General features: G+C 62.2%; 52 protein-coding genes (2 of these 52 running past the window's edge). 35 read left to right on the plus strand and 17 right to left on the minus strand.

Features of this window, described 5'->3' with window-relative positions:
• From Q1A53_RS15890 to Q1A53_RS15910, 5 genes are all read right to left on the minus strand, one after another.
• On the minus strand, positions 1 to 19 hold the beginning of the coding sequence (locus Q1A53_RS15890; protein WP_299968621.1) for a TRAP transporter small permease. 479 nt of this gene lie to the left of the window's left edge; 19 of the gene's 498 nt are visible here — the first part of the coding sequence; it begins with the start codon at positions 17 to 19; the stop codon falls past the left edge of the window.
• A 58-nt stretch (positions 20 to 77) separates the two neighbouring features.
• A complete protein-coding gene (dctP, locus tag Q1A53_RS15895; protein ID WP_299968622.1) occupies positions 78 to 1,091 on the minus strand; it encodes a TRAP transporter substrate-binding protein DctP in 1,014 nt (337 codons plus the stop codon).
• 71 nt (positions 1,092 to 1,162) lie between these two features.
• Positions 1,163 to 1,783 carry a 3-isopropylmalate dehydratase small subunit gene (gene leuD, locus Q1A53_RS15900; RefSeq protein WP_299968623.1) on the minus strand — a complete coding sequence of 207 codons (621 nt, stop codon included), beginning with the start codon at positions 1,781 to 1,783 and terminating at the stop codon, positions 1,163 to 1,165.
• The gene (leuC, locus tag Q1A53_RS15905) at positions 1,783 to 3,189 is read right to left on the minus strand and encodes a 3-isopropylmalate dehydratase large subunit (RefSeq protein WP_299968624.1); all 1,407 of its coding nucleotides are present in this window, start codon (positions 3,187 to 3,189) and stop codon (positions 1,783 to 1,785) included. The genes leuD and leuC overlap by 1 nt, the downstream gene beginning before the upstream one ends.
• Positions 3,186 to 3,989 (minus strand): GntR family transcriptional regulator, encoded by an 804-nt coding sequence (locus Q1A53_RS15910; RefSeq protein ID WP_299968625.1) that lies wholly within the window; start codon positions 3,987 to 3,989, stop codon positions 3,186 to 3,188. The genes leuC and Q1A53_RS15910 overlap by 4 nt, the downstream gene beginning before the upstream one ends.
• Before the next feature lie 124 nt (positions 3,990 to 4,113).
• Between Q1A53_RS15910 and Q1A53_RS15915 the strand changes: the two genes are divergently transcribed.
• The 11 genes from Q1A53_RS15915 (at position 4,114) to Q1A53_RS15965 (ending at position 18,848) form a co-directional block, all read left to right on the plus strand.
• Entirely contained in the window at positions 4,114 to 4,668 is a 555-nt protein-coding gene (locus Q1A53_RS15915) for a nuclear transport factor 2 family protein (protein WP_299968626.1), read from the plus strand.
• Complete coding sequence (locus Q1A53_RS15920) at positions 4,665 to 6,359, plus strand: hydantoinase B/oxoprolinase family protein (protein WP_299968627.1); 1,695 nt, start codon at positions 4,665 to 4,667, stop codon at positions 6,357 to 6,359. Before Q1A53_RS15915 ends, Q1A53_RS15920 begins: the two co-directional genes overlap by 4 nt.
• An 8-nt stretch (positions 6,360 to 6,367) precedes the next feature.
• A complete protein-coding gene (locus Q1A53_RS15925) occupies positions 6,368 to 8,419 on the plus strand; it encodes a hydantoinase/oxoprolinase family protein (RefSeq protein WP_299968709.1) in 2,052 nt (683 codons plus the stop codon).
• Positions 8,416 to 9,036, plus strand: coding sequence for an isochorismatase family cysteine hydrolase (locus Q1A53_RS15930; protein WP_299968628.1), 621 nt, complete (start codon positions 8,416 to 8,418; stop codon positions 9,034 to 9,036). The genes Q1A53_RS15925 and Q1A53_RS15930 overlap by 4 nt, the downstream gene beginning before the upstream one ends.
• On the plus strand, positions 9,033 to 9,899 hold the full coding sequence (locus Q1A53_RS15935) for an isocitrate lyase/phosphoenolpyruvate mutase family protein (protein ID WP_299968629.1): 867 nt from the start codon (positions 9,033 to 9,035) through the stop codon (positions 9,897 to 9,899). Before Q1A53_RS15930 ends, Q1A53_RS15935 begins: the two co-directional genes overlap by 4 nt.
• Positions 9,889 to 11,262: an FAD-dependent oxidoreductase gene (locus tag Q1A53_RS15940; RefSeq protein WP_299968710.1), complete on the plus strand. Its 1,374-nt coding sequence runs from the start codon at positions 9,889 to 9,891 to the stop codon at positions 11,260 to 11,262. Before Q1A53_RS15935 ends, Q1A53_RS15940 begins: the two co-directional genes overlap by 11 nt.
• A 277-nt stretch (positions 11,263 to 11,539) precedes the next feature.
• Positions 11,540 to 14,743: an Ig-like domain-containing protein gene (locus tag Q1A53_RS15945; RefSeq protein WP_299968630.1), complete on the plus strand. Its 3,204-nt coding sequence runs from the start codon at positions 11,540 to 11,542 to the stop codon at positions 14,741 to 14,743.
• Positions 14,744 to 15,002: 259 nt separating this feature from the next.
• Positions 15,003 to 16,349: an NAD(P)-binding protein gene (locus Q1A53_RS15950; protein ID WP_299968631.1), complete on the plus strand. Its 1,347-nt coding sequence runs from the start codon at positions 15,003 to 15,005 to the stop codon at positions 16,347 to 16,349.
• A 5-nt stretch (positions 16,350 to 16,354) separates the two neighbouring features.
• Positions 16,355 to 17,371, plus strand: a complete 1,017-nt coding sequence (locus tag Q1A53_RS15955) for a Gfo/Idh/MocA family oxidoreductase (protein WP_299968632.1) — start codon at positions 16,355 to 16,357, stop codon at positions 17,369 to 17,371.
• Complete coding sequence (locus Q1A53_RS15960) at positions 17,368 to 18,069, plus strand: acylneuraminate cytidylyltransferase family protein (protein WP_299968633.1); 702 nt, start codon at positions 17,368 to 17,370, stop codon at positions 18,067 to 18,069. The genes Q1A53_RS15955 and Q1A53_RS15960 overlap by 4 nt, the downstream gene beginning before the upstream one ends.
• A complete protein-coding gene (locus tag Q1A53_RS15965) occupies positions 18,066 to 18,848 on the plus strand; it encodes an SDR family oxidoreductase (protein WP_299968634.1) in 783 nt (260 codons plus the stop codon). The genes Q1A53_RS15960 and Q1A53_RS15965 overlap by 4 nt, the downstream gene beginning before the upstream one ends.
• A 15-nt stretch (positions 18,849 to 18,863) precedes the next feature.
• Here the strand turns inward: Q1A53_RS15965 and Q1A53_RS15970 are convergent, their stop codons facing one another.
• Complete coding sequence (locus Q1A53_RS15970; protein WP_299968635.1) at positions 18,864 to 20,126, minus strand: hypothetical protein; 1,263 nt, start codon at positions 20,124 to 20,126, stop codon at positions 18,864 to 18,866.
• A 266-nt stretch (positions 20,127 to 20,392) separates the two neighbouring features.
• Between Q1A53_RS15970 and neuC the strand changes: the two genes are divergently transcribed.
• The 3 genes from neuC to Q1A53_RS15985 are packed head-to-tail and all read left to right on the plus strand — an operon-like array spanning position 20,393 to position 22,593.
• The gene (gene neuC / locus Q1A53_RS15975) at positions 20,393 to 21,601 is read left to right on the plus strand and encodes a UDP-N-acetylglucosamine 2-epimerase (protein WP_299968636.1); all 1,209 of its coding nucleotides are present in this window, start codon (positions 20,393 to 20,395) and stop codon (positions 21,599 to 21,601) included.
• Positions 21,598 to 22,260, plus strand: a complete 663-nt coding sequence (locus Q1A53_RS15980) for a class I SAM-dependent methyltransferase (protein WP_299968637.1) — start codon at positions 21,598 to 21,600, stop codon at positions 22,258 to 22,260. The genes neuC and Q1A53_RS15980 overlap by 4 nt, the downstream gene beginning before the upstream one ends.
• Positions 22,261 to 22,593, plus strand: coding sequence for a hypothetical protein (locus Q1A53_RS15985; protein ID WP_299968638.1), 333 nt, complete (start codon positions 22,261 to 22,263; stop codon positions 22,591 to 22,593).
• On the opposite strand, the gene Q1A53_RS15990 is transcribed toward Q1A53_RS15985, so the two are convergent.
• From Q1A53_RS15990 to Q1A53_RS16005, 4 genes are all read right to left on the minus strand, one after another.
• Positions 22,590 to 23,330 (minus strand): methyltransferase domain-containing protein, encoded by a 741-nt coding sequence (locus Q1A53_RS15990; protein WP_299968639.1) that lies wholly within the window; start codon positions 23,328 to 23,330, stop codon positions 22,590 to 22,592. The two genes, Q1A53_RS15985 and Q1A53_RS15990, sit on opposite strands and share 4 nt — an antisense overlap.
• A complete protein-coding gene (locus Q1A53_RS15995; protein WP_299968640.1) occupies positions 23,327 to 24,376 on the minus strand; it encodes an N-acetylneuraminate synthase family protein in 1,050 nt (349 codons plus the stop codon). Before Q1A53_RS15995 ends, Q1A53_RS15990 begins: the two co-directional genes overlap by 4 nt.
• A gap of 10 nt (positions 24,377 to 24,386) precedes the next feature.
• On the minus strand, positions 24,387 to 25,463 hold the full coding sequence (locus Q1A53_RS16000; protein ID WP_299968641.1) for a GNAT family N-acetyltransferase: 1,077 nt from the start codon (positions 25,461 to 25,463) through the stop codon (positions 24,387 to 24,389).
• 139 nt (positions 25,464 to 25,602) lie between these two features.
• A complete protein-coding gene (locus Q1A53_RS16005) occupies positions 25,603 to 26,634 on the minus strand; it encodes a hypothetical protein (protein ID WP_299968642.1) in 1,032 nt (343 codons plus the stop codon).
• A 193-nt stretch (positions 26,635 to 26,827) separates the two neighbouring features.
• On the opposite strand from Q1A53_RS16005, the gene Q1A53_RS16010 reads away from it, so the two are divergent.
• The 6 genes from Q1A53_RS16010 (at position 26,828) to Q1A53_RS16035 (ending at position 34,635) form a co-directional block, all read left to right on the plus strand.
• Positions 26,828 to 28,111 carry an O-antigen ligase family protein gene (locus tag Q1A53_RS16010; protein ID WP_299968643.1) on the plus strand — a complete coding sequence of 428 codons (1,284 nt, stop codon included), beginning with the start codon at positions 26,828 to 26,830 and terminating at the stop codon, positions 28,109 to 28,111.
• Positions 28,112 to 28,119: 8 nt separating this feature from the next.
• Positions 28,120 to 29,628, plus strand: a complete 1,509-nt coding sequence (locus Q1A53_RS16015) for an aminotransferase class I/II-fold pyridoxal phosphate-dependent enzyme (protein WP_299968644.1) — start codon at positions 28,120 to 28,122, stop codon at positions 29,626 to 29,628.
• Entirely contained in the window at positions 29,625 to 30,107 is a 483-nt protein-coding gene (locus tag Q1A53_RS16020; protein ID WP_299968645.1) for a hypothetical protein, read from the plus strand. Before Q1A53_RS16015 ends, Q1A53_RS16020 begins: the two co-directional genes overlap by 4 nt.
• A 189-nt stretch (positions 30,108 to 30,296) precedes the next feature.
• Complete coding sequence (gene asnB / locus Q1A53_RS16025) at positions 30,297 to 32,054, plus strand: asparagine synthase (glutamine-hydrolyzing) (RefSeq protein ID WP_299968646.1); 1,758 nt, start codon at positions 30,297 to 30,299, stop codon at positions 32,052 to 32,054.
• 240 nt (positions 32,055 to 32,294) lie between these two features.
• The gene (locus tag Q1A53_RS16030) at positions 32,295 to 33,113 is read left to right on the plus strand and encodes a hypothetical protein (protein WP_299968647.1); all 819 of its coding nucleotides are present in this window, start codon (positions 32,295 to 32,297) and stop codon (positions 33,111 to 33,113) included.
• A gap of 25 nt (positions 33,114 to 33,138) precedes the next feature.
• A complete protein-coding gene (locus Q1A53_RS16035) occupies positions 33,139 to 34,635 on the plus strand; it encodes a lipid II flippase MurJ (RefSeq protein ID WP_299968648.1) in 1,497 nt (498 codons plus the stop codon).
• Here Q1A53_RS16035 and Q1A53_RS16040 read toward each other — a convergent pair.
• From Q1A53_RS16040 to Q1A53_RS16055, 4 genes are all read right to left on the minus strand, one after another.
• On the minus strand, positions 34,632 to 35,273 hold the full coding sequence (locus tag Q1A53_RS16040; protein ID WP_299968649.1) for a sugar transferase: 642 nt from the start codon (positions 35,271 to 35,273) through the stop codon (positions 34,632 to 34,634). The genes Q1A53_RS16035 and Q1A53_RS16040 overlap by 4 nt on opposite strands.
• Before the next feature lie 145 nt (positions 35,274 to 35,418).
• Positions 35,419 to 36,723, minus strand: coding sequence for a nucleotide sugar dehydrogenase (locus Q1A53_RS16045; RefSeq protein WP_299968650.1), 1,305 nt, complete (start codon positions 36,721 to 36,723; stop codon positions 35,419 to 35,421).
• A gap of 57 nt (positions 36,724 to 36,780) precedes the next feature.
• Positions 36,781 to 37,812, minus strand: coding sequence for an L-idonate 5-dehydrogenase (locus tag Q1A53_RS16050; protein ID WP_299968651.1), 1,032 nt, complete (start codon positions 37,810 to 37,812; stop codon positions 36,781 to 36,783).
• An 8-nt stretch (positions 37,813 to 37,820) separates the two neighbouring features.
• A complete protein-coding gene (locus Q1A53_RS16055) occupies positions 37,821 to 38,441 on the minus strand; it encodes a hypothetical protein (RefSeq protein WP_299968652.1) in 621 nt (206 codons plus the stop codon).
• Between the two features lie 103 nt (positions 38,442 to 38,544).
• Here Q1A53_RS16055 and Q1A53_RS16060 point away from each other — a divergent pair, with 103 nt between their 5' ends.
• The 5 genes from Q1A53_RS16060 to Q1A53_RS16080 are packed head-to-tail and all read left to right on the plus strand — an operon-like array spanning position 38,545 to position 42,036.
• The gene (locus Q1A53_RS16060) at positions 38,545 to 39,309 is read left to right on the plus strand and encodes an SDR family oxidoreductase (protein ID WP_299968653.1); all 765 of its coding nucleotides are present in this window, start codon (positions 38,545 to 38,547) and stop codon (positions 39,307 to 39,309) included.
• Complete coding sequence (locus Q1A53_RS16065) at positions 39,309 to 39,809, plus strand: gluconokinase (protein WP_299968654.1); 501 nt, start codon at positions 39,309 to 39,311, stop codon at positions 39,807 to 39,809. The genes Q1A53_RS16060 and Q1A53_RS16065 overlap by 1 nt, the downstream gene beginning before the upstream one ends.
• Positions 39,806 to 40,693, plus strand: a complete 888-nt coding sequence (locus tag Q1A53_RS16070; protein ID WP_299968655.1) for an NAD(P)-dependent oxidoreductase — start codon at positions 39,806 to 39,808, stop codon at positions 40,691 to 40,693. Before Q1A53_RS16065 ends, Q1A53_RS16070 begins: the two co-directional genes overlap by 4 nt.
• Entirely contained in the window at positions 40,690 to 41,022 is a 333-nt protein-coding gene (locus Q1A53_RS16075; RefSeq protein ID WP_299968656.1) for a hypothetical protein, read from the plus strand. Before Q1A53_RS16070 ends, Q1A53_RS16075 begins: the two co-directional genes overlap by 4 nt.
• 6 nt (positions 41,023 to 41,028) lie before the next feature.
• Positions 41,029 to 42,036, plus strand: coding sequence for a LacI family DNA-binding transcriptional regulator (locus Q1A53_RS16080; RefSeq protein ID WP_299968657.1), 1,008 nt, complete (start codon positions 41,029 to 41,031; stop codon positions 42,034 to 42,036).
• Between the two features lie 2 nt (positions 42,037 to 42,038).
• Here Q1A53_RS16080 and Q1A53_RS16085 read toward each other — a convergent pair whose 3' ends face one another.
• Entirely contained in the window at positions 42,039 to 43,076 is a 1,038-nt protein-coding gene (locus tag Q1A53_RS16085; RefSeq protein ID WP_299968658.1) for a LacI family DNA-binding transcriptional regulator, read from the minus strand.
• Positions 43,077 to 43,198: 122 nt separating this feature from the next.
• Between Q1A53_RS16085 and Q1A53_RS16090 the strand changes: the two genes are divergently transcribed.
• From Q1A53_RS16090 to Q1A53_RS16120, 7 genes are all read left to right on the plus strand, one after another.
• Positions 43,199 to 44,725 (plus strand): sugar ABC transporter ATP-binding protein, encoded by a 1,527-nt coding sequence (locus Q1A53_RS16090; protein WP_299968659.1) that lies wholly within the window; start codon positions 43,199 to 43,201, stop codon positions 44,723 to 44,725.
• Entirely contained in the window at positions 44,712 to 45,734 is a 1,023-nt protein-coding gene (locus tag Q1A53_RS16095) for an ABC transporter permease (protein ID WP_299968660.1), read from the plus strand. Before Q1A53_RS16090 ends, Q1A53_RS16095 begins: the two co-directional genes overlap by 14 nt.
• A 29-nt stretch (positions 45,735 to 45,763) precedes the next feature.
• Complete coding sequence (locus Q1A53_RS16100) at positions 45,764 to 46,813, plus strand: substrate-binding domain-containing protein (RefSeq protein WP_299968661.1); 1,050 nt, start codon at positions 45,764 to 45,766, stop codon at positions 46,811 to 46,813.
• A gap of 69 nt (positions 46,814 to 46,882) precedes the next feature.
• Entirely contained in the window at positions 46,883 to 47,644 is a 762-nt protein-coding gene (locus tag Q1A53_RS16105; protein ID WP_299968662.1) for an ATP-binding cassette domain-containing protein, read from the plus strand.
• Positions 47,641 to 48,768 (plus strand): ABC transporter permease, encoded by a 1,128-nt coding sequence (locus Q1A53_RS16110; protein WP_299968663.1) that lies wholly within the window; start codon positions 47,641 to 47,643, stop codon positions 48,766 to 48,768. The genes Q1A53_RS16105 and Q1A53_RS16110 overlap by 4 nt, the downstream gene beginning before the upstream one ends.
• Before the next feature lie 82 nt (positions 48,769 to 48,850).
• Positions 48,851 to 49,999, plus strand: coding sequence for a substrate-binding domain-containing protein (locus Q1A53_RS16115; RefSeq protein ID WP_299968664.1), 1,149 nt, complete (start codon positions 48,851 to 48,853; stop codon positions 49,997 to 49,999).
• A gap of 102 nt (positions 50,000 to 50,101) precedes the next feature.
• Positions 50,102 to 51,025 carry an SMP-30/gluconolactonase/LRE family protein gene (locus tag Q1A53_RS16120; RefSeq protein WP_299968711.1) on the plus strand — a complete coding sequence of 308 codons (924 nt, stop codon included), beginning with the start codon at positions 50,102 to 50,104 and terminating at the stop codon, positions 51,023 to 51,025.
• Positions 51,026 to 51,194: 169 nt separating this feature from the next.
• Here Q1A53_RS16120 and gndA read toward each other — a convergent pair whose 3' ends face one another.
• Complete coding sequence (gene gndA, locus Q1A53_RS16125) at positions 51,195 to 52,610, minus strand: NADP-dependent phosphogluconate dehydrogenase (protein WP_299968665.1); 1,416 nt, start codon at positions 52,608 to 52,610, stop codon at positions 51,195 to 51,197.
• 66 nt (positions 52,611 to 52,676) lie between these two features.
• Here gndA and Q1A53_RS16130 point away from each other — a divergent pair, with 66 nt between their 5' ends.
• Positions 52,677 to 53,105, plus strand: a complete 429-nt coding sequence (locus tag Q1A53_RS16130) for a heme-binding protein (protein ID WP_299968666.1) — start codon at positions 52,677 to 52,679, stop codon at positions 53,103 to 53,105.
• A 230-nt stretch (positions 53,106 to 53,335) separates the two neighbouring features.
• Positions 53,336 to 55,261 (plus strand): nucleoside-diphosphate sugar epimerase/dehydratase, encoded by a 1,926-nt coding sequence (locus Q1A53_RS16135; protein ID WP_299968667.1) that lies wholly within the window; start codon positions 53,336 to 53,338, stop codon positions 55,259 to 55,261.
• Here Q1A53_RS16135 and Q1A53_RS16140 read toward each other — a convergent pair.
• Positions 55,233 to 56,237: an AraC family transcriptional regulator gene (locus Q1A53_RS16140; protein WP_299968668.1), complete on the minus strand. Its 1,005-nt coding sequence runs from the start codon at positions 56,235 to 56,237 to the stop codon at positions 55,233 to 55,235. The two genes, Q1A53_RS16135 and Q1A53_RS16140, sit on opposite strands and share 29 nt — an antisense overlap.
• Positions 56,238 to 56,380: 143 nt before the next feature.
• On the opposite strand from Q1A53_RS16140, the gene Q1A53_RS16145 reads away from it, so the two are divergent.
• Positions 56,381 to 56,740 carry the beginning of a prolyl oligopeptidase family serine peptidase gene (locus tag Q1A53_RS16145; RefSeq protein WP_299968669.1) on the plus strand. It continues 660 nt past the right edge of the window, so the window shows 360 of its 1,020 coding nt (coding positions 1–360); its start codon is at positions 56,381 to 56,383; its stop codon lies off the right edge, out of view.

The following is a 56,740-nucleotide window of genomic DNA, read 5'->3' on the forward strand; positions in this document are numbered from 1 at the left end:
CGTCATAGGCTCGGCTCATGGGGCAGTCTCCGCGGGGCAAAAGAGAGGGGCCTGCGCATTGGCAGGCCCCCGAGGTATCAGTTGGCGCTGTCCAGATCGTAGAAGAGCTCGATCAGCCGGTCGTAGTTGTCGGTACCTCCGGGCTGCTCTGCCATCAGGTTTGACATCCGCTCCCAAGTCTTTTCGCGTGCGGCAGCCAGATAGTTGGCCTTGGCCTCTCCCTCCAGGGTGATGACCTGCATGCCTGCTTCTTCAAGCCGGGCGAAGTCCTCATCGCGTTTGACCTGCAGCGCCTCGACGCTGTCCTTCTCGTGCTGGATGGCCACGTCTTGCAGGATGGTGCGGGCCTCGTCGGACAGGGCGTTCCAGCTTTCCAGATTGACGATCACACCGAGGTCCGTGGAGAAAAAGCAAGGCTCGATCCGGTAGTTCAGAAACTCGTTCCATTTCAGGTCAATAAGGCCGATCTGGGTCCAGCCGGTCGCATCCACAACACCACGCTGCAGCGCAGCATAGACCTCGCCCGTTGGTAGGTCGATCACCTGCGCACCGAGGTAGTTTGTAAAGAAGGCGTTATAGACGTTGTTGCCGCGCAGCTTCAGCCCGTCCACCTCCAGATTGCCGTCGGCGTCAAAGGAGGGCGCGTCGCGGGTCCAGAGGTTGTAGCAAACGCCGCTGTCAAACCAACCGAGATACTTCAACCCCATCTTTTCCTGGTGGATCTGGTCGATGAGTTCGATGCCACCGTTCTCGCGGGTCTCCACCGCTGTCAGGTTGGAGGCGACCATGGCGTCCTTTTCCGGCAGCGCACCGCCGTAGAAGGATCCGGGGGTGTAGACCATGTCAACAATCCCGTCGCGCACCGCATCGGGCTGCTGGAACATGCCGATGGCTTCGGGTCCGCCACGCACGTCGATCTGTATGACGCCTTCGCCTGCCTCGTTCACCTTGTCCACGAAGGACAGAAAGCTTTGCGTGTAGATCAGCGTTTCGGGAAAGGCATGGACCGCCGTGATCGTCTCTTCTGCCTGCGCCAGCCCGGCGGCGAGGGTAGAGCCAGCGAGCAGCCCGCCAAGAAATGTCTTTTTCATTGTTTTCTCCACTGTTCGGGGTGTCATGTTACGTCTTTCGCGGAACCACCATGACCCCTGTTGATGCGCCGTCATGGCGCGTTTATCTGCTTTGCCGGCAGAGCACCGGGCATGGATTTGACATGAGCGTCTCTGAACGACGCAATCGCCGATTGGTGCTGCAGGGTCAGGTCAATATCATCCCACCCGTTGATCAGCTTGGTCCGCCAGCTCTCATCCAGCTGAAAGGGAATGCGCTGGCCGGCAAGGCTGATCCAACCGGCGGAGAGGTCGATGTCCACCGGCTGTGGGTCATCTTGCAATATTTCGGCCAGCGATTGCGCCTCTGCCTCCGAGACCCGCCCGGGCAGGAGACCATTGTTGACGGCATTAGCGGCGAAGATGTCGCCGAAACTCGGGCCGACGACGGCTCTGATCCCCGCATCAACCAGCGCGTAGACGGCAGCTTCCCGTGATGATCCGCTGCCGAAATTCCGGCCGACGACCAGCACGCAGACATCCTCGTGTCGGTTGAGAGGGAAATCAGGATGCGGTGCACCCTGTGCATCGCGCCGCAGGTCGTGCATCAGAAACCGGCCGTACCCATCGGCGCGTGGGGCCGACATGAAACGCGCGGGGATCAACTGATCGGTATCCAGGTTATCCATGGGTAACCTCAGGGCCGTGCCGCGATGGGTGCGCCAGCCCGCCATCAGACAGCCCGCCCTCTCAGCAGCGGCCGTACGTCGGTGATCGCCCCCGTGACCGCCGCCGCGGCGACCATGGCCGGTGACATCAAATGCGTGCGTGCCCCCGGCCCCTGCCGACCTCGAAAGTTGCGGTTGGTGGAGGATGCGCAGCGCTTGCCTGTCGCGACCGTGTCGCCATTCATACCGACGCACATGGAGCATCCCGCCGCCGCCCATTCGAGCCCGGCATCCGCAAAGATCCGGTCAAGCCCCTCCTCCTCGGCCCGTGCCTTGACCTGCGCCGAGCCGGGAGAGACGAGCCCCGGTACTTTGGCCCGGCGTCCGGCCAGAACGGCGGCGGCGGCGCGCAGATCCTCGATCCGGCCGTTGGTGCAGGACCCGATGAAGACCTGATCGACAGGCGTGCCCGCGATGGCAGCGCCCGCGCGCAAGCCCATGTAGTCGAGCGCCTGCTGCGCTGCCTCTGACCCGCCGGCCTGCAGGGTGTCGGGATCGGGGATCGTTGCGGTCACGGGCAGGGCCTGATCGGGGCTGGTGCCCCAGGTGACGGTTGGGGCGATGTCCCCGGCGGGCAGGCTCACGTCTTTTGCAAATTCGGCGTCGGTGTCCGAGCGCAGACCGGACCAATACGCCTGCGCATGGTCCCACGTGGCGCCTCTGGGCGCGTAGCTGCGCCCCGCGATGTAGTCAAAGGTTACCTGATCGGGCGCGACCATTCCCATGCGCGCGCCCCCTTCGATTGAGAGATTGCAGAGCGTCATCCTGCCTTCCATCGACAATGCCCGGACCGCGCTCCCCGTGTATTCGATGGCTGCGCCCTGCGCGCCGCCTGTCCCAAGCGCCGCAATCCAGTTCAGCGCGATGTCCTTGGCGCTGACCCCCGGACCCAGCACGCCGTCCACAGTGATCCGCATGGCGGCGGGCTTGCGCTGCCAGATCGTCTGGCTTGCCAGGACATGCGCCACCTCGGTCGCACCGATGCCGAAAGCTAGCGCGCCGAAAGCACCATGCGTCGACGTATGGCTGTCGCCGCAATTTATCAATAACCCGGGCAGGGTCAGCCCCTGTTCCGGACCGATCACATGAACGATGCCCTGCTCGGGGTCGTCCAGATCGAAGAGCTTCACCCCGTGTCGCGCTGCATTGTCACGCAGTGTCGAAATCATTCGGCCAATGTCCGGATCAGTCGGACCCGCGCCGCGCCGCGTCGGTGCGTAATGGTCCACCACGGCAAAGGTCAGCCCGGGCTCGGCAACAGCCATCCCGCGCGCCGCCAGCTTGGCGAAGGCATGGTGCGAGCCTTCGTGGACCAGATGCCGGTCTACCCAGAGCAGCGAAGTCCCGTCCTCGCGCTGGCGAATTTCATGTGCGGACCAAAGCCTGTCCAGCAGAGTGCGCGGCCCGCTCATGCAGAGGCCTCGTTCGGTTTGCCGATCACCGGTTCCCAATGCCGTGCCTGCTCGCTGCCGACACGGGCCAGCGGCATCTCCAGCTGAAACATATCCGGACGATACAGCGCGGCGAGGTATTCGACCCCGTTGCCGTTCACATCTCGGACCATGCGCCGCAGCGACAGCAGGGCGACACCAACGTCAACCGCCAGCGCCTCGGCAACCTCCGGTCCGGCGAGCGTTGCCGAAACCGTCTGATGCGCTTCGGCGATCTGCACCCCGCTGCGCTCCAACAGACGGAAAAGCGGTGTCGTTGCCAGATCGTTTTCAGAGTAGTTCTGCGCGATCCCGGCGGGCACATAGGTTGTCAGGTGGGAGAACGGCGTGTCGTCAACACTGCGGACCCGCGTGGCGATCTGTACTTGGTCCGCCGGGTTCAGAAGCATCGCCGAGGCGACAAACCCCGGCGCCGAGCCATAGGAGAAGGACAGGAGCCGGGCCGTGGTGTTCTGCCCGATATCCACAAGCTGGGGCATCAGCGTCGACAGGTTCATGGAGACAGGACCCGCAGACGTCGTCTTACTTCGTACAATCGTCCCGCTGCCTGCGCGCCGTTCGACTAGCCCTGCAGCTCTGAGACTTTCCAGGGCCCGCCGGATGGTCACGCGCGAGACGGAAAACTGTGCCGCCAGTTTCTGCTCTCCGGGCAGGTGATCGCCAGCGTTCAGGCGCCCGGCGGAGATCTCATCGTGCAGCGCGAGGTAGACACGACGTGCCTTTGCTCCTTCGGGGAGCATTGGTTCGACCACCGTGTTCATTGCACTAAGTCCTGGCTCATAGCCGCAAGAGTACAGTTGGTTCGACGAAAATCAAGCTTTTGTCTTAACAAGAGGCTATAAACGGTATTATAGAAAATACAGGTTTAGCGGTTGGAGGGGCAGAATGGCCGTTGTCGAACTTCGGATTGGTCAGGATTATGGTCCTGATGCGGAAAGCCGATTGAGTGCTGCTTTGACCGACGCGGTGCGCGAGGCGCTGCCCACAACACCGGACGAGATCGAGGTCAAGATCCGCAAAGCGCCGATGGCAGAGACCGTCGCAGAGGCTGTTCCCGCAGGTCAGCTTGATCCGGCAACCGTCGCCCGGCGATTTCTGGCAGCGATGGAGCGGCGCGAGATCGCGACCGCCCGCGCCATGGTGACCCAAGATTTTACCATGCAGTTTCCCGGAGCACCGCAGATCACGGACCTGCGCCGTCTGGTTGAATGGTCCGCCTCGCGCTACCGGCATGTGACCAAGACCTACAGCCGTTTTGACGTGCTGGACGTTGGCGGGGTTTCGGCCGTGGTCTATTGCACCGGTACGCTTTCGGGCGCCTGGCCGGACGGCACCCCATTTGACGGCATCCGCTTCATCGACCGGTTCGAGATCGAGGGTGGCAAGATTGTCCGGCAGGAGGTTTGGAACGACATAGCGGAGGCCCGGGCGCGCAGATGAGCGAGATTGATCCCATTACCCTGTCAGTGCTCGCCGGTCGGATGGAGCAGATTGCTGACGAGATGGATGCGACGCTCTTTCGGGCGGCGTTCAACCCGATCATCGCGGAGGCGCATGACGCCAGCCACGGTCTTTACGCCGCGGATACGGGCGACACGCTGGTGCAGGGAAAGTCGGGCCTGCCGATCTTCGTGGGTGTGATGTCCTTTGCGGTGAAGGCGGTGATCGACAAGACCGCAGCGGAGGGTGATCTGCAGGATGGCGACATCTTTATCTTCAATGACGCGCATATCGGCGGGACGCATTTGTCGGACATGCGGCTGGTGCGGCCCTATTTCCATGAGGGTCAGCTGTTCTGCTACCTCGCATCCGTCGGGCATTGGCATGACGTGGGCGGTGCCGTGCCCGGCAACTACAACCCTGCGGCCACGGAGGTGTTTCAGGAGGCATTCGTGCTGCCACCCGTACGGCTGGCGCGGGCGGGCGAGATCAACCAGGACATCATCGACATCCTGATGCGCAATACCCGGCTGCCGCAATCGGCCATGGGGGATCTCAACGGGCAGCTGGGGGCGCTGGATCTCGGGGTGCGGCGGATGGATGAGCTGTTGGACGAATACGGTGCGGAGACTGTGCATGCTGCGCTCGATGCGCTCGGCCACCGGGCAGAGGCGTTGATGCGCGCGGAACTGGCCGCTTTGCCGGATGGTCGGTGGGAAGCTGAGGACTTCCTCGACAATGACGGGATCACCGATGAGCCCTTGCCCATCAAGGTGGCGCTGGAGATTGATGGCGACCGCATGGTGCTGGATTTTGCAGGCTCTGCGCCACAATGTGCAGGCCCGGTGAACATCGCCTTGCCGACCACCGTTGCCACCGCCTATGTGGCCATCAAGCACATGTTTCCGGCCCTGCCCGCCAACGCGGGCGTGATGCGTCCCATCGACGTGCGTGTGCCCGAGGGGGCGATCCTGTCCGCGGCATTTCCGGCCCCGACCGGCGGGTATACGGAGACGATCCTGCGGATGATCGACGTGATCTTTTCCGCCTTTGCGGGGGCTGCGCCAACGCGGGTGGTGGCCCATGCCTACGGGACGATCAATGCGCTGTCGATTGCCGGAAAACGCAAGGGCGGTCAGCCTTGGGTGATGTTCAGCTTTTACGGCGGCGGGCACGGCGGCTCGGTGGAGGGCGACGGGCTGAACCATGGCAATGCACCGATTTCGACTGCCACGATCCCGCCGATGGAGATCCTGGAGGCGGCTTATCCGGTGATGTTCCGTCAGTGGGCTTTGCGTTCGGACAGTGCTGGAGCAGGGGCGCATCGCGGCGGTGTGGGGGCTGTCTACGAGATTGAAGTGCTGGAGGAGAACGGGGCCGAAGCGTTCCTCTTTGGTGAGCGGGGGCGTTTCGCGCCGAAGGGGATCGCGGAAGGTGGCGACGCGGCTCTGAACTGCTTTTCGTTCGAGCAGGACGCGGGTTGGGGCACTCCGCCATTGGCCTCGAAGATGCGCGGCATCACGCTGCGCCAGGGGCAGGCGGTACGGCTGGAGACGCCGGGGGGCGGTGGCTACGGTCCGCCGCAGGCGCGCGCGCCGTCAGCGGTGGCGCTTGATGTGGCGCGCGGGTTGGTCAGCGACACCGCTGCGGATGAAACCTACGGCCCGGCGTGGCGCGAGGTCCGCACGTGAGCGGGCGGATGATCGGTGTCGACGTGGGCGGGACCTTCACGGATGTCTTTGTGCTGGATGAAACAGATGGTACTGCCGCTGTCGCCAAGGTGCCCACAACCCGTCCTGACCAGTCGGGGGGCTTTCTCGACGGGATCGCGCGCAAGGTGTCCGATCTCTCGGGGATCTCGGTCGTCGTGCACGGCACCACCGCTGGCACCAATGCGCTGTTGGAGCGCAAGGGGGCAAGGACCGGCGTCATCTGCACCGAAGGCCTGCGCGATGTGCTGGAAATGCGCCGCCGGGACCGGCCCCGCACCTGGGGTCTGCGCGGGGATTTCGAGCCCGTCGTGGACCGCCGCGACCGATTGGAAGTGCCGGAACGCACGCTCGCCGATGGCTCTATCCGTACCGCCGTGGATCTGGACGCTGTGCGTGCCGCGGCAAAGACCCTGCGCGCGCAAGGCTGCGAGGCCATCGCCGTTCTATTTGCCAACGCCTACGCCAACCCGGCCAATGAGGCCGCGGCAGTTGCTGCGGTGCGCGAGATCTGGCCCAACGCTCATGTCTCCGCCTCCTCCGAAATCCTGCCGGAGATCCGGGAGTTCGAGCGGTTCTCGACGACAGCGCTCAACGCCTATCTGCAGCCGGAGGTTTCGGGCTATCTGGACCGTTTGGAGGGCGCTCTGAAAGCGGGCGGTTTCGCGGGCGAGTTCATGATCGTGCAATCGAACGGCGGTGTCATGGCGGTCGAGACCGCGTGCCGTCTGCCGGTTCGCACGGCGCTGTCCGGCCCCGCGGCTGGGGTAATCGCTGCGGGCTACATCGCGTCTGAGGCGGGGTTCGACAACGTGATCACCGGCGACATGGGCGGCACCAGCTTTGATGTCTCGCTGATCGCGGAAGGCGCGTCGATGCTGTCGGCGCAAACCTCCATCGACTTCGGCATGGTCGTGCGCACGCCGATGATCGAGATCACGACCATCGGCGCGGGCGGAGGCTCGATCGCCTGGGTGGACAAAGGTGGTCTGCTGAACATCGGACCCGAGAGCGCGGGGTCTGACCCTGGCCCGGTGGCCTACGGGCTGGGCAACGACCGGCCCACCGTGACCGATGCCAACGTGGTGCTAGGGCGGATCGACCCCGACAACCCCATCGGGGGCAAGCTCGAACGTCTTGATGTCGAGGCCGCCGGGGCTGCCATTGACACCCATGTGGCGCGTCCGCTGGGGCTCGACCGACTGGCCGCGGCGGAGGCGATCCTGCGGGTGGCCAACTCGCGCATGGCTGGGGCCATCCGGCTGGTTAGCATCGAGCGCGGCTTCGATCCCAAGCGCTTTGCCTTCATGCCCTTTGGTGGGGGCGGCGCGCTGCACGCAGGTGCCATGCTGGCGGAGGTTGGCATCGCACGCGCCATCGTGCCGCGTTACCCGGGGGTAACCTCGGCCATGGGCTGTGTGATTGCCGACATGCGCCAGGATTTTGTGCAGACGATCAACACCGGGCTCGCCGGTCTGGACGAGGCCGCGCTGGGCCGCTTCATGCAGGCCCATGCGGACGATGGCATGGCGTTGCTCGACGCCGCGCGCACCACCTTCGAGGCGCGCCGTGTCCAGTTCGAGCTCGACATGGCCTACGTGGGTCAGACCCATACGGTGCCCGTTCCGCTTGAGGTCACGGTCAGCGCGGGCCGGATCACCCCGCCCAGCCGGTTGCAGATCGCGGAGGCTTTCGATGCGACCTATCAGGCGACCTTCGGTCGGCTTCTGAAAGACGGCACGCGGCGGATCCTCAACCTGCGCAGCGCTGTCATCGGTACCCGGCCAAAGTTCGATCTGATGACGCTGGCACCGGATGCAGGCGGCGCCTTTGAACCAAAGGCCACCCGTCAGGTGCACTTCGGCGATGCCTGGCACGCGACCGCGATCTACGACCGGCTGGCCCTGCCCGCGGGAACCGTCCTCAACGGCCCTGCGATCCTGGAACAGCCGGATACCACGGTGCTGGTCGAACCCGGTCTGCGCGCCAGTATTGATGATTTCGGCAACACCATCCTCGCCCCGAAGGAGGCGCTTTCATGAGCGAGCCTGCACATTGGGATCTGTCCCGGACCGCCCTGCTGACGATCGATCTGCAGAACGATTTTCTGCACCCCGAGGGGGCCTATGGCCGTGCAGGGCAAGGGGCTGACAGCATCGCCGCCCTGCCGCAAAGGATCGCGCCGCTGGTAGCAGCGCTGCGGGCGCGGGGCGGGTGCTATATCTCCGCTCAGTTCACGCTGGTGCCCGACGCTGCCGGAGAGCCGTTGATCGCGCCGCATCTGAAAAAACTGCGACCGTTTCTGGGACGCGGCGATTTCGCCCCCGGCAGCTTCGGTCATGATCTGGTCGAGACCTTGGCACCCGCGGATTTCACCTTGGAAAAGGTTGCCTATTCCGCGCTCTACCAGACCCGGCTGGAATACATCCTGCGCGCGGTCGGCATCGACCACCTGATCGTCGGCGGTATCGTCACCAACGGCGGCGTCGCCTCGACCCTGCGGGACGCGCATCTGCGCAACATCGAAACCTGTCTGCTGACCGATGGCAGTGCCGCCTTTCGCGACGAGGTGCATGCGGCGACGCTGCTGTCGCTCGGCACGGTCACGCATCAGATGAGCTGTGCGCGGGCGCTGGGCTGGCTGGAGGGCGGGGTATGAGCCTGCGCGCACGGATCGCCTCCGATGAGATCCTTGTGGCCCCCGGGGTTTACGACGGGCTCACCGCGGCGATTGCCGCGTCAGCGGGGTTCGAGGCGCTCTATCTCAGCGGGGCGGCGGTCGCCTACACGCGGCTGGGGCGGCCTGACATCGGGCTGACCTCGGTCACCGAGATGGCGGACACGATGACGCTGATCGCGGACCGGACACCCCTGCCGGTGATCATCGACGCGGATACGGGCTTTGGCAACGCGCTCAACGCGCAGCGGACCATGCGGCTTTATGAGCGGGCGGGGGCCGCGGCATTGCAGGTGGAGGACCAGAGCTATCCCAAGCGCTGCGGGCATCTGACCGACAAATCCCTGATCCCCGCGGCGGAAATGGCGGGCAAGCTGCGCGCGATGGCGGATGCGCGACAGAGCGAAGAGACGCTGATCATCGCGCGCACCGATGCCATCGCGGTAGAAGGGTTCGACGCCGCCATCGACCGGGCGGAGCGGTATCTGGAGGCGGGTGCCGACGTGCTGTTCGTTGAAGCACCACAGAGCAGCGACCAGCTGGGCCAGATTGCGGGGCATTTCGCAGGGCGCATCCCGCTACTCGCCAACATGGTGGAGGGCGGGGCGACGCCGATCACCGGGGCGGGGGCACTCCAAGAGCTGGGGTTTTCAATCGTGATCTTTCCGGGCGGCATCGTCCGGGCGCTGGCGCACACCGCAGAGGCGTATTACGCCAGCCTGCGCGAAAACGGCAGCAACCGCCCTTTTGCCGACCGTATGCATGACTTCGACGGGCTCAACGCAGTGATCGGCACGCCCGAGACGCTGGCGGAGGGGCGGCGCTATGACGGAAATGACGGCTGACATTGCCGCGCCACCCGCGGCGTTCGATCTGGACTGCGAAACGCTGATCGTCGGGGCGGGGGCGTGCGGGCTGGTGGCAGCACTTGCCGCCCATGAGGCCGGGCAATCGGTGCTGGTGATCGAGGCGGACCCCGTGCCAAGTGGCTCCACCGCGCTGTCGGCAGGGCTGATCCCCGCCGCAGGCACGCGCGCTCAAGCGGCCGCGGGGATCGTGGATGACGCCCGGCGCTTTGCCGAGGACATTCAGGCCAAGGCAGCCGGAGAGAACGACCCGGATCTGGTGGAGCGGTTGGCCGCGCAGTCAGGCCCCGCAATTGATTGGCTGAGCACGCGCTACGGGTTGCCCTTTTCGGTCGTGGCGGACTTCGATTATCCGGGCCACAGCCGCCGCAGGATGCACGGGCTGCCGAGCCGCGCGGGGACCGAGCTGATCGACAGCCTGCGCAGCGCTTGCGAGGCTGAGGCGCTCGACATCATTTGCGAGCGGCGGGCGCGCAGGCTCTACCACGCGGACGGTCGGGTGCGCGGTATATGCGTGCGGCGTCCCGACGGCGGGGAAGAGACGATTGGCTGCGAAAAGCTGATCCTCGCGTGCAACGGGTTCGGCGGCAACCGCAGGCTGGTCTCCGAACACATGCCGGAGATCGACGGTGGGCTGTGGTTCGGCCACGACGGCAACCGGGGCGAGGCGGTGCTCTGGGGCCGGGCGCTCGGCGCCGATCTGATGCATCTGGGTGCGTATCAGGGGCACGGCAATGTGGCCCACCCGCACGGCATTCTGATCACCTGGGCTGTCATCAGCGAAGGCGGTGTGCAGGTGAACCGCGACGGCGTGCGCTTCTGGAACGAGGCGCAGGGCTATTCCGAAGCAGCCCGCGCCGTTCTGGCCCAGCCCGGGGGAGAGGCCTTCAGCATCTTTGACGTCCGCATCGCCGGGATTGCCCGCCAGTTCGAGGATTTCCGCCGGGCAGAGGCTGGGGGTGCGATCCGCGTAAGTGACACAGTGGAAGGGCTCGCGGTGAGCCTTGGCCTGCCTGCCGACGCCTTGGCCGAAACGCTGAGCGGTTTGCCGCAGAACGGCAGCGACAGGTTCGGGCGCAGCTTTGGCGGCGCGGCGCTGGCACCGCCATTCTGCGGCGTGCGGGTGACAGGGGCGCTCTTTCACACGCAGGGCGGGTTGCGCACGGACGAAAATGCCCGGGTCCTCAGGCCCGACGGCACCGCGTTCGAAAACCTGCATGCAGGCGGTGGCGCGGCCTGCGGTGTGTCGGGCCGAGGCGATAGCGGCTATCTCTCTGGGAACGGGCTGTTGAGCGCTGTGGTGCTGGGCAGGCTGGCCGGGCAGGCGCAGATCACACGCTGAGGTGCATTGCACCGGGCGCTGTAAGGGCCGAAAGCACCTCGGCGGGCGAAAGTGGTGCAAGATGCCCCCGACCTTTATGCGCGGCGCCCGACGTCGTGCCTCACCCTTTGCGTGCCAGCCTTGCCGGCAGGGCGAGGCCTTTTCGGAGGCAGACTGAACTCCCCCAGCCCCTTATAGAGTCGCGTTCCCTTTACTTGATAAAAAGAATCAATTAACCGCGATGCAAGCCCAGCCCGTCGCCAGGTATTTCATCAATTAAATACTTGGGGGACTGAAAATGGGACGTGTAAATACGCGCGGGGTTGAGGGCATTTTGCTCGGAGACCAGAGGCTGGATCAGCTTTTACTACTGCAAGACAGCGACGGGGATGGCACAGCAGAGGGCGAAGCGACGGTGTTTTTCGACGCCTCCAACGCCAGCGGGATCGAGACACCTACGAACAATATCTTTGCTGTCACGCAGATCGCCGATGGATCCGTAATGATCGGCGACGGGACCGCGGATGCGGTCTTTCGTCTGACGGACCTGAACCGCGATGGCGATGCGCAGGACGCGGGCGAGGCGGTGGTGTGGTTCTCTTCGGAGAATGCGGCGGGCTTCTCGACCGTGACACCCAACGGGGTGGCCGAAGGCGGCGACGGTGCGATCTACATCGCGAATGCGGGCACGAGCAGCGTACCGCAGGACGCGATCTACCGGACGCAGGACATCAACGGCGACGGGGATGCGAATGATGCAGGAGAGGCGACCGTCTGGCTCGACGTGACCATACTGACTGATACGCCCGTGCCCTTCGATCTGAACTTCTTCGGCGATGTGGCGTATCTCACCGATCTTGTGGGCGGTGGCACCGACACACTCTGGCGCATCGAGGATACGGATGGGGATGGTGCCATCTCTGCCGATGAAGCGCGGGCCTTCATTTCGGATGATATGAGCTTTGGCGCGCCGGTTGATATTGCCCATACGGTCGCCGCAGATGGGTCCATCTACACGAGCACCTGGATTGAGGATGGTGGTTTCAAGGTTTACCGACTGACGGATGTGGATGGCTCCGGCCAGATCGACCAGCAGTTCGAGGCCATCGAGGTCTGGAACGACAAGGCCATGGTCGGCGAGAGCCTGGCAGAGATTGGCTTTTCACTCGCCGCCGGGCCGGACGGCACACTCTTTGTCACCGCCAACAGCTTTGCCGGTGACAGCACGGTGCTGGCCTTGGAGAACCTCAACGGGGACGGCGATTTCCTTGATGCGGGCGAGACGACCCTCTTTGCCAGCAGCGCTTATGACGGGCAGTTGGTCCGTGCGCGCGCAGTCGAGGCCTATCAGGGCGAGCCCGCCCCGGTGCTCAGCAGCCTGGGCGCTGGCAACCACTTCTCCATCTTCCTGCAGGACGGTGTGCTCTACAGCTCGGGGGAGAACATCGTCGCCCAACTGGGCAACGGGGCCATTGGGTTCGACGTCAAGGCGCCGCGCCCTGTGGAGATGCCCGACGGTGTCGCGGAAGGGATCGTCTCGGTCTCTGCCGGGCTTCTGCACAGTACGTTCCTGACAGAGGATGGCGATGTCTGGGCCTTCGGTTTCAACAACCGCGGCCCGCTGGGGCTGGGCGATGAAGAGCCGCGCACGGAGGCGGTGAAGATCGCCGCCCTTGATAACGTCACGATTGTCGCCATCGAGAATGGCAACGGGTTTTCCTTCGCAGTCGCAGCCGATGGCACGCTCTATGGCTGGGGGAACAACAGCAATGGCCAGCTTGGGCTGGGCGATCAGGACGAACGCCTGAGCCCCGTGGTGGTCGAGGCATTCGCCGGGCAAAAGGTTGTTGCTGTGGCGGCCGATGTCTCTCACACGCTGGTACTGACAGATGATGGCGCGGTCTACGCCATGGGCAGCAACGTCGATAACCAGGTCAGCCGAGAAGAGGACCGCCGCGTGCTGGAGCCGGTGCTCGTTGCGGACCTGCCCGATGATATTGTCGGGGTAAGCACCGCTGGCCGAACCTCCTACGCGGTGACCGCGGATGGCCGCGTCTTTGGCTGGGGGCAGAGCGACGAGGGCCAGCTGTTGCAGGGAACCGACAACGGCGACGGCACTTTTACCAGCGACGAAGCAGACGTGCCGGTTCCGGTGGAGCTGACGGCTCTGCCCGAGGGGATCATCGACGTGCAGGGCGGTGCCCGCTGGGCGGTCGCGCTGACCAGCGATGGCGATGTCTATGCCTGGGGTCCGAACGACGAGGGGCCGACAGGCGGTCTGGACGGTGATCCCACGCTTGAGAGCGACGTGAGCTTTTATCCGACCAAGATCGCGGAGCTGGATGACGTGAATGTGGTCGAGATCGAAACCGGCCCGAATTCCATCCTCGCCGTGACCAGCGACGGCCGTGTGTTCGGTTGGGGATCCAACAGCGACGGACGACTTGGCTTTGCCTCCGACGGGCCGCTTTACACCCCGGTGGAGATTGACCTGACCGCGGACGCGCCGCTTTGGCTGGTTTCGGCGACCCCGGCAGATAATGCCGGGGATGTGGAGACCGACGCAGCCCTTACCCTGACCTTTACCGAGGAAGTGACCCTTGGGAAGGGGGCGGTGACCTTGGTCAATCGCGACACCGGTGAACGCATTGAGATTGACGTCACAGATCCCCGTCTGGTGCAGGTCGATGGTGCAGAGGTGACGGTCACGCCGCCAGAACACCTCGCCCAGGACAGTCGCTATGCCATCGAGATCGAGCCGGGGGCATTCGTCGACAGCGCGGGCCAGGCCTACGCCGGGATTGCGGAGGGTGATACATCCACGTTCAACTTCGGCACTGCGGATGAGGCGACCGGGGATGATGTTCGCACCCTGGGGACCATGTCCGGTGAGCTGTTGCGTGCCGGTGCGGGCGATGACCGCCTGTTTGCCTTTGCGGGCGATGACATCGTCAGTGGCGGCGCGGGAGATGACATCTTGCACGGCCACTACGGTGATGACCGGCTTTTGGGAGGGGACGGAGACGACCAGCTGCTCGGTGGCTACGGCGACGATACCATGCTGGGTGGCGCGGGAGACGACCAGCTTTACGCCAGCTACGGTGATGACACCCTGTCCGGCGAAGAGGGCAACGACATCCTCTACGGCGGCCGGGGCGATGATACGCTCTCGGGCGGTGACGGGAATGACCAGATGTTCGGTGGCTTCGGTGCCGACAGGCTGGAAGGAGGCTCGGGCAATGACATGCTCTCAGGCGGGCTGGGCGCCGACGTCTTTGTCTTTGGTATCGGACACGACGTGATCACCGATTTCGACGGTGATGGCGAGCAGGCGGATCTGATCGAGATTGCCGTGGCCGGTATCGGCGATTTCGTCAGTCTTGCAGCATCGGCAATTGAAGTAGATGGCTCTGTCCGCTTCATCTTCGATGAGAACACCAGTTTGGCGTTGCGAGAGGTGTCGATCGCGGAGCTAGAGGCGGAGATGTTCGCGTTCGTCTAGTCCGCCAAAGTGACGTGCCCATCGCCTGTAGCGGGATGCCAACAGGTGATGGGCTGACGTCAGAGCCAAGGCTCGCAGCCGGCGGAAGACTGCGTAAGATGAGGACAATTGGCGCTCTGGCGCTCAACGGTACCAAATCGACGGTTCCCAGAGGTGTGCGGCAATAAGGCAGCGGATGATGCTTGCGGTAGTAATCGTGCTTTGGCACATAGGGCCAGATTTCTACCAGTGCCACCTTATCGGGAAAGACATCATTGCTATGAAAAAACGGGTCATGATCGTTGGGTCGGGGTTTCGTGGATTTTGCGATGCGCTTCATCTGCTGGATAACCCGGACGTCGAAATCCACATTCTCGACAGCGCGCCATTTTTTGGCGGCGTCATGCATTCCCTTGATATACAGGGGTTTTCCGTCGACAAGGGCGTGCACATCTTTGACTCCATTCCCGTGGCACTTGCCGATGTGGTGACGGAGATCATGGACGGGCAAGTGCACGAGATTGATTTCGTTTCGGCCTCTGCATTCAACAACAAGGTCACGCCTGGCTTCTCGCTGCCTGATCTTGCCTCGCTCGATGACAGCGCGGTCAAGGAGAAGATTCGCGCGGAGCTTTTGGCGCTGGCGAGCAATGTGCCATCGACGCTTGCGGGTACGCTGCAGGAGCTTTTCGCACAGCGCTACGGGCGGACGGCGGCTGAAATCTTCTCTGCTATCTTCCAGAAGGTGTACGGGATTTCGGCGAGTGAGGTCGAAGCGACGGCCATCGCGCAGACCTCCATGGGCCGGTTGAAGTTCCTCGATGACCCGGACATGCTCGATCTCAAGAAAGATCCGTTCCTTGACACGGTTCTTGCGGCGCGGCGCAAGGCTGTGGGCAAGGTCGATGACTTTGTGTCGATCTACCCCAGCGACGGGGACGCGATGAAGGGCTGGTGCAATCGTGCTGTCGGCTGGCTGAAAAGCAAGGGCGTGCGGATCACTCTGGGCCAGAAGATCACCACGATTGTCGAAACTGATGCCAATGTGACAGTTCACACTGACAAGGATGTGTTTGAGGTCGATACTCTGATCTGGTCCAACGACAGCCTGCGTGCTCTGGGCGCGGCGCTGGACATCCCCGGCGATGTCGATGGGCATCAGTACGGAACACCAATGCTGTTCGCGACGCTGCTCACCCAGGCCGACAAGGTGCGCGATCTGACCTATCTGCAGAACTTCGATCCCGACCAGCTCACGTATCGCAGTGCAGCGTCGGGTCGGTTCAGCCATCAGGTCCGCGCCGATGGCGTATCATTTGTGACCTGCGAATGCCCGGCAGAGATTGGTAGTGCGTATTGGAATGATCCCGAAAGCCTCGGCGCCGATGTCTGGGCGGAGATCAAGGAGCTTGGTGTCGTGGATGCCGATGCGGAACTGGTCGCGGCAGACATCAAACGCATTCCGGTATCGTTCAAGCTGGCCAAGCTGGGATATGCAGACGCGTTCAAAACCTTCCACGCCGATGTGGCGAACCGACACGACAAGGTGGTTCTGCGCGATGTCGTGCCATTCTTTCGCCGGGACATCTACCTTGATTCAGCCCATCTGTCCGAGTTGGTCGCCTGACCGACATGGCGCCCGGCAAACGCATTCTGCTGGTATCGCTGGGAAGCATCGGGCGCCGCCATCTGCGCAATATCAAAACTCTCATGCCGGGTGCGGAGCTTTGTGTTTGGCGCCATAAACCGGGCCCGGCACCGGCGGAGGCACGTGGTTTGCAGGTGGTCCATACCGCCGCCGATGCGCTGGCCTTCGCGCCCGATGCGGTGCTTGTCTCATCCCCAGCTGCCAAACACGCCGCGCAGTGCAGCCCCTTTGCCGAGCGCGGCGTGCCGATCTTTGTGGAAAAACCTCTCGAGACGTCGGTGGACAAGCTCGCAGGTCTTGAGGCTGCGTTGCAGCGGGGGCAGGGGCTGCTCTTTGTCGGCTATGTCCTGCGGTTTCAACCGATCATGGCCTTTTTGAAGGATGCGCTTGCGTCAGGTTGCGTGGGCGAGATCAGGACCGCGCAGATTTCAACGGGCCAGTACTTGCCGGACTGGCGGCCCGGCAGTGACTACCGCGATGGCGTCAGCGCCCGCGCGGATCTGGGTGGCGGTGTACTGCTGGAGTTGAGCCATGAGCTGGACTATGCGCGGTGGTTCTTTGGTCACCCACGAAGCGTTACGGCTGAGACTGCGCGCCTGAGCGGGCTTGAGATGGATGTGGAAGATCACGCCAGCATCATTCTTGGGTATGATCAGCGCCAGATCACGGTCAGCGTCGATTTTCTCCAGCGGGTGCCCTGCATGACCCTGAAGGTCGTGGGTTCAGCGGGCACGTTACACGCTGACCTGATCGAAGAGACCGCCGTTATTGCCACGCCCGACGGGCAGCAAGACTTGACCACGCCCAAGATGGAGGCTGGCAATGATATGTACCTGTGCCAGTTCGACGCGTTTCTCGACCGGGCCTTTGACGATTACGTGCCTCAGTACGACGCCAGCGAAGCGGCGGATTTCGCCCGTTTCGAGGACGCCCGCGCGGTATTGGAACTGGTGGATGCGGCACGTCAGTCGAGCCTTTCCGGAAAGCGGGTGAGCCTGTGATAACCACGGATCACACCGCCTTTGTGTTCTGCCGGGGCGGGTCAAAAGGGATCAAGGACAAGAATATCCGCCCCGTGGGCGGCACGCCGCTCGTGGCCCGTGCGATCGAGGGCGCCTTGGCGTCGCGCTATATCTCCCGCGTGGTGGTTTCAACGGACAGTGCTCAGATCGCGGATGTGGCACGGGATGCCGGTGCCGATGTCCTGCCGCGCCCCGCTGAACTGGCAACCGATACCGCGGGGGAGCTCCTTGCATGGCGGCACGCCATAGAGGCGGAACGCTCACGTCTGGGCGATGTGTTTATCTCCCTGCCCGCCACATCGCCTCTGCGAAGCGCCGAAGACATCGACGCGGCTGTCGAGGAATTTCATCGCGGCCATTGTGACATCGTTTTCGGTATCAGCCCCAGCCATCGGTCGCCCTATCTCAATATGGTCAAACGAGACGAGGACGGTCTGATTTCGCTCCTTACGCCGGGCATGAAGGCTGTGCGCCGTCAGGACGTCCCCGCCGTGTATGACATCACCACCTGCGTCTATGTGGGGGATGTGGACTATCTGGAGCGGTGTGAGAGCCTGATGGAGGGCCGGGTGGGATCGGTCGAGATACCTGCGCACCGGGCGCTCGACATCGACACGCCCTATGATCTGCATCTTGCCGATCTGTTATTGCGCCAGCCATTCGAGGAGACCTCATGAGCCCGACCATGAAGGACAATGTTGTGCTGATCACCGGCGGTGGTGGCCATATCGGGCGCGCTACAGGCGCAGAGCTTGCCAAGCAGGGGTGCCATCTGGCGATACTGGACCGGGCGGGCCCGCACATTGACGCCTTTTGCGCGGAGATGACCGCCGCTCACGGGATCACCTGCAACCTGATCGAAGCGGACCTGCGCGATGCTTCCTGCTTTGATGCGGTGGCGGCCGAGGTCAAGGACCGCTTCGGGCGGCTTGACGGCTTGGTGAACAATGCCGCCTTCTACGATGATATGCCGGGCTGGGGTGTACCGTTTGACGAAGAAGGCTACGACGCCTGGCAGGCGGTCATGCAGGTCAATCTGCTGGCGCCGTTCTTTCTGAGCCAGAAACTGACGCCGCTGTTGCGGGCGCGGGATGCCGGTGCCATCGTCAATGTGGCCTCGATCTACGGGGTCGTGGGGCCGGATCACGGCCTTTATGCCGGGACGGTCATGACAAACCCCGCGGCCTATGCTGCCTCTAAGGGAGGGTTGATCGCGCTCAGTCGCTGGCTCTCAACCGTGTTGGCACCCGATATTCGCGTCAACACTGTGACTCCGGGCGGCGTGGAGCGGGGCCAGAACCCCGAATTTCTCGCCCGATATGAGGCGAAGACACCCATGGGGCGGATGGCGACCGAAGACGATGTGGCCTACGCGATCGTATCGCTGCTCGACCCGCGCGCAAGCTACATCACCGGCCAGAACCTGATCGTCGATGGTGGCTGGACCGCCTGGTAGCGGCCGCATGTGGCGTCAGCTGGCCTGCTCCAGCCTGTGCAAGATCAGATCAGCGATGGCCTCCGACGCGATCTGCGCTGGAAAATGATGCTCGATCCTCGACTTTATGGATCGCCATTCGGTGGTGTCTGCCAGCGCTGTTTCAATCACTTGCGCCAGCTCCGACATCTCCGGCACGCCCCATGCGGTGCCCAGAGAGGCAAGCGGCATGTCGGGGTGTTTGTCTGGCTCCAATTGAAGGAGCTTTTGCCGCAGGATGACCGTCTCCAGTGCCACGGTTGACGAGCGCGCGATGACACCTTCGACGTTGCGCAAGAGGTCATGAAGCGGCTGGTGACGGGCCAGAACGCAGGCGGCACGCTCTGATACGATACGTTCGTGCGGCCCTGGATCCTGCGACGGATGAGGACGGATGGCGAGGATCACCCCTGCTTGTTCCGCGGCGTCGGCGCAGGCTTCGAGCTGAGCTGCGACTTGCGCTTCGGTTTGGGTGTGGCTGGCGTTCGTGCCTGCCTCCACCCAGGAGACCATATCGGCAAAAAGAAAAACGGGCTTGTCTTTGGCGTCTGGAAATTCCGCTGCCTGCCAGGCCCGATCGGATGCGGCAGGCGTTTTGAACAGCGCATCAAAGGCCGGGTTGCCGGTGAAGTGTGCCTGCGACCGGTCGGGGTTCACAATGCCTATTCGCGCCAGGTTCTCCATGGCAAAGCGATTCAGATAGGTGATGTCCTGTGCCTGGTTTCGGTGGTGCTTCATCGCCATGAAGACATCTGTCATGGAGAGTGTGCTCAGGCCGCGCAGATTGCCTGCTTCTATCGCGGCGGCTTCGGCGCGGGGCGAGTTGGTCGCGACGACGACGCGCGGTTGCACCAGATCCAGCGCACGGTCCAGCACGGTGATGGGATGAAAGGCGTGCCGCCCCATCCGTGCCATCCGCGCCTCGGCCTCGGATGAGCCGAGACGCCCGACAAGATCCGCGTAGCTGAGCCCAAGATAGGCGACTGATTGGCTCCGCGCGATGCCTGTGTGATCGGCGTGATGCTGCTGTGCGAGGGCTTCGCCCCACGCCAGAGCGTTTTGATCCGTCGTGGGGTCAAGAAGATCCGCAAAGGTCAGGGCAGGGATGTTTGATCTGCGAAAGTGCGCGATGGCCGATGGCAGGGCCAGCACGGCAATGCGGGCGCGGTCGCCCAGAGCTTTGATGACGGGTGTCACCATCTGGGCATGACCGCCGCCGTAAGCGACAAAGAGAACGTCGGCGGACCAGCTGGATTGCATGAACGCAGATGTGACCCCGGGTGTCGGGGCTGTCAATGGTCATGGCCCGAGCGGCGCATTATTCGTCATCTGCAATCGAGCAGGGCGGCAAATCGGTTTGCGAGCTGGCGTGCATTACCCTAAGACCGACCCGGGCGGCGCGAGGCGCCGGTCATCCGGTGGACCAAGGATGAGAGGAAATCCCGCGTGTTATGGTGGCGCTTCAACCTGTCAGGACGCAGGCCATCGGTCCTGATTCCGCACCCTCTTTGCGGCGATGAATTGGCATGACCCGGCGTATTGCATTCGTCACGACAGCGCGCAGTGACTACAACACGATGTTTCCTGTCATGCGCATGGCGCAGCAGGATCCGGGCATCGAGGCGCTTATCTTCTGTGCCGCCATGCACCTCGTACCGGCGTTCGGCGAAACCTGGCGCCAACTCGAAGACGACGGTCTTGTCATCGCGGAAAAGGTCGATTTCCTGTCGGATAGCGACCGACCAGAGGATTTCTCGGCCGGTCTCGGCAAGGGGGTGGCGGCCTTTACTGCCGCGCTGGTACGTCAAGCGCCTGACATCGTCTGTGTCTCTGGCGACCGGCTCGAAAACCTTGCCTTGTTCGTTGCAACGACGACGCTGGGGATCCCTGTGGCGCATATGTGTGGGGGCGACATCACCGAGGGCGCGCTGGACAATCAGGTGCGCCATGTCATGACCAAATTATCGCATCTTCATTTCGTCTCCATGCCGGAGCATGCCCGGCGCGTGATCCAGATGGGAGAAGAACCCTGGCGGGTGACGCTGACGGGTGACGCGGCCATTGATGCCATCGTCGAGCAACCCAAACTGTCGCGCGCGGCGTTGAACGAGCGGATCGGTTTGACGGATGAGGCCCCGTTTTTTCTGTCAACCTTTCACCCGGAGACCCTGGGCGATGGACGGGCCGAAGAGCAGTATGCTTGTCTGCTAGACGCGCTTGCAGAGGTGCCGGAGCGGCCCGTCATGATGCGGCCCAACATTGACCCGGGGTTTCAGCCGCTGGTCAACATGCTCGATGCGTTTCAGTCCCGGCGTCCGGATGCCATCGTGCGGACCTCGTTTGACCGGGTCACATTCTATGCGCTGATGGCGCACGCGCGCTTTATGGTGGGCAATTCCTCTTCGGGCCTTTGGGAGGCACCGAGTTTCGAGCTGCCAGCGGTCAATGTCGGGGGACGGCAGGCTGGTCGTGTCCGGGGCCAGAATGTGCTGGACGTCTCGGGCACCGATCCGGGGCAGATGGCAGAGGCCTTGCAAAAAGCACGCTCCCCTGCCTTTCGCGAAGGTCTGAGCGGCATGAAAAACCCCTATGGGGACGGGCAGGCGTCGCGGCTGACCTTGGAAACACTCAAGTCCGTGCCCCTGGACAGCCGGTTGACCCTGAAAAAATTCCATGAGATCGACTTTGATGCGCTGGCTCTGGGCCTCGGTCTCAATGCGCGGGAGGATACATGATGGACGCCGTCTGGGAAGAGCTGCACGCCAGCAGACCGTGGGGAAAATATCCGGCGGAGACGCTCATTCGCCTTGCCATGCGCACCTACAGAACGCCGGAGATCCGAGCGCAGACCAAGGTATTGGAACTGGGCTGTGGGGCAGGGGCGAACCTGAGCTTTCTGCTGGCCGAGGGTTTCCAGACATACGGTCTGGACGGTGCACCCACTGCCATCGCCAAGGCCGAGGCCCGGCTGAGACCATTGGTGAAAGATGGGCAAACGCTTGATCTCAAGACCATGACCTTTGAAGAACTGCCGTCAGGGACAGAGCAGTTTGATTTGATCGTCGATCACTTCGCCATCTATGCCAATCCGCTGACGACGATTACCCAGACCTACGACAATGTTTACCGCATGCTGGCGGACGGTGGCCGGTTCTACGCAAGTGTCTGGGGGCGCCAGACGACAGGTGCTGACAGTGGCGTCATGATAGAGACCGCAACATCGCAGAACCCTACCTGTGGCCCGTGCAAGGAAATGGGTGTCTCGCACTTCTTTGATCGGCCAGAGATCGAACAGCTCTTTGCGGCATGGTCAGAACTGACCATCACCCGCCGTCTGACGGATGAGGCGAATGGCGACACGGTCGAGGAATTCATTATCTGGGCGCAGAAATAGATGGCGTCAGCTGACCCTATCCTGCAAAGCGCGTTGACCATCCTCGAAGCGGGGGCGAGCCTGTCGAAAGACCGCGTTGCGGGCGCGCCGTTGACGACCAAAAGATCCGGACCCCGGATACTTGACCCCGCGGTTGTTGACTTGCTGCGGGCTGGCGGGACACTTGACCGTGACATGCAGAAATCGCTGATCTTTGCATTGGATCTTCTGGCTGCAGGGGCTCCGGACAACGCGGGCTCCGGTATAGATAAGGAAGTCCAGCGGGTCGCGGGAAAACTCCGCGAAAGATACGCGCGCGCCTACAAGAGCTCTGCCTATAGCGATGCGGGCTAGCTGCTCTTTGTTGCCGCAAAGAACAGCTGGCCACGTGTCAGATTCTCACTGACATCGCCTGTCGCATAGTGCACGGCGACCGCCTTTATGATTGTCAAGCCCGCAGTCTGCAAAAGATCGCGCATCTCTGCCGGCGTAAAGAAGTGGCCGGATGCCGGAAAGTCAACGCCGTCGATGGCCCAGTTAAAGCGGATGTCCCCCCTTGCGTAGTCGGGTTTCACCGCGTCAATGATCCGTCGCCACACTGTCTTGAACGCGCCATAGCCCACGTAATGGCGGTTGTTGACATCGATGATCAACGTGCCGCCGGGTCGAAGCAGCGCGTGAAGCTCGGACAGAAGTGCGCGCCTGCTTTGCGTGTCTGGCAGGTGTCCCAGGACATTCCACAGGCACATAACCGTATCAAGCGGCGGCAGATCCTTTGACCAGTCGGGATCCTGTACTTGGAAAACCTGTTTTGCCAAGCCCAGGCTACGGCAGCGTGCGATCATCTCATTGCTGACATCTGCCTGATAGAAAGCATCGGGCGCGATCTGCTCGCAAAGGTTCGCGCCGCGGACGCCGTCTCCTGCACCATAGTCGAGCACGACGCCCGCACGACCGTTCAGCTGCTCGCAGACCAGCCTGTCAACAGCGCTGAGATAGTCCGACTTGGTCTCGCTGTAGGACCGGTACTTTTGCGCAAAGGCATCGTAGATCGTGGCGGCATCCGTGCTGGGCTCGGCGGGGCCTGTCATAGATCCGACCACTGGAAGGGTGCGTCGGTGTCCTTGTCCACTTTCAGGGTGCGTCCCAGCACACGGTTGAGATCAAAGGGCTCGATCCCGTTAAGTGGTCGTTTGAAGGCAATATCAGCTTCCGTCACCACATGACCTGCGCTGAGCGGGCGCCGCGCGACAATGCTCTTTCGGATCAGAGGCAGCTGCGGCAACTCCGAGGGCACGGGCACTTTGATGCCGGTACCCAAAGCGGACCGTGCGCCTTTCATCCCGTCGATCATCGCCGAAAGCTCCTCCGGCTCGATGGAGGCGCGGTGGTCAGGCCCTTCCATCGTGCGGTCCATGGTAAAATGTTTTTCGACCGCACAGGCCCCCAGAGCGGCTGCGGTGATTGGCGCCACGATCCCTTGCGTGTGGTCGGAATACCCAACCGGATAGCCGAACGCCTGATGCATCGTGTGCATTGCGCGCAGGTTTACCTCGTCCAGCGGCGCAGGGTATTCCGACACGCAATGCAGAATGACCAGATCGGGATCCGGGCGGGCCTCTTCGATCACCCTGACGGCGGCGGCGGCTTCTTCCAGTGTGCTGGCGCCCGTGGAGAGGATCATGCCAACACCGCTTTGTGCGATCTCTGCCAGAAACGGGTGGTGCGTCACTTCGGAAGAAGCGATCTTGACGGCGGCCACATCAAGACCTTTCAGCAGGAATTCAAGGCTCCTGCTCTCAAAGGCGGTGCAGAGAAACGGCATCTGCATCTGTCGGCAAAAGTCGCGCATCTCGGTCAGCTGATCGTGGGACAGCTCAAGTGCCTTGGCCATTTCCAACTGGCCCACTTCTGTGCCGGTTGTGTCCTTTTGGTAATTCGCTTTTTCGGCATGGATGGATATCTCCTCTTCGGAGATGAAAGCCTGAAACTTGACGATATCGCCGCCGCGGGATGCAATCTCGCGGACCATGCTGCGCGCAAGCTCAAGATCGCCATTGTGATTGACGCCAATCTCGATGATCGACACGGTCCGATCCCCGGTTGAGAAGTCGATGTCGATACTGTCAAAATTCATGATAGGGCCTTCATGTCTGCAAGCGGTACCTGGGGAAAAAGCTGGTTTCTCGGGGTTGGCCGAGCGCTGATGCCTCTCGCTGTTTGGTTGCCGCGGTGAGCGTGTCGTAGGTCTGTGTATCAAGGATGCGTTGGGTACTGAACAGTGGTTTTGTCTCTCCCGAGAACGCCCGCTTGAACGTAAACAGCGGGTCTTCGCCATCCGTGCGTCCTCCGCCCAGGTGAAACCAGCGGTATCCTGCGCCTTTTGCCCAGATCAGGCTGTCGAGCAGCAACAAGGAGGTGGCGTTCAACTGGCGGCTGTCGGGATCCGAGCAGGAAAAATGGTAATAGACCGTATCATACATATGGATATGAAACACTGATGCGGCGACCTCGCCGTCTTTCTCTGCGTGGAAAAGGCTGGTTCCGTCAAATCCAAGTGCGGCTGCGCAGTTGTGAAAGTAGTCATCCGGAAAATGCCAGAAGGCCCGCGCGCCCACGTTCTCCATGGTTTTCAGGTACATGACCTGGAACCGGGCGATGTCGGCCTCGCTCAGGTCGGAGGCCCGAACGACGAGCCCGGCTTTGCGCGCTGCAAGGGCGGCCTTGCGTTGCCGATCCTCGATGCGGCGCCAGATCTCTCCTAGGGACTGTGACAGGTCCACCACCACTACTTCCTTTCGGTAGGTGACGGGCTCGTTGGAGCTTAGCAGGACCTTTTGCGCATCGCCCAGCAGCGGATGCAGCAGGCAAAACTCGCTGATCGCTCCCAGTGACGTGGCCGACGCTTGCACGGCATCATCGAAACGGCCGAGGTCGTCCTCGGTGGGGCTGCCGATTGTCAGCGGGCCACCGTAGCCATAGACCGATGAAATGTCGCAATAGTCCGTCCCCGGAATGCCCTTTGAGACGATGGGTTTGCAGATCGTGCCGCCGGTCCCCTCGTAAACCAGCAGATGCGCGGTCTGATCGGGATAGGTCCGTTCGTAGATGCGCATATAGTCGGGGTGAAAGTGGATGTCGCGGCTGCCGTTTGGCAAAGCATCCAGCAACGAGATCCAGCGTTCGCGATCTGCCCCCGTCGTTGAAAGGTGAAAAGCGGTCATATTGAGTGTCACCTCACGCCGAAGGATGCCCGCGACATGGCCCATATGACAGGCTGTGCCATTCGGTGGTGATATACCGAACGCGGATCACTTGGCACTCAGGATGGCCAGAAAGGGTCAGTCGGTGTTGCATGAATGCTCAGGCGGGGTCGGGAAACGGACCCGACGGTTCTGTTTGATGCGCCGGTATGCCAAGGAAAAACCGCTGGGCCGTGACGGCGGCAAGAACGCATGTGGGGATCAAGGCCAGCGTGAGTGCGGACAGACCAAACATGCCCATCGCCAACGCGCCCAGCAAGACAAAACACAGCCGCAGTTCCAGCTGCGCTCGGAACCGGTACAGCGCGGCGCCCAAGCCTGCCACAGTCACAAGACAGATGAGACCCGATACCATCGTGAACTTGCCCGCCTTGAGGATGACGGCGCCGATGCCGTGTTGCAGCATGTTGATGACCGCACCCGGTCCTCCGCCAAAGAAGGCAAAGTTTTTGATCAACGCGCCGTAGATGTCCGCGTTGTAGAGCAGCAGGCAAAGTACCAGAGGTGCCAGACGCAGCAGGCGATTGATCAGGCCCCGGGCCATGACTGCGGCAGCGCAGGACAACAGTATGAGTGCCAGGAAGGCGGAAAAGAACGTACCGCTCGCAACCGACGTCAGAAGCAATCCGATCGCGGACCCGATAGCTACGAGATAGGGTTTCCGTTCAAGACTACCGAGATGGCTGGCCAGCAAGACAGCGTATCCGCAGTGGGCAAAGATCAATCGCCCCTCCATCATAGAAAAGATGCAAATGACCGGCAGCAGCGCCATCAAGCTGATCAGATGCAGTGCGTGACCGCTGCGATGGATGACCACTGCCGCCACTGACCAGGCCGACAGTGCTGCCAGCAGCGGGACGATTGCAGCGTAGAGCGTATCATACCCGATACCCATCTGCGCGCTGAGCCAGAACACCGGATATGTCAAAAAGAACCGCAACCGATGCGCCGAATAGTAGGTATTGGAGCCGCGCATTTCGACTGTGCCGTCCATCGGTTCGGGCGCAGGATCATGCCAGTTGGCAATGGTCCAGCCTTCTTCCCATAGGATCGTCACCTGCGACCACAATGCCGCGTTGACCCATCCACCAAGCACCGCGATGGCGTAGACTATCAGTGTGACAAGGCCCACGGCGGCGGGCGACCTCAGAAATTCTGATTGGGAATGCGTCATTTTTTTCTCGTGTACCAGTCTGTCCTCATATGGTTTCGATCTTGCCCTGTCCAGCCTGTCAAAGCCTTCGCGGCGTGCCAAACACCGTTCAAATACGGTTGCGCCGTCTTGCTTTGCGTTCTAGCTATAAGAGAAAAGTTGGTTTGTTGTTTTGATACGCTTTTTCGCCTTTTTCCGCAGTCTGCCACGCGGCGCCTCCTCCATCTCCATGCAATGGCTCCTGCTGCCGGTCCTGGGTAAGTTCTCGCCATTTCTTTTCCTGCTCCAAACGCCTTTGCTGCGAAGCAAAGGCGGCAAACCGCTTCCGGAAATCGCCGTCTTCCTGGCTGTCGCGGCTGTCTACACGATTTACATGGGCGTGCGCGCGCTCGCGGCTGGCGCCGAGGCAGAGGAGCCGATTGCGGAAAATCTGCCATTGATCATTGTGCCCGCGCTTGTGCTGTGGTGCGCCCGGGCGCCGCTTCGGCTGGATCTGGGGTGGGTATTTCGGGGAACCGTGGGGCTGCTGATCGCGATATTCTGTTTGGCAAGCTATGAGAAGTGGGCTTTGAACGTACTCAGGCCGGAGCTGCTGCTGGGCAATCCGCTCAACCTCGCACCCCTTCTGCTTGTACCCTGCATGCTGATGACCATCCGCGATTTGGCACCCTGTGAACGCTGGCGATGGGCCGGGCTGATCGGCTTTTGCCTGGGCGGATACGTTATTGGCGGGCTTGCCCAGTCGCGTGGTGTCTTTTTGGTTTTCGCAGGCCTTGTCGTGATCCGTCTGGCTTTTGAGGTTTGGTCACCGGCACCGATCCGTGAAAGAGTGAAGACCTGCACGGTGATCATTGCGGCCATGGGGCTGGTTGTCGCCTCGCTCGCCTTCAATCCGTCGGTGTCAACTCGCTATGTTGTCGCCGCGCAAAGCCTGTCGCAATCGTCTGCGCCCAGTTCGTCGGAGCCCGCGCCCGTCAAGGGCTGGTCCACCGGTTTGCGGATCGAAATGCTGGTCGAGGGCTGGCGCAAGTTCGAGGAGCGGCCCGTTCTTGGGCACGGTCCCCAGCATCGCTTTACATCGGTTTTTCCCCGCGATTCTTCGTTTCCGCTCCGTGCATCTCATTTGCATAACGACTTTCTGACCCATGCCGTGGGGGGGGGGCTGATCGGGGCGCTGCTGCTGTGCATCGTGCTCGCCATGCCGGCCGTCACGGGCTTCGCGCGCGCGGCTGGTCTGCCGCGCAGAATGGCGCATAACCGTCGGCAGATCGGCGCGCTTGCAAGTGCTGCGTTCTTTGGTGTGGCTGCCGTCAACAACGTCTTTTTCGTTTCTATCTCGACCTATACGACGACGCTCAGCCTGGTCATGGTCTTGCTCATCCAGGCGGCACTTCGAGAGACCGCCCCTGCGGCTGGGACCGCCGGGCCGATTGCACAGCGCGATCGAAATCTGTAGTTATGTGAATGTCAGGCCAGTTGGATTTCTGCATGTCGCTCGAACGGCACATTTTGCTCCCCAGTGCGACATTGCGTCAGGCGGTGGCGGCGCTGGAGACCTGTTCGGTCAAGCTTTGTGTTGTCGTGTCCGCGGATCGCCACGTGCTTCGGACGATGACGGATGGCGATGTTCGTCGCGCGCTGCTCAGCGGTCGGGATCTTGAAACGTTGGTGAGTGAACTCCCCGGGCGTCCGCCCGTGACGATGGCGCAAGGCACCGCTGCGACCCAGCTGATCGACCAGCTGAACGCGAACCAGATCGACGTGATCGTGCTGACTGATGAAGAGGGGCGGGTTGCCGGGCTCGCCGATCGTACCAGCCTGACCAAGACGCTGTTTCTGTCGCCACCACATATGGGTGAGGCGGAGGCAAACTATGTCCAGCTGGCCTTTGACGAGAACTTCCTGGCACCTGCGGGATCCAACCTCACCGCGTTTGAGGCAGCGCTGTGCGAGGTCTCCGGGCGGGCTCACGCGCTCGCGGTATCGTCGGGGACGGCAGGGCTGCATCTGGCGCTGAGGGTTTTGGATGTGGGTCCCGGGGATCAGATCTATGTCTCTGACCTGACATTTGTGGCATCGGCGCAGCCCATTCTGTATGAGCATGCAACGCCGGTACTGATCGATTCAGAACCGGAGAGCTGGAACATGTCGCCTCAGGCGCTCGGACGCAGGCTGGCACTCGATGCTGAACGCGACACCTTGCCCAAGGCGATCATCGTCGTGCATCTCTATGGGCAGTCCGCGGATATGGCTGCGATCATGGCGCTTGCTCAGAAGTATGACGTGCCGGTGATCGAAGATGCTGCCGAAAGCCTGGGCGCAACCTATGGCAATCGCGCTTCGGGTGCGCATGGGTTGATGAGCGTCTATTCGTTCAATGGCAATAAGATCATCACCACCTCCGGGGGCGGTGCGCTCGTATCGGACAGGGCGGATCTGATCAAACGCGCACAAAAGCTTGCCACACAGGGCAGGGATCCGGCGGATCATTACCAGCATTCCGAAATCGCGTATAACTACCGGATGTCAAATGTCCTTGCCGGGATCGGTCGGGGCCAGCTGGAGGTACTGGACAGCCGCGTTGCGGCTCGGCGTGCCGTTCACGACCGCTACGTGGAGGGCTTGGGCGACATCCCCGGCATCGGATTTCAACCGGAGTTGCCGGGCACACAGGGAAATCGGTGGCTGACGGTGCTGACACTTGATCCGGATCTGGTGCCCGTGCACGCCTACCAGCTGATGCGCTCCCTCAAGGCCAGCGGGATCGAAACCCGACCGGCATGGAAGCCCATGCAGATGCAGCCCCTGTTGCGCGACGCGGCGTTTGAACCTCACGGCATGGATGAGGCGATCAGTGTCAGTCTCTTTTTGCGGTCGCTTTGTTTGCCGTCCGGTTCTGCCATGACGCGGAGCGAACAGGACGGAGTGATCACCGCGATCCGCGATGTGCTGACAAAACGGGTGGCGGCATGACAACGGTGATCGGGTTCGGCGCGGCCCAGTCGAGGTTCGTCTCCTTGCTGGACGATGCCACCCGGCGTGCTGTTATCTCCGGTCACAATGCAGTCGCGTTGACCGGTGCGCTGGGGGATCTCGCCGTTCTGGGCCTGATGAGCCTGTATCGCAGCGAGCCGGTTCATACCTATGCAGCTGCCGATGATACCAACGCACGCGCTGCTGCATTACGCTTCGGTGCCCTGCATCAGGGGCTCTCGACAAAGGGCGCGGCACCCGAGGCTCTGCTGCGGACCCTGGCGGAACGCGCCGGGCAGGACGGTGTCAACGCGCTGACCGGCCACCGCCAGCCGTTGCTGCCGACCCCTCTGTCCGACCCAGAGATCGACGCGTTCTGGCGAACCCTGCCCCCTTCCATCGACCCCGCACATCTCACCCGCACGGCCTTGCTGCCGCTGCTGGGCCAGAAGATGACACAGGGAGCGTTGGTGTCTTGATTTTCACAGTCCCCGCTGCCCGCCACCACAGATCCGGCGATGCCTTGCCCATGCGGACCCGTGAATGATTGCCGCTTGCTGTCTGGGTATCTTGTCGTCACGTCAGGCCTTTACTATGGCATTGCCATGCTACGGCGATGAGTATGGCAACGGTTTACGCTGGATGCCCAAAGAACAAGGATAAGGTGCATGTGCGGGATCGCAGGGGTCATCGGCACCCCAAGATACACGACGGACGATGTGGCGCGCATGATCGACTGCATCACCTACCGCGGGCCGGATGATCAGGGCGCGGCCCAGATCGGCCCTGCGCTTCTGGGATATGCGCGGCTGGCGGTTGTGGATCTCAGCGATGGCGGCCAGCCGATGTCCAACACCGACGAGACGGTCTGGGCTGTTTTCAACGGCGAAATCTACAACTTTGTCGAACTGCGCGACGATCTGATCGCGCGGGGCTACCGCTTCAAATCACGCTGCGACACGGAGGTTCTGGTGCATCTGTGGCGCGAGAAAGGCGTGGCCATGCTGGATGATCTCATTGGCATGTTTACATTCTGCCTGTGGGATACCCGGCAGAACAAGGGCATATTGGCGCGGGATCGGCAAGGGGTAAAGCCTTGCTATATCATGGAGTTACCGGAGGGCGGTCTTGCCTTCGGGTCCGAGATTAAGTCGATCCTGTCGTTGCCGGGCGTCAACCCCGGTATTGATGACATCGGTCTCAATCTGATGCACAATTTCAACTACTGCCCGCCCCCACGCACCTGCTACACGGGCATCAGCCATCTTGATCCCGGCACCTATCTGGAGATCTTGCCGGATGGCACCTACACCCAGAACCGCTACTGGTCCTGGCCGATGGCGGAACCTGCGGAACCCTTGGGCCACGACGCCTTTGCGGCGCTTCTGGACGATGCCATGGAGCGGCAGATGCGGTTCGATGTGGAGGGGTGTCTCTTCCTTTCGGGGGGTGTGGACAGCTCCGTCATTGCCGCACATCTACACAAGCACTGGAACAGCCCGCGCATGCTGGCCTTCGGGTTGGACTGTCGTGAGGAAGGCTACGGAGAGTATCATCTGGCCGAACAGGCCGCCGGGCAATTCGATATGATCGACCTGCATCCGGTGCAGTACGATCATCGCATCGTGCCCGAGGATGTCGCCAAGGTGCTGCACCATGCGGATCAGCCACACGGGGATTTCTCCTTCTTCCTGATCAGAAAGCTGTCCGAAGCGGCGAGACAGGCGAATGCGACGGTGGTCTTTAATGGCGACGGACCGGATGAGGCGCTGTGCGGCTATGTGCATAACTATCACTTTGCGGCAGAGGATCCCGAGGCAGGGCTGCCCATTGAGGACTACTTCGACAGTATCTGCTTTATGCCTGACGCGTCGGCGGCCCGTGTCCTGACGCCAGAGTTTCGCAGCGTCCTTCCGAATCCGTCAGAGGTGTTGAGGGAAAAGCTGGAACCTTGGAAAGATCTCTCTGCCTTACAGCAGATTGTTGCGTGGGAATGCACGGCGCTTAATCCGGGCAATAATCTCATCAAGTCTGATCGCATGTCCTCCGCGCACTCAATCGAGAGCAGGCCCGTCTACTTCGACCATCGCATCACCGAAGCGCTGGTAAAGCTGCCAGCGGACAGCAAGCTGCGCGACGGTGTGGGCAAGCACTTTCTCAAGGAATTTGGTTTGCGGTACTTCAGCCGCGACTTGATGTTCCGGCGCAAGTCGATGCCCACCATGCCCATCGGGGAATGGATCAAGGGTCCGCTCGAAGACTGGGCCCGTGATACGCTGAACACACTCGACCCCGCGCGGTATAATGTGCCAGCCGTCCAAGCGATGCTGAGCGCGCATAAGGCAGGTGCGGCGAACCACACCAGAGAGCTGCGCACGATGTTGATGGCCGCGGCCTGGATGCAGAACACCGCAGCTGCGGCCTGAGCGAGGAAGATCATGACGGCACCCTCATCATATCCTGACGCTGTGGCGTCTTTTCCCCGTCAGACGCTGGCGTATAGGGTGAGGGTTCAACCGGGCGAAGGTGCCGTGCAGGGGGCGGCGCTCGCCAGCGCTGGCTCTGACCTGAAATGGGCTGAGCAGAATGTCTGATCCAATCGGTCCTCCAGACAAGGCGGTGCTGACGGGCCAGGTATCTGTCCTGCGGTTGGTCGGGGCTTTGGCATGACAGGAGGAGAGCCCCTTGACCTGTTGATGATCGTGGATGACCCCGCCATCGCGGGCTTTGTCGCGCGGCGCGGTGTGGACCGGCTGTTTGTTGATCTGGAGGTCATGGGCAAAGCCGAACGTCAGGGTCACCTCGATACAGTGCAATCCGTTCAGACCAGCGAAGTGGTCACCCGCATCCGGCAGAGCGCCCCCGAAGCGCATCTGCTGGTGCGGATCAATCCCCTGCACGGTGGTTCTGCTACGGAGATCGACGACGTATTGGCGCGGGGCGCCGACAGCATCATGCTGCCGATGTTTCACGACCGTGAGACGCTGGCGCGGTTCTTCGATCTGCTAAAGGGGCGGGCGGCAGCGGTGCCCTTGTTCGAGACCGTTGGTGCAGTTGACGCTCTGCCTGGATTGATCGGTGATCTGCCTCTGGAACGTCTGCACATCGGCCTCAACGATTTGCATCTGGAGAGGGGCGACCCGATGATCTTCACCCCACTGGCGCAGGGGCTGCTGGAGGAGGCAGCAACAGCGATGCGCGAGGGGGGTGTTGCTTTCGGCATCGGTGGCGTCGCCCGTGCGGGCGAAGGACATGTCCCGCCCGAACTGGTGTTGGGCGAGCACGTGCGTCTGGGCTCCACTGCGGCCATCTTGTCGCGTACCTTTCACCGACGCGCCGCAACGCTGGAAGCTCTTACCGGCGAAATGGATTTTGCGGCGGAGATCGGACGTCTGCGCCAGATCTACGCTGATTTTCAGGTGGCTGACGGGGCGCAGATTGATGCCAACCGTCTTGCCTTTCAAAGGGCTGTGGCCACCGCCTGACTTACTTCGCGCCGAAAGGAGGCACATGTCCCGCTCCCTACTTGCCGCCTCGACCTTCGTCAGCGTCGCTTTGCTGCTGAGCAGGGTGTCTGGCCTGATCCGCGAACAGGTGCTGGGCGCGCGTCTGGGTCTGAGTGCGGAGACCGACGCTGCCATTCTGATGCTGACGCTTCCAGACCTGCTCGTGGGACTGCTGTTGGCCGGTGGGTTCAGTGCAGCACTGGTTCCTGCGCTGACCAAGGTCGAACCGGTTGCCCGTATCGTGCTTATGCGCCGGGTCATGGGCTGGACTGCTGCCGGAGGTCTGTTGATCGCGGGTGCTCTCTTTTTGGCGGCGCCGCTGGTTCTGGCGGTGTTGGCGCCGGCTCTGGATCCCGGGTCGCTGGTTCATTTCCGCATGGGCTTTGCCGTGTCGCTCATGGCTCTGCCCATCGCCGCGGTGATCGGTGTGGCGACGGCGTATCTCAGCGCAGTGGGCAAATACACGGTGCCTGCGCTGAGTGTCCTGGCCTTCAACGTCGCGCTTGCGGGCTACTTTCTCGTGGGGCTCAGCGCAGGCGCTGTGAATTTCGCCGTTTTCGGGGGCGTGATCCTCGCAGCTTGCGCGTTGCGGCTCGCAGTGCAGTTCAGCCGCATGACGGAGGTCTTGCGCCCTCCATCGGAGGACCACGTCTTTGCTGCCGGGTTCCGCGCGCTCTTTGCTCAGGGTGTCTTTGCCTACGCGCTGATCGTTGGGATTCCGGTGCTCTTCCGCTCGCTTTATGCGTCGGGCGGGCCGGGTGATCTGGCCGCCTTCAATTACGCGCTCCGGGTGTTTGAACTGCCCGCCGGTATCCTCATCGCACCGATCGTGGTCGTGTTCCTGCCCCTTCTCTCTGCCCTGCCCGGCCCGGATGATCCGGTGTTTCGGGACAGGACGGATCTGGCGATGCGCGTGGCCTTCGCTGTCGGGTTGATCGCAGCGCTGATCGCCGGGCTTTTTGCACAGCCCATCGTCACCGTGCTCTTTGGTTTTGGCGAAATGGGTACAAGCGGTGCTGATCAGATTGCCGTCGTTCTGCAAAAACTGGCTGTCGCCATCCCGTTCTTTGCGGTGTTTCAGGTGATGGCGACAGCACTCAATGCCAGCGGCCGGACGCGTCTGGTTCTGGCGGCCACGCTCGGGGGTCTTGCGGTCTCCCTCGCGGCCTATGTGGTGCTAAGCTTTGGGTTTGGCTTGGGGGTCACCTCCGCGGCCGAGCTTGGGTTTGTCAGCTACCATATCTCGGCCTGCTGCTTTGCGATCCTTGCTGTCCGAGGCGCGCTTGGGCTGGGTCGAACCCTGGTTCAGCTGGCACCGACCGTCTGTGTGACGGTACCCTTTGCGGTTGCCGTGGTGACGTTGAACCCGTGGCTGACCCGTGACGAGGTTTCGCTGTGGGAAGTGGTCCCGATCGTGCTGCTGGGACTGTGTCTCTTGGTACTTCACGCCCCGCTTCTGATCCGGCTCGCGCAGCTGCGCGACACAAGACGGATGTCCTAGACGCCGCTTCGGTTCAGCACCTTGCGGAAGGTTCCGACGAGGATACTGAGATAAAGCGCAAAACTGCGGCGGCGGACCCATTCGAGATCCCGCTCTGTGCGCACGCCGGGTATGCCGTTGGCGCGCGGGTCGATTTGCGCCAAACCGGTGATCCCGGGCCGCAGGACATGACGCAGGTGCCATTCCTCCGCCGTATAATCGGCCCGCTGCACGGGTACATCCGGACGCACGCCGACCATGGACATATCGCCTTTGAGGACGTTGAGGATTTGCGGCAGCTCATCCAGATGGGTCTTGCGGAGAAACCGGCCAACCCTGGTGATGCGCGGGTCGTTGGCGCTGGCAGTCTGAAACCGCGCACGCTCGGCCGCCAGATCATCGGTGCTGGTTGCATCACCCGACACGCGTGCGGGATCGGCGTACATTGTCCGGAACTTGAGCATCGGAAAAGGTTCTGTGCCGCGTCCGACCCGCGTCTGACGAAAGAACACCGGGCCAGCATCATCCAGTTTGATGGCGATTGTCACCACGCACAACACCAGCAGGGTAACCGGCAGAAAAAGCATGCAGATCAACAGATCGGCAAGGCGCATCAGCAGATCACCAAAGGTGGGTGCGTCGATTTTGTCGTCGGTCACAGCATCGTTCCGTATCGCTTCCGGTGCGCGCTGCGCACCTCTGGTGTCGTCCCTTGCGCGAATGGAGATTGATTCACAAGTCCCTGATACGCGGACCGTGGTCAGGTGTACCTAAAAAGCGCGCCCGAGCCTGTGTGAAAACAGCCTATGCCCGCACGACGTTCGGCGCCGCGTCCCGGTATTTGCCCCGGCTGTCGATGATCAGCACTGCATGCTCAAGGATCAAACCGTAGTCAAAGGCGTCGTGGTCTGTCGTGAGTACCACCGCGTCGGCGGCGGCAAGCCGCGCCGCCGAAATCTCCTCGCTGACCAGATCGAAGCTATGTGCCCGCATCTGCGGGAACCGCGGCACATGCGGATCGCTGTAGGAGACGCGGCCTCCGTGCTCGCGGACCAGCTCCATCAATTGCACCGCGGGGCTTTCGCGCACGTCGTCCACGTTCTTTTTGTAGCTGATGCCGAGAAAGAGGATATCCACGCCCGCCAGCGGCTTGCTCCGGTCATTCAGCGCGCGGATAAGCTTGCCCAGCACGTAGTCAGGCATGCGCTGATTGATCTCGCCCGCCAGTTCGATGAACCGCGTGTGCAACCCGTATTCCCGCGCCTTCCAGGTCAGATAAAACGGATCAATGGGGATGCAGTGGCCGCCCAGCCCCGGTCCCGGGTAATAGGCGGAAAACCCGAAAGGTTTCGTCGCCGCGGCATCGACAACCTCGAAGATGTCGATGCCCATCCGGTCGGCGACGATCTTCATCTCATTCACAAGGCCGATGTTCACGGCCCTCTGGATGTTCTCCAGCAGTTTCGTCATCTCCGCCGCCTTGGTGGAGCTGACCGGCACGACCCGGTCGATGGCCGCCGTGTAAAGCGCCGTGCCGACCTCCAGACAGGCCGACGTATGGCCACCGACGATCTTGGGGATGCTGGCCGTGTTGAAATCCGCGTTTCCGGGATCCTCCCGCTCCGGCGAGTAAACAATGTAGATATCCTGTCCTGCCACCAAGCCTCCGGCGGTCACGCGCGGCAGGATCTCCTCTTCTGTCGTGCCGGGATAGGTCGTGCTCTCCAAGGAAACAACCTGTCCCGCCCGAAGGTAGGGCGCAATTGCGTCACAGGTCTGCGTCACATAGCTCAGATCCGGCTCGCGATATTTATTGAGCGGCGTCGGCACACACATGATGATCGCATCTGCTTGCGTGATCCGCGAGATGTCGGTGGTGCAGGTCAGGCCACGCGCGATGGCCGCGGCCATATCCGCATCCGCGATGTGCTCGATGGAGGAATGGCCCGCGTTCAGCTCTGCGACCCGGTCGGCGTTGATGTCGAAACCGAGCACGCGAAAGCCCACATTCACATACCGCAGCGCCAATGGCTGACCGACATAGCCCATGCCGACGATGCCGATCACCGCCTCGCGCCGGTCGAGTTTGCTGAGAAGGGTCTGGGTCATGCGGATCAGCCGATAGGGGTGCAGCTTTCTGTTGTAAAGGACTGCGCACAGATCACATCAGGCAAAGCTCAACTGGACTTTCAGCGCCCTGCTCCGGTCGGCTGCCAGTTCAAACGCATCGACGCACTGACCGAACGGCAGTGAATGAGTGATCAGCGGCCGCACGTCAAGCCGCCCCGACCGCATCATCTCCACCGCCGTGAAGAACTCCGCGTGAAAGCGGAAAGACCCGCGCATCTGCAGCTCCTTGGCTGTCATGGCCTGAACGGGCAGGGTCATGTCACCGCCCAGACCCAGCTGCACGATGGTGCCCCGGGGGCGCAGGATGGGCACAGCTGCGGCCAGCGCCGAGGCGACACCGCTGCATTCAAAGAGCACATCGAAATACCCCTTGTCCGCTTTGTAGGTGTCCAGCGCGGCGGCATCCGTCATCACGTTGATGCCGCGATCTGCGCCAACCTCCTGCGCTTTCTGAAGGGTGAAATCAGCGATGTCGGTCGCCACGACCTCGATGGCGCCAGCCTGACGGGCCGCCAGCACGGCCAGCAGACCGATAGGCCCGCAACCGGTTACCAGCACGCGCTTGCCCATCAGATCTCCCGCGAGGCGCGCGGCATGGAGCACGACGGAAAGCGGCTCTGCGGTAGCCGCTTCCGCCGGTGTCAGATCGCCTGCCGGGGCACATTGGGCGGCGTCCGCGGTGATGTATTCCCGAAAGGCTCCCTGAATATGCGGGAACGGCATGGCAGAGCCGTAAAACCGCATGTCAAGGCAATGGTTCTGCATCCCTTCCATGCAGAACCGGCAGGTACCACAGGGCCGCGACGGCGAGAGCGCCACCAGATCCCCTACCGACAGCCCACTGACACCAGCGCCGAGGGCCGTGATATGTCCCGCGACCTCATGACCAAGGATCATCGGCTCTTTCAGCTGGATCGTTCCGATCCCGCCGTGATTGTAGTAGTGCAGGTCAGACCCGCAGATCCCGCCAGCGGCGATTTTCACCAGAACCTGACCGGCCCCCGGTTCGGGCATGTCCCGGTCTTCGATCCTCAGATCCTTGGCGGCATGTGCGACGATGGTTTTCATCCTGAACCTCAGCAAACAGGGGACAGCAGGTCGTTGCCTGCAAAATGAGCGGACGGGTTGTCTCGCAAGAGTTGGCCCATCGCCTTTCGTATCTGAACCGTATCTGATGCGTGGTGCGGCTGCAAAAGAACGTTTTCGAGATCGACGAAGCGCGATGTTGATGCCTTGGCCCCTCGGCCCCCGATATGCCGCGGTTGCGCGCAAGCTGCGAGGGTGGCGAAGAGACAATCCGCGCCCCGGGCCGGTTCGATGGCATCTGCTTCAAACAGCCGGCAGGGAGCATCATCCTCTGGCGCCCTGTCGTGGTATACGATGTCCATCCCGAAGCCGGTCAAACGCCTTCCCACCTCAAATCCGATCCGGCCAAGGATCCTGACCTTGACGCCAAAGACGTACTGTTCCAGCGGGTAGGCGGTGCCGTCTGCGGCATCGAAAGATTTCCATGACGCGAAAACCCCGTCCGAGCGATCCTTGATCCCGGTCCGGATAGGTTCCAGTCCGCAGGACGGCAGGTTTTGACATGCGGTCCTCCCTTCGGTCCCGCTGTGCGGTTTCTGTTCGCATCGGCAATTGTTATCCGTAACATCCCTCGGACGGTAGCGGTCACGCGTGGCGCTGACAAGGGCCAAACAGCGATGTTGACAAGCTTTGTTATCCGTAACATGTTATCCGTAACGGTATCTGCGCAGTCGCCGCACTCACGCGGAAGGCTGCTGTTCTGGGAGGGGCGACATGGCCGATCTTTTTTCGTTGAGAGGGCGCACGGCTATGATCACGGGATCATCGCAGGGCATCGGGTTTGCACTGGCCCGGGGGCTGGCCGAGGCAGGTGCCGTGATCGTCCTGAACGGTCGCAACGAGACCAAGCTGCAAGAGGCTGCACAGACGCTGAGTGCCGAAGGGGCAACCGTGCACACGCTGGCCTTTGACGCGACAGATCACGACGCGGTGCGCGCCGCCGTCGACGGGTTCGAGAGCGACAAGGGCGCCATCGACATCCTGGTGAACAATGCAGGCATGCAGCATCGCACCGAGCTTGAGAATTTCCCCGCCGACGCTTTTGAGCGGTTGTTGCAGACCAATATCGCCAGTGTCTTTCACGTGGGCCAGGCCGTCGCGCGGCACATGATCGGGCGCGGCGCAGGCAAGATCATCAATATCGCTTCCGTTCAGACCGCCCTGGCACGGCCCGGCATTGCGCCTTACACGGCGACCAAGGGTGCTGTCGGCAATCTCACCAAGGGCATGGCAACCGATTGGGCCAAGCACGGGCTGCAATGCAATGCCATCGCACCGGGATACTTTGACACGCCGCTGAACGCCGCTTTGGTCGCGGATGCCGAGTTCTCCGCCTGGCTGGAAAAACGCACACCCGCTGGCCGCTGGGGCAATGTCGAAGAGCTGGTCGGCGCCTGCGTCTTCCTCTCGGCGCCCGCGTCGAGCTTTGTGAACGGCCACACGCTCTTTGTTGACGGTGGCATTACGGCGTCGCTGTGATGCCCTGCTACGTGCTCATGGGTGTTTCCGGATGTGGCAAGTCCTCGGTGGGGGAGGCACTCTCTGCCCGCTGCCAGATTGACTTTATCGACGGTGACGATCTGCATCCGCCCGCCAATATCGCGAAGATGTCCAGCGGTGAACCGCTGGACGATGCGGATCGCGCGCCCTGGCTCGCTGCCGTGGGTCAGGCGCTGGCACAGCACCATGGGCCCGCGATCATAGGGTGTTCCGCGCTGAAGCGCAGATACCGCGATTGGATCCGGCAGGAGGTGAGCGAACCGCTGCATTTCCTGCATCTGGATGCCGCGCGCGACGTCTTGGCAGAGCGGGTGCAGGAGCGGCGGGATCATTTCATGCCGACCTCCCTGCTCGACAGCCAATTTGCAGCACTTGAACCGCTGCAGCGGGACGAATTGGGCGCGGCCATCGACATCTCCAGACCGCTCGACGCGGTGATCCGCGAATCAGAGGCCTATGTGAAGGGAACGATGACATGAGTGAACGGATTGCACTGATCGGCGCGGGGGCGATGGGCGGCGCCATCGGCACGCGGCTGCTGGAGACCGGCAACAGCCTCGCCGTCTTTGACCTCGATGCAGAGAAAATGGCGGAGCTGGTGGCCAAAGGGGCCACGGCCGCGACGTCGGCGGCGGAAGCCGCCAGCCAAGCGGATTTCGTGATCACCAGCCTCAATGCCTCCGGCATTGTCGGGCGTGCGGCCTTTGGCGAGAATGGTATCGCCGATGGCGCAAAACCGGGGACCGTGATCATCGACATGTCGTCCATCGAGCCCGATGAGACACGCAAATTTGCCGAGATGGCAGCAGAGCGGGGCCTGGCCTGGGTTGACAGCCCGCTGTCGGGCGGCGCGCCCAAGGCGCTGGTCGGAGAGCTGACCTTGATGGCTGGCGGCACCGCCGAGAACGTGGAAAAGGCGCATCAGGCGCTGCGACACGTGGCCAGCAACTACACGCATATGGGGCCGTCGGGCGCCGGGCAGACCACCAAGCTGATCAATCAGGTGCTATGTGGTCTGGGTTTTCTGGCGGTGGCAGAGGCCACGCAACTGGCGCTCGACGCAGGCGTCGATGCACAGAAGATACCGCAAGCGCTGCGCGGCGGACGGGCAGACAGCGCGCTCTTGCAGGAGTATCTGCCGCGTTTTGCCACCAAGGACTACCGCCGCACCGGTCGGATCGACAATATGGTCAAGGATCTGAATGCGGTGAACGATCTGGCGCGGCAGACTGGCACCTCCATGCCCATGACAGCGCTTTGCGCAGAGATCCATCGGATGCTGACCGCGGCCGGTCTGGGGGGTGAAGATCAGGCCGCCGTCATGGAATTTTTCAACGGCGCGAAACAGGAGTTCGACACATGATTACCCGATTTGCTCTTTTTGAAGGGACCGTTAAACCCGGCCAGACCGACGCATTCCGTGCCGCCGTACAGGCGCGTCTGGTCCCGCTCTGGACGCAGTTCCCCGGCAATACCGATGTGCGTGTCATGTTCAGCGATGACCGCGACGAAGGCGCCCCGGAATTTCCCCTGATCCTCGCGATCAGCTACCCGGACAAGGACGTGATGACCGCGGCCCTCGACAGCCCCGCTCGGTTCCAGTCAAAGGAGGTCACGGGCGAGATCGTTGCGGAGTTCTTTGACGGTCGGATCCACCATCACGTAACCGAACGCCACGAATACGCGGCCTGACCTGATATGAATACGCGCGTCACAATGCGGGATCTGGCACGGGAGGTCGGCATGTCGCCGATGACCGTGTCGCGCGCGCTGCGTGACGACAAGACTGTCAGCGAAGCGACCCGGACCAGGATCCGGCAAGTCGCCAGTCAGCTTGGCTATGTCTACGACACCACCGCGCAGGCCTTTCGCACGCAAAAGAGCGGCTTTGTGGCGATCACCCTGCCATCCATCAACAACGCCAACTTCGCCCAGACATTTCGCGCGCTGTCGGACGGGCTGGCGGGCACGGGCAATCAGTTGCTGCTGGGCAGTACCAACTACCAGGTGGGCAAGGAAGAAGAGCACGTCCGCCAGCTTTTTTCCCGCAATCCCGAAGCGCTGGTGCTGACCGGCGGGTATCACACGGATAACACCCGGCAACTGGTCGCCGCACGCGGGTTGCCGGTGATCGAGATGTGGGATCTGCCCGCGGCACCGCTGGGTCATGCAGTGGGGTTTTCCAATGCCCATGCAATGACCGCCGTGGTGCGGCATCTGGCGGAGACCGGGCGGCGCAAGCTGGCCTTTGTCGGCGCCTCGGATGGTGCGGACATGCGCGGGGCCGCGCGGCGTCAGGGGGTGCTGGAGACCGCACGCACGCTCGGCCTGCCGGAGGTTGCCCTGCTCGACGCTGGCCCTGCGCCGGTCTCCATGCGGCACGGCGCCGGTGTCGTCGCGCAACTTGGCGCCGATGTGGCGCAGTACGATGCGCTGGTCTGCGTGTCGGATCCGGTGGCTTTCGGGTGTCTTAGCGCCTGCCAGCGGTTGGGGATCCGCGTGCCTGAGGATCTGGCTATCACCGGGTTTGGCTGTTTTGAGGTGTCCGAGGTGGCCAATCCACGTATCACCACGGTGAACGTGAACGCGCACAAGATCGGCGAACAGGTTGTCGCGGTCTTGCGCGATATTCTCGAACAGCCCGAGGAGTTGGAGCCGCGTCTCATCGACGTGGGCTCGGAGCTGGTGCCGGGGGAGACCAGCTAGGATCAGGACCGCGGCGTATTGCTGACGGTCCGCCCCGGGATCAGCCGAAAGCCGATGTCTTTCACCGATTGCGCAGGCTCGTCTGACAGGCGTGCCAGCATCATCTCTGCCGCGACCTGTCCCAACTTGTGATGCGACACATGCACGGAGGTCAGCCGCTTGCTCAGCACCGATGCCACAGGCAGATCGCCCCAGCCCGCGATACCGATGTCGCCTGGCACATCGAGCCCCCGTGTCGCGCAATACTGCAAGCCACCAAAAGCCATCGCGTCATTCTGATAAAAGATGCACTCAATCTCCGCGGCAGAGGCGAGCAGCTGTTCGGTGCCATAGTATCCGGGGTAGTAGGCGGCGGTGTCATTCAGCCTGAGCTGCCGGATGACAGCGCCCCCACCGCCCTCCACCGCCTTGCAGAACCCGTCCAGCCGGGCCGTCGCCGCACTGGCTGCGTCGTGGTGCGTCCCGACATAGCCGATCTTGCGGTAACCGCATCCGATCAGGTAGCGCCCCATGTCGAACCCGCTGTCGAAATGGTTGATGCCGACGCTCATATCCAGCGGGCTGGAGTTCAGATCCCAGATCTCCACGATCGGGATACCCGCGTTGCGCAGCATGTCCGACGCGCGTGGCGAATGGTAGCGACCCGTCAGGATCAGCCCTGCCGGTTGCCAGGATAAAACGGTCCTGATCCAGCTCTCTTCTTCCTGTGGTGTGTGCCGCGTCAGACCGAGGACAGACTGGTATCCGAAGGTCCCCAGCTTGCGGTCGATCCCCTCCAGCACCTGCGAAAAAACCTCGTTCCCGAGGTCCGGGATTGAGACCCCGATGAAGGTCGACCGCTGGTCGCCGGCGAAAACCGTGGCGAGCCGATTCGGCAGGTAGCCCAACTGGTCCACCTGCTGCATCACCTTGACCCGCGTCTTTTCCGAGTATCCCCCGCTTTCGCGTAAAACACGGCTGGCAGTCATTTTCGACACGCCCGCCGCCTGCGCGACCTCATCCAGGCTTACCTTGTTGCTTTTGCGTCTTTTTTTGCTCATTTCACGGCTTCATGTTACGGGTAACTTTATGGTTGACACCAAGGGTCTGCGTCATAGATGTTAACGGAACGTTACGGGTATCTCAACGGGGAGGTTGAGGTCCGGACCGGGAGGGGCATCAGATGCAAAACCTGCAACAAGGGCTTTTGTTCGACCGCATCGACAAGCATTTTGGCGGTACCTACGCGCTGCGCGATGTCTCCCTATCGGTCGGTCGTGGAGAGATCGTTGCCCTGCTGGGCGAGAACGGCGCGGGCAAATCTACCCTCATCAAAGTCTTGGGCGGCATCCACACGCCGGACGCTGGTCAGGTGCTGATTGACGGCGCCCCCTACCAGCATAAGCCCGCCGGTTTCGGCGAGCGGCAGAAGATCGCTTTCATCCACCAGGACCTGGGGTTGATCGAGTGGATGACCGTGGCCGAGAACATCTCTCTGGCGCTCGGTTTTGCGCGCAAGAACGGTCTGATCCGCTGGGACGATGTGGAACACTTTGCCGTCGAAGCCCTGAAAAAGGTCGATTGTGATTTCGATCCTACCACCCGGGTCGAGGCGTTGACGCGGACGGAGAAATCGCTTGTCGCGATTGCCCGCGCGCTGGCGGTGGACAGCGAGTTTCTGGTGCTGGATGAGCCCACTGCCTCTCTGCCCGCGGACGAAGTCGAGCGTCTCTTTACGGCGTTGCGCCCGCTGCGCGAACAGGGCGTTGGCATGATCTACGTCAGCCACCGGCTGGATGAGATTTTCCAGATCGCGGACCGTGTGGCGGTCCTGCGCGATGGCGCAATGGTTGGCGTCCGCAGTATCGAGCACACAACCCCGGAGGAATTGGTGCAAAAGATCGTCGGTCGCAAGACCCGCGAGACGGTCAAGAGCAAGGATGCACCGGGCGCGCCGGTGCTCAAGCTGCGAAACTTTGCGGTGACCGGGGTGGATCCTGTGGATCTCGACCTCCGGCACAATGAGATCGTGGGCTTTGTCGGCCTGCGCGGTGCGGGACACGAGGCCATTTCGCGCGCGCTTTTCGGGTTGGAGCCCTTTTCCGGCGACGTGACGCTGGACGGGCAGACGCCCGACGTCTCGACCCCGCAAAAGGCGATGAAGGCGGGTGTCGGGCTGGTCGCCAAGGACCGGACGGAAGAATCCGTCGCCATGAGCCTGACCATCCGCGAAAACACATTCCTCAATCCGGGTGGCATTGGCCGCAAGCTGCTCAGCCTGCTGTCACCGCGCACCGAAGCGGATCAGGCAGCGGAGATCGGGCACGAGTTGGGACTGTCGCCAAACGATCCCTCGCTCGCCATCGAAGCGCTGTCGGGCGGCAACCAGCAAAAGGTTGTCATTGGCCGCTGGCTGGCGACCAACCGCAAGCTGCTGATGTGCGAGGACCCTACCGCCGGGGTGGATGTGGGCGCCAAATCCGAGATCTACGCGCTGCTCAACCGTGCGCTGGCGGATGGGGTCGGCATTCTGCTGGTCTCCACGGATTTCGAGGAGATCGCGACGGTCTGTCACCGCGCGATCGTCTTCAGTCAGGGTGCCATCGTCGAAGAGCTCAGCGGTACGCGTCTGACCACGGAAAACCTTATTCAGTCGGCCTCAGCCGGAAATATCAAAACAACAAAGGATGCGGTCGATGCAATCGCTTGAATCCAGCGCGTTGGAACCCACCCGGGCGGATCTGAAGGGCCTCAGTGTAGCCAAGCGGATGGCCCGGTTCCTGCCGGTCTACGGCCTGGTGATCCTCATGGTCTTTTTGATCGGGCTCTTTTCCGTGCTGCTGCCGAACACCTTCCCCACGATGCTGAACCTGCGGGCGATTATCTCGGACAAGGCGATCATCGCGCTGCTGTCGCTGGGGGCGATGATCCCCATGGCGGCGGGGCGGATCGACCTGACCGTGGGCTACGGCATCGTGCTGTGGCACATTCTGGCCATCAGCCTGCAGACGATGCTGGGGCTGCCCTGGCCCATGGCCGTGGCCATTGTTCTGGTGCTGGGTGCGACGGCCGGGTTCCTAAACGGTTTGCTGGTCGAAGTCGCCAAGATCGACAGCTTTATCGCCACGCTGGGCACGGGTACGGTGCTCTATGCGCTGGCGCTGTGGCACACCGGCGGGCGTCAGATGGTCGGCCTGCTGCCCGATGGGTTCTACGCGCTCAACACCACCTTTGTCTTTGGCCTGCCCATCACCGCCTACTATCTGCTGGTGATCACCGTCGTGATGTGGGTCGTGCTCGAGTACACGCCCGTGGGCCGGTACCTTTATGCCATCGGCGCCAACCAGAAGGCCGCACAGTTGAACGGTATCCCGACGCGGAAATACGTGATCGGCGCCTTCGTCGCTTCCAGCACCATGACAGCGCTCGCCGGGGTCCTGCTGGCGTCCAAGCTACGAATCGGTCAGGCCTCGGTCGGGCTGGAGTTCCTGCTGCCCGCACTCGTCGGCGCCTTCCTCGGTTCCACCACCATCAAGCCGGGGCGGGTCAACGTCTGGGGCACCATCGCGGGTGTGGTGATCCTCGCCGTGGGCATCTCCGGCATTCAGCAATTCGGCGGATCCTTTTGGGTCGAGCCACTTTTCAACGGCGTCACGCTGCTCGTTGCCATCGGCATCGCGGGCTACGCACAACGCCGCAAAGGCGCGCAAAAACGCTGACCTTAAAATCACGCATTGGGAGGAAGAAAATGCAAAAACGAACGTTTATCAAGACAGCACTGACCACCACATTCCTGACGGGTCTCATGGTCCCTGCAATGGCTGCGGGCGACTGGGATGGCCCCACAACGGGTCCTGCGGCTGCTGAGGGCAAATCCATTGTCGTCGTGGCCGGTGATCTGAAAAACGGCGGCATCCTTGGTGTGACCGAAGGCGTCGAAGAGGCGGCGGCCAAGATCGGCTGGGACGTGCGCGTTCTGGACGGTGCAGGCTCTATCCAGGGTCGGACCGGTGCGATTGGTCAGGCGCTGGCGCTGCAGCCCGACGGGATCATCATCAACGGTTTTGACGCCGTCGAACAGCAGGCAGCGCTCGAAGGGGTGGTTGCCGCCGAAATCCCGATGGTGGCCTGGCACTCGGGCCCCGTGATCGGCTGCGATGCGCCGGGCGGTATCTTTGCCAATGTCTCCACCGACGCGATGAGCGTGTCCGAAGTCGCCGCGGAATGGGCCATCGAGGATGGTGGCAAGGACGTCGGCGTCGTGATCTTTACCGACAGCACCTACCAGATCGCCATCGACAAGGCCGACCGCCTGAAAGAGACGGTGGAGGCCGCGGGCGGCACTGTGCTGGAGTACGTGGACACGCCGATTGCCGATACCTCGACCCGGATGGGACCGCTGACCACCAGCCTGCTGCAGAAATACGGCGACAGCTGGACCCACGCGCTGGCGATCAATGACCTTTACTTCGACTTCATGGGGCCATCGCTGGCCGCTGCCGGTTTTGCGCCGGATCAAGGGCCACAGGCCGGATCTGCAGGCGACGGGTCGGAGGCTGCATTCCAGCGGATCCGCTCCAACGGCTATCAGGCGATCACCGTGGCCGAGCCGCTGAACCTGCAGGGCTGGCAGCTGGTGGATGAGCTCAACCGCGCCGTTCAGGGCGAGACCTGCTCGGGTTACGTCACCTCGCCTGCACTGGTCACTCAGCAAGGTCTGGCAAAGCTGGGCGACAGCAATGCCTTCGATCCCGACATCCCCTACCGCGAGAGCTACGCGGAGATCTGGGGCAAGTAGCGCCGCCTGCGCCGCGGGCCTCGCTGACACGGCGGGGTCCGTCCTATCCATCTACCGGAGGATACATCCATGGCTGATACGCCACTCGTGCAGATGCGCGGGATTACCAAGCGATTTGGCGGTGTGACCGCCCTGCAGAACGTCGATCTGACAGCCTACGCTGGCGAAGTGCTGGCCATTGTCGGCGACAACGGTGCCGGGAAATCGACGCTGATCAAGGTGCTGACCGGCGTCTATCAGCCCACCGAGGGCGAGATCTTCGTCGACGGGGACAAGGTCGAGTTTTCGAACCACGCAGACGCCGCGGAAAAGGGCATTGACGCGGTCTATCAGACGCTGGCCCTGGCCGATCACCTTGATCCCGCGGCCAACATGTTCCTCGGCAATGAGCTGACCAAGAAGGTTTTCGGCATCACGGTCCTAGACAACAAAAAGATGCGGTCGGAAACCGAACGGGTGTTGATGGAGCGGCTGGGCGTGCGCCTGAAGTCACTGGATGCGCCAACCGACAGCCTGTCGGGAGGGCAGCGCCAGGCCGTGGCCATCGCGCGCGCCGTCTATCACGAGGGGCTGCGGGTGCTGGTCATGGACGAGCCCACCGCGGCCCTTGGCCCGCAGGAAACAGCGCGGACCCTGAAGCTGATCAAGTCCCTCAAGGCACAAGGGCTGGCCGTGATCCTGATCAGCCACTCGCTGGATGACGTGTTCGAAGTTGCGGACCGTGTTCATGTACAGCGCCGCGGCCAATGTGTGGGCGTGGCCCTGACCGCCGAAAGCTCGACCCAGGAAGTGCTGGGCATGATCGTAGGTGCCAAGGAGGACGCCGCATGAACACCGCAGTTGACGCAAACTATAAACCGCCGCTGACCGAACGGCTTGAGCCCTATATGGCGGTGATCGCTCCGATGGCGATGATTGCCGCGATTTTCCTGTTCATGGCGGTGGCCTCACCCGAGCGGTTCTACCGGATCAGCAATCTGGAGCTGATCCTGCAGGACGCCGCTCTTTACATGCCCATGGCCATGGCGATGACCTTTGTCATCACCCAGCGTGGCATTGACCTGTCGGTCGGATCCGTAGCCGTCCTGTCAGCGATCATCATGGCGTTTCTGGTCAAGCAGTTTGGGTTTTCGATCTATGTCGGCATTCCTATTGCGCTGACCATCGGGGCCCTTCTCGGCCTGATCAACGGTCTGGTGATCACGCGCTTCAACGTGCCCGATCTGATCGGGACGCTGGCGATGGATCTTGTCTACAAGGGGCTTGCGCTTTTGCTCGCAAAGGGGCTGGTGCTGGCGCGCTTCCCCGACGTTCTCACCGAAATCGGACGCGGGCAAACACCCTTCTTCATCCCTACGCCGGCGGTGATCGGGATGCTGACCATGGTGGCAGGCTACTACATTCTGAAGCGCACCCATTTTGGCCGCTACACCGTTGCCATTGGTTCCAGCCCTGAATCGGCGGAGCTGACGGGCATCGGCGTCAAGCGACACAAGGTCTATGCCTATGTGCTCTGCGGCGCCTGTGCGGCACTGGCGGGTCTGATGCTGACGGGCAAGCAAAACGCTATCCAGGCGACCATGGCGCCCTTCTTCAACCTGCACGTCATCGCGGCGGTGGTCGTTGGCGGCACGTCGCTCTTTGGCGGACGGGCATCCATCATCGGGTCGTTCTCCGGCGTGCTGCTGCTCGCCATGATGCTGAACGCGCTGGTGACGCTGCGGATCGAGTTCTTCTGGCAGCCCGTGGCCTCTGGCTTTGTGATCATCAGCTCGGTGGCGCTTTATGCCTGGATCCAGAAAAAGGACCGGGATGGTGGTGCTGGCTGGTTCGCCGATCTCAAGACAGCCGAAGGTCAGAAACTGCTGCGCTTTTCCGCGCTGCTGATCGGCGTCCTGATTGCCTTGCTGGCAATCGGTGGCGTCTTTGCCGGGACCCCTGCAGCAAGCGGGTAAGGGCACAACGACGGATGTCTCGGAGCGGCAGACAGAGGAGACCGCGCCGGGGCATATCGAATTTCAACTTGGAGGAAACTTAATGAAACTTATGACCACAACAGCATTGGTTGCGTCGGTCGTCTTTGGCACGAGCGCGTTGGCCGATGGCCACGCGACACTCCCGCTGAAGGAACTGCCCGACATCGCAGAACGTGATTACTGGGTCCCCGACGAGGTCAACGCCGAAGGCAAGCTGGAAGCGATGCAAGCCGTCGTTGGCGGCGACGCAGTGACATTCAGCGGCACGCAGGATGCGCCAGTGCAGATCGCCCTGATCTATCCATCATCCGACACGTCGGACTTCTGGGCGCGCAACTATCTGGCCATGACAAAGCGTCTGGACCAGCTGGGGATCGAATACGAGACAACCGAGTTCGCCTCCCGCCAGATCGAGCATTCGCTGCAGACGACCTATGCCAATCAGGTGGTTCTGGACAAAGACATCTACGACTATGTCATTTTCGGCCCATCGGAACTGGCTGTCCAGGCTGACAACATCTCGAAACTGGCCGCTGAAACCGAAGATCTGACAACCTATGTCTGGGCGTTCCATACGCCGCTCAAGGACCTTGAGCATCAGCCTGCAGCCTGGTTCGATTTCTCCTCTGCCGCCGGTGCCCTGACCATGTGCGACTACATGATCGGGCGTCTGGGCGAAGGCGTCACCATGGCGATGAACCGCGGCATCCCAGGCATCACCGACAATCAGCGCTCCGGTGATTTCAAGGCCTGTGTGGAGGAGAAAGCAGGCTGGACCACCGTCTACGAACACTACGGCGAGTATCAGCGCGAAGGTGGCTTTGCGGGCACATCGCTGATCCTGCAGTCCTACCCTGAGGCAACAATCATCCACAACGCCAATACCGCGATGGCCATGGGATCGGTCGAAGCACAGGTGTCTGTCGGCAAGGAGAAAGAGATCTTCTCCACCGGTTGGGGCGGCACCGGTCTTGAACTGGATGCCATCCGCCGTGGTGAGCTTGACGCCACACCGATGCGCATGGGTGACGATGTGGGTGCCGCTACGGCCGAGGCGATCAAGGCCGATCTGGAAGGACGCAGCGATGAGCTGCCGTTCGTCTTCCTCGGCCGGATCACCGTGGCGCACGACCAGATGAGCGCCGAGGAAATCGACGCGCTGGAACAGGAAGCCTTCCGCTTCTCCGGTGTCGGCGCACTGGACCGCTGAGCCGGCCCTAAAGCACGAAAAGAGGACCGGTTTCGCGCCGGTCCTCTTGATTCAACGACCATGAGCGCCGACAAAGGCGCGGCAACTCAGGGGGGGACGGTCATGTACGGCGAGATTGAAGGCACAGGGTTTGAGGTGATCGCGCCCGAGTTCGAGGCGTGTTTCATCGGCCACGCCCGGGTGGAGCGGCTCTGGACAGGTGCGCGCTGGTCCGAAGGTCCCGTCTGGTTCGCCGCCGGGCGCTACCTGCTGTGGTCAGATATCCCGAATAACCGGATCCTGCGCTTTGACGAGACCGACGGGAGTGTCTCTACCTACCGCCAGCCTTCCAACAACACCAACGGTCACACAGTCGACCGACAGGGGCGGCTGGTGTCCTGCGAACATCTGGCCCGCCGCGTAACCCGGACAGAGCACGATGGCAGTATCACCGTGATCGCCGACAGTTTCGAGGGCAAGCGCCTGAATTCCCCCAATGACGTGGTGGTAAAGTCCGACGGCTCGATCTGGTTCACCGATCCCAGCTACGGCATCCTGATGGACTACGAAGGTGAGCGTGCGACAAGTGAAATCGGCGCCTGCCACGTCTATCGCGTCGATCCTGCGGGCGAGATCACGATCGCGGTGGACGATTACGTCAAACCCAACGGGCTGGCATTCTCGCCCGATGAAACCGAGCTATACATCGCCGACACCGGCGTGACCCATGATCCAGGTGGCCCCAAACATATCCGCCGCCATAGTGTCAGCGCGGATGGCACCCTCAGCGGCGGCGAGGTCTTTGCCGAGTGTACCGCCGGTGTCTTTGACGGCTTCCGGTTCGACCGCGATGGCCGGATCTGGACTTCTGCCGCGGACGGGGTGCATTGTCTGAACACTGACGGCACCCTGATCGGCAAAGTGCATATCCCCGAACTGGTCGCCAACGTCTGCTTCGGCGGACCCAAGCTGAACCGGCTCTTCATCGCGGGCACCACCTCGCTCTATTCGGTTTTTCTCGACGTCAACGGTGTCTCACCACTCTGAGACGGGTGCGTGCTGGCGCCGTTGTCCACGCACCAAGGCAGAACTGCGCGCGCGGCCCTTGCTCTTTCATCTTGCCAGGAAAACTCATGCCCCTCGCCTGACAGGCGGCGCAACGCCGCCGAGAGGGGGGGCACCCCCGTTTTCAGGTACCCCCCCAGCGGTAGCCGTCTCAAAGATGCTGGTTCAGCCAAGGCCCGTGGTGCGCCCCGGGCTGATCCACCCGTTCAAAGCTATGCGCACCGAAGTAGTCGCGCTGCGCTTGCAGCATATTCGCCGTCGTCCGCGCGCTGGTCAGCGTGTCGAAGTACGACAGCGCCCCCGCAAGCGCTGGCACCGGCTGTCCCGCGCCCATGGCCACGGTCGTCACCTTGCGCAGACCGGACATATTGTCCTTCAGGATCTGCTGGAAGAACGGCGCCAGTGCCAGGTTCCGCTCCGGTGCGTCCGACAGGGCCGAGGCCATGTCGTTGAGCATGGCAGAGCGAATGATGCAGCCCGCGCGCCAGACCTCGGCAATCTCGGCCATGGGCAGATCCCAGCCGTAGTCCGCACTGGCCTTGGCCAAAAGCTCGAAACCCTGCGCGTAGCAAAGAACCTTGCCCGCGATCAGCGCCTGTTCGAGATCATCAAGGCTGAGCGCCTCGGCAGCGATGGTCCGGTCCGATGTGCCGAAAGCCTCCACTCCGGCAAGCCGCAGATCACGCGCCGCGGAGAGGTTGCGCGCCACAACGGCGGCTTCGATCACCGGCACGGCGGTGCCCAGCATCTGGCTTTCGATGACCGTCCAGCGGCCGGTGCCTTTCTGTCCCGCCCGGTCCAGGATCATGTCGAGCATCGGGTTGCCTGTGACGGGGTCGGTGGCCGCGGCCACCTTGCCGGAAATCTCGATCAGGTAGCTTTGCAGCGGGCCGGTGTTCCAATCGTCAAAGACTGCGCCGCACTCGGCGGCCTGCTTGCCAAGCCCGTCGCGCATGACCCCATAGGCTTCGGCGATCAACTGCATGTCGGCGTATTCAATGCCGTTGTGCACTGTCTTGACGAAGTGCCCTGCGCCGCCGGTGCCCATGAATGTCGCGCAGGGCTGATCCTCATGGGTGGCGGCGATGGCGCTCAATATATGGCCCACGCGGTCCCAGGCTTCCTGCGTCCCACCGCCCATGATGGACGGGCCAAACCGCGCGCCTTCTGCGCCGCCGGAGACACCGATGCCCAGATAGGGTACACCGGCCGCGTCCGCCTCCGCTGCACGCCGCTGTGTGTCGTGGAAATTGGCGTTGCCCGCGTCGATGATCATATCATCCGTGTCCAGCAACGGGCGCAGCTGCGCGATCTGCGCATCCACCGCCTCGCCAGCGGGGACCATCAGGATAATGTTGCGCGGGCGTGCCAGCCCTGCAACGAAGTCTTCGAGCGTGTCATGCGGCGAGATCCGGGGTGCGAGATCGCCCGCCTTATCCATGAACTCCGGGATCCGTGCGGTGGTGCGGTTGTGCACAGCGACAGCAAAGCCGTTGTCCGCGATGTTCAGCGCCAGCATGGCACCCATCGTTCCCAATCCGATCACGCCGATTTCTGCTGCTGACATCCGCTTTCCTCTCCCGGTGTGTTTTGTTATGTTACCGATAACAAAGAGTTCAATGAGATGGAAGCCATGTATATTGCAAACGCCACCACTCTGACCCATGCGGCGACGCTTGCGATGTTGCAGAGCGCTGTCGCCCGCGCCGAGGAAATCGGCCAGCCGCAGTGTATCGTGATCGTTGATGCCAGCGGGGTCGCCTTGGGTCAGATCCGCATGAACGGGGCGAAATTTCTCAGTTTGAAGAGCGCAGAAAGCAAGGCGCGCACAGCAGCATCGATCCGCGCGCCCAGCGACGCCATTCCCGAAGCGGTCGGCCCGGCGATTGCGGCCGCCACGGACAATCACGTGACGCGGTTGGGCGGTGGATTGCCAATCCTGATGAACGGCCAGTGCGTGGGCGGCATCGGTGTCGGGTCCGGCTCTGCCGAGCAGGATGTGGATGTGGCGATGGCGGCCTTGCGCAAGATCGGTGCGGAAACCGGCGCATTTGGTGCGTGAGCCGCAAGGCAGGTCGGATCTGAGGATCAATTCAGCGCGCTGGCGTGTCTCCGGTTCGGTTGTGTCCGAGCGGATCAACTCGCCTTTTGCGGTTACCATCTCTTGATACCGCTTTGCACTGTGACGTCAAATCAGGCAAAAGAGAGCAGTGAATAAAGGGTCTCCATCGAAAGTCGGTCGTGCGTCCAAGGCGAAACAGACACGGCATTGCGGAGCAGGCAGGTAAAAACGTGACGATCGCAGCCATACAATTCCTTGTCGGCCTCGAACGACGCCGCAAGGTTGGCCTTGTCCTCATTCTGGACGCAATGATCATTGCGCTGTCGCTCTATCTGGCGGTTGCCCTGCGGATCAGCACGTTCGATCTGGGATTTTACTGGCAGGGCTTCGGCGCGACGTTGCTCGGCCTATGGGTCGCGGGAACGGCCCTTTCGTTTCTGACGGCGATCCCTTGGGTATCCATGCGCGCCTTCAACATGCACGGGGTACGGCAACTGGTTGTCTTTTCCGTGGTATTGGGTGCCGGTTTTTTCTGCTACAATTACTGGGGGCCTTGGCTGGTCCCGCGCTCGGCCCCGCTGATCATGATACCCGTCTTGCTGGTCGGACTGGTTGGCGTGCGCGTGCTGCTCGGTCAGGCGCTCGCTCGAAGAGCCCCCCGTCAGGATGGGCAGGACCGTGTCCTGATCTACGGTGCAGGCGCGGCAGGGCTTCAATTGGCCAACGCAATGCGCGAGTTCGCCGGCGCCGAGGCGATTGCCTTCATTGACGACAACCCCTCGCTGCGCAAGGTTCTGGTCGGCGCCCTGCGGGTGTACGGCCCGGGGGACATCGGCAAACTCGTCCGTACGCGGGGTATCACCCAGATCATCCTGGCCATGCCCTCCACGTCCCGCGCGCGCAAACAGGAGATCCTGCGCGGATTGAGCGAGTATCCCGTGACGCTGCGCACGTTGCCGCATTTCCTGAACTTCGTGACCGGTGAGCCGCTGACAGCGCAGGTGCAGAACGTGAGCATCGACGATCTGCTGGGCCGATTGCCGCAGTCGCTGGATCTGCCGGAGATTGCCACGGCGTATGCCGGTCAAAACGTGTTGGTTACGGGTGCGGGCGGTTCGATCGGGTCGGAACTCTGTGTGCAGCTATGCTCTGTCCCTGTGGCCAGGTTGGTGCTGGTCGATCACAGCGAATTCGCGCTTTATAGCATCGAGCGCAGGCTGCGGGCGTCGCATCCGCAGTGCGAGATCATCCCGATCCTGGTATCCGTTCTGGAAAAAGACGTGCTTAAACGCGCCATTGTCGATCACGGCATTCAGGTGGTGCTGCATGCCGCCGCTTACAAACATGTGCCACTGGTCGAGCATAACGAAGTCGTCGGGGCCCGAAACAATGCGCTCGGCACCTATGTCACCGCAGAGGCCTGCGCGGAGACAGCGGTTGCACGGTTTATCCTGATCTCTACCGACAAGGCTGTGCGTCCGACCAACGTGATGGGCGCGACCAAACGATTTGCCGAGATGCTGGTGCAGGATCTGCAAAAGCGCCATCCAGGTACGGTGTTTTCCATGGTCCGCTTTGGCAATGTGCTCGATAGTTCCGGCTCTGTGATTCCGCTTTTCCGCGAACAGCTGTCCAAGGGTGGGCCGCTGACGGTGACACACCCCGAGGTCACGCGCTTTTTCATGACCCTGGGCGAGGCGGCGCGGCTGGTGCTGTTGGCGGGAACCTTTGCCAAGGGCGGCGAGGTCTATCTGCTGGATATGGGGGAGCCCATCAAGATTGTTGATCTGGCGCGGAACATGATCCGCATCTGCGGACTGACAGAACGGACCGCCGCCAACCCTGACGGTGATGTCGCGGTGGAGTTTGTGGGCCTGCGCCCGGGCGAAAAGCTCTACGAAGAGCTTCTGATCGGAGAGAACCAGATTGCCACGCCGCATCCCAAGATCATGTGTGCGCGCGAAACCTGCCCTGATAGTGACATTTGTACGGAGGCGCTGAGCCGCCTGCGCGCGGCCATTGCTGCGCAGGATCCCGATGCGATCCGCGCGCTGTTTGTCGAGACCGTGGATGGCTACACCAATGGCGCGCTCCGGTCCGAGCCAAAGGAGCAGACGGACAAAGAGCTCACCCCCGTTGCGGCGACGCTCGTTTGATCCAATCCCGGGGCGCTTGGCCCGTCACCCTCAGAAATTCCCGGTTGAAGTTCGATTTCGTGTTGAACCCGCTGGCCAGCATCGCCTGGGTCACGGACGTGCCCTCCTGCAGCAGCGTGCAGGCATGACGGATCCGGTATCCGTTGATGTAACGTGAGACGTTTTCACCGGTGCTCTGGTTGATCGCAGCGGAAAGCCGCTTTTCCGGCACCCGCAGCTTGCGTGCCAACCGGGCCAGCGTCAGGTCGGGATCAAGATGCGGCGCATGTCGGCTGATGTAGCTGTCGAGGCTGTCCAGAACAGCACCGTGTTGTGCTTTGTCCTCGTCTGAGAGGGCCTCGCGATCGCCCGGAGGGCTTTGACTGTCGATGGCGTGCCACAGGCCGAGCGTGCCCAGAATGATCAGCGCAGTGGCAGAAAAGAGGCTCGGGAGCCACAGCAGCAGGTCCCGGTCCCCTTCTGCCAGGCGCACCGCAATGATCACGTCACTGACCGCGGAGGCGATCAGGGCCAGAGCGAGGAACCGCCAGACGGTCAGCGGCAGACGCCCGCTCTCCAGCCGGCTATGCGTGAGTGCGTCTTCGCCCCGGCGCAGCCTGCCCAGCATCGCCGCGCCATAGGCGGCAAAGACCAGCGGTATGAGCACGTCAAGGCCCCCGGGGAAGACCACGAGGCAGATGAGAGCAGTCACCGGGCCTGCCGCGTGCCAAATCATCTCCGGCCATCGCAGCGGGCCCACCGTTGCCTGACGAAAGGCCAGCCAGCAGATCGCCGGGATGATCGTCGCCGTAATGGGCTGGAGCACCCTCAGCGATGTCAGGCCGTAGTAGTGAACCAGCGCTGTGAGGCTGCTTTGCACGGCGCATAACCCGATCAGAGCCAGCACCGGCCATGGGGTTGATTTCGTCAACAGCCGGTGCAGAAACAGGCCAGCAAGGACCAGCGCGATGATCAGCGGAACGGGGAGGACGGGCATGCGGTCTACGGGTGTCTCTTTTGGGGCAGCTTCCTTCTCCACGTTCTAAAACGGGATCTCAACGACCTGAAACCGGATTCAGGTCGCATCGGGTTACTTGCGCGTGGGTAATGGGCCTGACACACCATACCGGGAGACATCTTGTGAGATATATTTGCCACGCGCTGGTGCTGAGCGTGCTTGCGACCGTGACCGCCAATGCGGACGATGTGGGCGTGATCGAACGGCGATTGTCCGTCCAGCACCACGAGACGGGGTTGGAAACCACGGTCCTCTTTCCGGGCATCGGGGGGCAGGCAGGCACGCTGGGCGGCAACGCGGTGTTTTTCGGCACCCCGGTGTTGAAGGACGCGCGACCGCTGCCCGGTCGGTACCCGGTTGTGGTGATGTCCCATGGCTGGGGCGGCAATGCCGCACGGATGGCCTGGTTAGGGGCGGCGCTCGCGGAAAAGGGCGCGATCGTGGTGGCGGTGAACCACCCCGGCAGCACGACCTTTGATGTG

It is taken from the genome of uncultured Roseobacter sp. (assembly GCF_947496515.1).
Taxonomy (GTDB): Bacteria; Pseudomonadota; Alphaproteobacteria; order Rhodobacterales; family Rhodobacteraceae; genus Roseobacter.

What these genes read in the sequence shown, in the direction of transcription:
- Q1A53_RS16115 (WP_299968664.1), top strand. Translation starts at nt 48,851, where the DNA reads ATGAAACTTATGACCACAACAGCATTGGTTGCGTCGGTCGTCTTTGGC.
- Q1A53_RS16120 (WP_299968711.1), top strand. Translation starts at nt 50,102, where the DNA reads ATGTACGGCGAGATTGAAGGCACAGGGTTTGAGGTGATCGCGCCCGAG.
- Q1A53_RS15930 (WP_299968628.1), top strand. Translation starts at nt 8,416, where the DNA reads ATGAGCGAGCCTGCACATTGGGATCTGTCCCGGACCGCCCTGCTGACG.
- Q1A53_RS15940 (WP_299968710.1), top strand. Translation starts at nt 9,889, where the DNA reads ATGACGGCTGACATTGCCGCGCCACCCGCGGCGTTCGATCTGGACTGC.
- Q1A53_RS16085 (WP_299968658.1), bottom strand. Translation starts at nt 43,076, where the DNA reads ATGAGCAAAAAAAGACGCAAAAGCAACAAGGTAAGCCTGGATGAGGTC.
- neuC (WP_299968636.1), top strand. Translation starts at nt 20,393, where the DNA reads ATGACCCGGCGTATTGCATTCGTCACGACAGCGCGCAGTGACTACAAC.
- Q1A53_RS15965 (WP_299968634.1), top strand. Translation starts at nt 18,066, where the DNA reads ATGAGCCCGACCATGAAGGACAATGTTGTGCTGATCACCGGCGGTGGT.
- Q1A53_RS16130 (WP_299968666.1), top strand. Translation starts at nt 52,677, where the DNA reads ATGTATATTGCAAACGCCACCACTCTGACCCATGCGGCGACGCTTGCG.
- leuD (WP_299968623.1), bottom strand. Translation starts at nt 1,783, where the DNA reads ATGGCGGGCTGGCGCACCCATCGCGGCACGGCCCTGAGGTTACCCATG.
- Q1A53_RS16075 (WP_299968656.1), top strand. Translation starts at nt 40,690, where the DNA reads ATGATTACCCGATTTGCTCTTTTTGAAGGGACCGTTAAACCCGGCCAG.
- Q1A53_RS16080 (WP_299968657.1), top strand. Translation starts at nt 41,029, where the DNA reads ATGAATACGCGCGTCACAATGCGGGATCTGGCACGGGAGGTCGGCATG.
- Q1A53_RS15945 (WP_299968630.1), top strand. Translation starts at nt 11,540, where the DNA reads ATGGGACGTGTAAATACGCGCGGGGTTGAGGGCATTTTGCTCGGAGAC.
- asnB (WP_299968646.1), top strand. Translation starts at nt 30,297, where the DNA reads ATGTGCGGGATCGCAGGGGTCATCGGCACCCCAAGATACACGACGGAC.
- Q1A53_RS16060 (WP_299968653.1), top strand. Translation starts at nt 38,545, where the DNA reads ATGGCCGATCTTTTTTCGTTGAGAGGGCGCACGGCTATGATCACGGGA.
- Q1A53_RS16140 (WP_299968668.1), bottom strand. Translation starts at nt 56,237, where the DNA reads ATGCCCGTCCTCCCCGTTCCGCTGATCATCGCGCTGGTCCTTGCTGGC.
- Q1A53_RS16090 (WP_299968659.1), top strand. Translation starts at nt 43,199, where the DNA reads ATGCAAAACCTGCAACAAGGGCTTTTGTTCGACCGCATCGACAAGCAT.
- Q1A53_RS16050 (WP_299968651.1), bottom strand. Translation starts at nt 37,812, where the DNA reads ATGAAAACCATCGTCGCACATGCCGCCAAGGATCTGAGGATCGAAGAC.
- Q1A53_RS16045 (WP_299968650.1), bottom strand. Translation starts at nt 36,723, where the DNA reads ATGACCCAGACCCTTCTCAGCAAACTCGACCGGCGCGAGGCGGTGATC.
- Q1A53_RS15995 (WP_299968640.1), bottom strand. Translation starts at nt 24,376, where the DNA reads ATGAATTTTGACAGTATCGACATCGACTTCTCAACCGGGGATCGGACC.
- Q1A53_RS16100 (WP_299968661.1), top strand. Translation starts at nt 45,764, where the DNA reads ATGCAAAAACGAACGTTTATCAAGACAGCACTGACCACCACATTCCTG.
- Q1A53_RS15920 (WP_299968627.1), top strand. Translation starts at nt 4,665, where the DNA reads ATGAGCGAGATTGATCCCATTACCCTGTCAGTGCTCGCCGGTCGGATG.
- Q1A53_RS16070 (WP_299968655.1), top strand. Translation starts at nt 39,806, where the DNA reads ATGAGTGAACGGATTGCACTGATCGGCGCGGGGGCGATGGGCGGCGCC.
- Q1A53_RS15935 (WP_299968629.1), top strand. Translation starts at nt 9,033, where the DNA reads ATGAGCCTGCGCGCACGGATCGCCTCCGATGAGATCCTTGTGGCCCCC.
- dctP (WP_299968622.1), bottom strand. Translation starts at nt 1,091, where the DNA reads ATGAAAAAGACATTTCTTGGCGGGCTGCTCGCTGGCTCTACCCTCGCC.
- Q1A53_RS16035 (WP_299968648.1), top strand. Translation starts at nt 33,139, where the DNA reads ATGTCCCGCTCCCTACTTGCCGCCTCGACCTTCGTCAGCGTCGCTTTG.
- leuC (WP_299968624.1), bottom strand. Translation starts at nt 3,189, where the DNA reads ATGAGCGGGCCGCGCACTCTGCTGGACAGGCTTTGGTCCGCACATGAA.
- Q1A53_RS16020 (WP_299968645.1), top strand. Translation starts at nt 29,625, where the DNA reads ATGACAACGGTGATCGGGTTCGGCGCGGCCCAGTCGAGGTTCGTCTCC.
- Q1A53_RS16095 (WP_299968660.1), top strand. Translation starts at nt 44,712, where the DNA reads ATGCAATCGCTTGAATCCAGCGCGTTGGAACCCACCCGGGCGGATCTG.
- Q1A53_RS16065 (WP_299968654.1), top strand. Translation starts at nt 39,309, where the DNA reads ATGCCCTGCTACGTGCTCATGGGTGTTTCCGGATGTGGCAAGTCCTCG.
- Q1A53_RS15980 (WP_299968637.1), top strand. Translation starts at nt 21,598, where the DNA reads ATGATGGACGCCGTCTGGGAAGAGCTGCACGCCAGCAGACCGTGGGGA.
- Q1A53_RS15955 (WP_299968632.1), top strand. Translation starts at nt 16,355, where the DNA reads ATGGCGCCCGGCAAACGCATTCTGCTGGTATCGCTGGGAAGCATCGGG.
- Q1A53_RS16000 (WP_299968641.1), bottom strand. Translation starts at nt 25,463, where the DNA reads ATGACCGCTTTTCACCTTTCAACGACGGGGGCAGATCGCGAACGCTGG.
- Q1A53_RS16105 (WP_299968662.1), top strand. Translation starts at nt 46,883, where the DNA reads ATGGCTGATACGCCACTCGTGCAGATGCGCGGGATTACCAAGCGATTT.
- gndA (WP_299968665.1), bottom strand. Translation starts at nt 52,610, where the DNA reads ATGTCAGCAGCAGAAATCGGCGTGATCGGATTGGGAACGATGGGTGCC.
- Q1A53_RS15970 (WP_299968635.1), bottom strand. Translation starts at nt 20,126, where the DNA reads ATGCAATCCAGCTGGTCCGCCGACGTTCTCTTTGTCGCTTACGGCGGC.
- Q1A53_RS15925 (WP_299968709.1), top strand. Translation starts at nt 6,368, where the DNA reads ATGATCGGTGTCGACGTGGGCGGGACCTTCACGGATGTCTTTGTGCTG.
- Q1A53_RS15990 (WP_299968639.1), bottom strand. Translation starts at nt 23,330, where the DNA reads ATGACAGGCCCCGCCGAGCCCAGCACGGATGCCGCCACGATCTACGAT.
- Q1A53_RS16110 (WP_299968663.1), top strand. Translation starts at nt 47,641, where the DNA reads ATGAACACCGCAGTTGACGCAAACTATAAACCGCCGCTGACCGAACGG.
- Q1A53_RS15985 (WP_299968638.1), top strand. Translation starts at nt 22,261, where the DNA reads ATGGCGTCAGCTGACCCTATCCTGCAAAGCGCGTTGACCATCCTCGAA.
- Q1A53_RS15915 (WP_299968626.1), top strand. Translation starts at nt 4,114, where the DNA reads ATGGCCGTTGTCGAACTTCGGATTGGTCAGGATTATGGTCCTGATGCG.
- Q1A53_RS16030 (WP_299968647.1), top strand. Translation starts at nt 32,295, where the DNA reads ATGACAGGAGGAGAGCCCCTTGACCTGTTGATGATCGTGGATGACCCC.
- Q1A53_RS15910 (WP_299968625.1), bottom strand. Translation starts at nt 3,989, where the DNA reads ATGAACACGGTGGTCGAACCAATGCTCCCCGAAGGAGCAAAGGCACGT.
- Q1A53_RS16015 (WP_299968644.1), top strand. Translation starts at nt 28,120, where the DNA reads ATGTCAGGCCAGTTGGATTTCTGCATGTCGCTCGAACGGCACATTTTG.
- Q1A53_RS15950 (WP_299968631.1), top strand. Translation starts at nt 15,003, where the DNA reads ATGAAAAAACGGGTCATGATCGTTGGGTCGGGGTTTCGTGGATTTTGC.